The following is a 57,671-nucleotide window of genomic DNA, read 5'->3' on the forward strand; positions in this document are numbered from 1 at the left end:
TTATCAACAGCTGAAGGAATTAGGGTTTCGAATAACGGTCATTCCAGTTGATGCGGAAGGTAGAGTTTCTGTTACCGAAATAGAGGATGCTATCTGTCACGATACGATATTAGTGTCGATCATGCATGTAAATAATGAAGTGGGCACCATTCAGCCTATTGAAGAAATCGGCAATATGATAAAAGGATATTCAAAAATATTATTTCATGTGGATTTTGTACAAGGGATTGGAAAAGTAGCACTCAATATTCAGAAACATCATATTGACCTGTGCTCGATATCAGCACATAAATTTCATGGGTTAAAAGGAACAGGAGTGTTAGTCGTTCGTGAGGGGGTCCAAATTTCTCCACTTTTTTCAGGAGGAAATCAAGAATGGAAGCTCCGAAGTGGGACGGAGAATGTTGCGGGTGCAGTCTCAATGGCCAAAGCATTGCGATTAACTTTACAAAGGTATGAAACAAAGTTAAGGCAAATATCCGAAATTCAAGGCTATCTTCTTAAAGAACTAAAACTGCTAGAAGATGTTGTCATTCATACTCCAAACAGTGGACGAGCTCCTCATATCATAAATTTCTCTGTAAAGGGTTTTAGAGGAGAAGTATTTGTACACGCGTTAGAAGAAAAAGGGTTAATCGTATCGACGACAAGTGCATGTTCTTCAAAAAAGAAGGCCGTAAGCCATACAATATTGGCTATGAATGTCTCAAAGGACGTCGCAGAAAGTGCGATTCGCCTGAGCTTATCCTATGAAAACACTCTTGAAGAGGCAAACAAGGCTATATCAATCATAAAAACCACAGTTACTGAGCTAAGAGAGGTTATGCACTAATGAATTACGATCGAATTTTAATAAGGTACGGTGAAATATCCACAAAGGGTAGAAATCGTACGAAGTTTGTTGAAAAGTTAAAAAGAAGTGCCAAGCGTGCACTAACAGAATTCCCTAACATCATTATTGAGACAACTAGGGACCGTATGTATATTTTGTTAAATGGGGAAAATGGTGAGGGAATTATCGAGAAGTTAAAAATTCTTCCTGGCATTCAATCCTTTAGTCCGGTCATTAAGACTAGCTTGGAGCTCGAGGAAGTTAAGGAAGCAGCTTTACAATTATTCTTAAACAAATATCAAGTAGGAGATACTTTTAAAATTTCAACTAGACGCGCGAATAAGGAATATCCTCTTGATACGGGCCAACTAAATTATGCTCTTGGTTCTCACATTTTACAAAATGTCCCTGATCTAAAGGTTGATGTGAAAAATCCAACCATTGATGTTCAGGTTGAGGTACGAACAGAAGCTGTTTATCTCTCAATCGAAACAATTATGGGGGCAGGTGGAATGCCTATCGGGTCTAGTGGAAAGGCCATGTTGATGCTATCTGGTGGTATTGATAGCCCGGTTGCTGGCTATATGGCCATGAAAAGAGGGGTTGAAATAGAGGCTGTGCATTTCTTTAGTCCCCCTTTTACAAGTGAGCGCTCTAAACAAAAGGTAGTTGAATTAGCAGAAAAGTTGTCATTACTAAATGGCGGTTACTTTACTCTTCATATCGTTCCTTTTACGGCTATTCAACAGCTTATTCAAAAGCAAATACCTGAGAACTATACAATGACGGCAACAAGACGGATGATGCTTCGTATAACGGATGAAATTCGCCGCAAATTTGAAGGGTTAGCCATCGTTACGGGTGAAAGCTTAGGCCAAGTGGCTAGTCAAACCTTAGAAAGCATGCTAGCGATTAATGATGTAACATCTACACCGATATTAAGACCTTTAATCACTATGGATAAATCCGAAATAATCGATATTGCAAAAAGGATTGATACCCATCATATTTCGATTCAACCTTATGAGGATTGCTGTACGGTCTTTGTCCCTGCAGCTCCGAAAACAAAACCAAAGCTTGAAAAGGTTCAATACTACGAAAGCTTTGTAGACTTTGAGCAGTTGATTCAAGAAGCAGTCGATAAAGTTGAGACCATTCAAATAAAACCAGATACCCATATAAAGGGTCAAGTATTTGGAGAATTATTCTAACGAAATTGTGAACAATTTCCAAGTGATTATTTGAATGAAGGCCATGTGTTTGACACATTCTATACTCACAAGGAGGTGATTCACATGGCAAACAACAACAATTCAAATCAATTACTTGTCGCTGGTGCTCAACAAGCTATCGACCAAATGAAGTACGAAATCGCTACTGAGTTTGGTGTTAACTTAGGTGCTGAAACAACTTCTCGTGCTAACGGATCTGTTGGTGGAGAAATTACAAAACGCCTAGTTTCTTTTGCTCAACAATCTATGAGCGGAAGACAATAATCACTCCAACTAAATAGAGAAATGGCTACAGAGGCATTCCCTTAAATGGGGTGCCTCTTTTATTTGTTATAAAACAATTTTAAATTTTAAAAAAATTTTGTATAATAACATGTGTGACATCAGGGACAGTACATAGAAAATATTTTAGGGGGAGAGGCAGTGAAACGAGAAGATTTACTAGCACCTGAAAAATATAATTTGGTAAGTGAAATGGAACGATTTTCTGACGATCACAAAAAAGTTGCCCTTATTTGGGAAGATGAACAGGGACGTAAACAGCAAATTACCTATCAACATTTATTAGTGAATGCGAACAAAATTGGAAACGTTTTCTTAAATGAGGGTTTAAAACAAGGCGATGTTGTTCTCATTGTCGTGCCTCGATTAATTGAAGCCTATGAGGTTTATATTGCGGCACTTAAAGCTGGACTGGTCGTTATTCCAAGCTCTGAAATGTTACGTACAAAGGACCTTCAATACCGGATTCAACATGGAGACGTAAAGGCAATTGTAAGCTATTATCCTTATATTGAACAATTTAGTGAGATAGATGAGTGTAGCGGTATTCCTCGGTTTGTCATTGGTGGAAATGCAGATGGATGGAAGACGTTAGAAGAAGAAATGAAGACGGCTTCTACAGAGCTCGAATTAGCATCAACAAGTAGTAATGATATGGCTTTCTTATCTTATACTTCTGGAACGACGGGAAATCCAAAAGGGGTTGTTCATACTCATGGGTGGGCATACGCTCATCTGAGAACAGCAGCTCCTAACTGGTTATGTATTGAGGAAGGAGATCGTGTATGGGCAACGGCAGGACCTGGTTGGCAAAAGTGGATTTGGAGTCCATTTTTATCAGTGTTAGGCTCAGGAGCAACTGGCTTTGTTTACAATGGAAAGTTTGATCCAAGCAAATACTTGACCTTATTGCAAGATTACAAAATAAACGTACTCTGCTGCACTCCGACTGAGTATCGATTGATGGCAAAGGTAGAGAATATTGATGAATATCAGCTTCAAAGCCTTCACAGTGCTGTATCAGCTGGGGAGCCACTAAATAGAAATGTCATTGATACATTCAAAAAGTACTTCCAGGTCGATGTTCGTGATGGTTATGGTCAAACGGAGAACACATTACTTGTAGGTATTACAAAGGGAATGGAACTAAAAGCAGGCTCAATGGGAAAACCGACTCCAGGTAACCATGTAGAAATTATAAACGAGTACGGAGAAGTGTGTGAAGTTGGAGAGGTAGGAGATATTGCAGTTCACGTCGACACTCCAGCACTATTTAAAAATTACTACAAGGACCCGGAAAGAACCGCCATGCAGTTCCGCGGTGATTACTATGTGACTGGTGATAAAGCCAAAAAAGATAAGGACGGCTACTTCTGGTTTGAAGGCCGTGGTGATGACATTATTATTAGCTCCGGTTATACCATTGGACCTTTTGAAGTAGAGGACGCATTGGTTAAGCATCCTATCGTTAAAGAGTGCGCAGTGGTTGCAAGCCCTGATGAAGTGCGTGGAAATGTGGTGAAAGCATTTATAGTCTTAAAAGAGGGCATCGATGAAAATGATCCACAATTAATCAGCATCCTTCAAAATCACGTTAAGGAGTTAACAGCCCCATATAAATATCCAAGAAAAATTGATTTTATCAATGAACTACCAAAAACTACCTCTGGAAAAATTCGCCGTGTCGAGTTGAGGAAAAGAGAGCAAGAGCTTGCTGGCCAAAATTAATGAGTTGTACTTGGGAGAAGAATACCATTCTTCTCTCTTTATTTTTGAAAAAATGTATAGCGTGAAAGGAAATTTCCCCTTATAATAAATTATTGTTTCGAGTCTAGTAAGAATAGAGGGTATACATGGAGAAAAAAGAGATAAAACAAGGTGTGTTATATGCTGGCCTTTCGTATTTAATTTGGGGAATATTACCGATTTATTGGAAACTGCTCGAACATGTGAATGCTGAAGATATCCTAGCCAACCGAATCTTCTGGTCATTTGTGTTTATGATGGTAGTTTTATTTTTTTCACAAAAGTTAGGGGATTTGCTTACGGTCTTAAAAGGGTTCAGGCAAAACCGTAAAGAAATGTACGCACTAATTATCGCTTCTTTATTAATTAGTACCAACTGGTTTATTTATATATGGGCCGTCAATCATCATCATATGATTGAAGCAAGCCTCGGGTATTATATTAATCCGTTAGTCAGTGTTCTTTTAGGTGTCATTTTCTTAAAAGAGAAGCTTTCTCCGGCCCAGTATGTATCCTTTATCATCGCAGGAATTGGGGTACTTATTTTAGGAATTTCATACGGAAAGTTTCCGTGGATTTCAATTGTATTAGCGTTATCCTTCGGGGTATATGGATTGGCAAAGAAAATGATTAAAGTTGATTCTGCTGTGGGATTAACATTAGAAACGATGGTTGTTACCCCGTTTGCGTTAGCATATATGGTTTTCTTATTTTTTAATGGGGAGCATGCAATATTTGCAGGTTCTGTAACAACTGATCTTTTATTGGTCGGAGCTGGGGCAGCGACTGCCTTGCCGCTTCTATATTTTGCAAAAGGAGCCCAAAAGATTCCGTTATCCATGCTAGGGTTGCTGCAATATATCGCGCCAACGATTACGCTTATATTAGGTGTACTTGTATATGGAGAGCAGTTTACAAAACACCACTTACAAGCATTTATCTTTATCTGGTCCGCACTAACTATTTACTCACTATCAAAAACGAAATTATTTGCAACCACACAGCGACCTGTCCGAAAAAGATTTGGGGCATGATGGGAAAAGGAGAAGCTGACTGCATGGCAGTCAGCTTTTTTGTATGAGAAAGTGGCGACTCAGTGCCCATACGTGAAGAAAGAGAGGCCAGATGGTAAGAGAGAAGCGTTCACAGTGCACATCCGTGGAGGAACACAAGTCGAATGGGAAGAGAGAAGAGGTCTCAGTGCCCATGCGTGATGGAACACAAGCCGGATGGTAAGAGAGAAGCGATCTCAGTGCCCATGCGTGAAGGAACACAGTCGGATGGGAAGAGAGAAGAGGTCTCAGTGCCCATCCGTGATGGAACACAAGTCAAATGGGAAGAGAGAAGAGGTCTCAGTGCCCATCCGTGATGGAACACAAGTCGAATGGGAAGAGAGAAGAGGTCTCAGTGCCCATCCGTGAAGGAACACAATTCGGATGGGAATAGAGAAGAGGTCTCAGTGCCCATCCGTGAAGGAACACAATTCGGATGGGAAGAGAGAAGAGGTCTCAGTGCCCATCCGTGAAGGAACACAATTCGGATGGGAATAGAGAAGCGTTCACAGTGTCCATCCGTAATGGAACACAAGCCGGATGGGAAGAGAGAAGCGATCTCAGTGCCCATTCGTGAAGGAACACAAGTCGGATGGTAAGAGAGGTGCGTCCACGGCACCCATTCATATACAAAAAGGAGCTGAACAATAAGAGAATCCTACGTAGTATCACAAATAACATCAGTTTATATAAAATGAGTATGCCTATTTGCTCCTTGTGTTTTAAAGTTTTTCTTTAATATCCGTCTAATGGTCTTCTCTGAAACAATTCCTCCACACCATTCAAGGATACCGATGGTTGTAACCAGTTTTTGTGGAAAAAGTGTTTGATATTCGGTTACATTCCTTAAAACAGCAGTTTCGACTGCTTCCTTATTTCGACACATTTCACAGTAAACATAAGATTGACTTAATGGAAATAAAAACCTACCACAACAACCACATCGTATCCCCTTTTCTAGGTCCTCATAGCTATAGGAAGGCAGTCTAACGTATGGTGATTTCTCGATGTGGCATGCTGAAATTTTATTGGAAATAATTTGGTCTTTCTTCGTCATTTCGTAGGTTTCCTGCTTCATTTTTAGTATAAATCGCTTAAGCTGACTTGGGAGCAAGAGAGAAGGATGATGGGGTGCGTTAAAAAGGGTGAACTCGGGGTTTACAAATACGACATAAGCTTCCACAGGGAGATGAATGCCGAGATCTTTTAATAGGCGGCGGAAGCCGGTCTCTGTTCGTTGGAGTTGGATGAGGGGATTTTGGATTTCAGTTTTGCCTATACTATACCATCTATCGTTTTCCACAAAGTATTCACCGTCGTAATTTTTTACTTCAAAAATGAAAAATTTCTTTCGCAAAAGCAAAGAATCAATCTGAAACATTTGTCCACCGCTACTTGTTAGTAATAAATCATTCAATAATAGGTAACTAGAAGAGGTAAGTGTATCTATAACAAAGGAGTCCCACTGTAACTCACCAGAGAACCCTTTCTCTAATATCTTTAAGTGTTCTACATCTAATTCCTTCTGCCGCCCCCGCAAGTATCTTAGTACCAAAAGCTCTTCCGGAATGTGGCGTTGCTTTGAGATCATTCTTTTTTTCCTCCTTTTAAAAGTAGGGGGCTTGTCCAAAGCCCCCAAAATCCAATTATAAGAATGTTCTTTTCACTTTTTCCCAGAACGAATTGTCCTTCAGTTTCACCGTTTTAATTTTTTTCTCACTAAGTTGGATATCGACTCTCTCAACATGTTGTAGGCTGAGTGCTTCATTGTCCATGCCCATTGTTGGGTGGTCGTTACCATCTTGTACGACTCTTAAGGAAAGTTTTCTTTCGCCGCTTAAGATAAAGGGAGATCCTAGCGTACGGTAATAATTTGTATTTAAGGACGCAAGCTCACTTACTTGGATCGACGGCAGGAATGGGTCTACAACTGCTCCATTAACTGATTTGCTGTATGCTGTACTGCCTGTCGGTGTGGAAACGATCATCCCGTCTCCGCGGAAGGTTTCGAAATGAAGATCATCAATAAATACTTCTAGAACGAATGTCTTAATAATAGATGAGCGAATACTAAACTCATTCAAACATTGGAACGACATTTGTCCATCTACCAAGACATCAATGGTTGGATAGCGTCTCACTTCAATTTGTTCATTTGTCATAGCCTCAATCATCTTATCTGTTTCATTGATATGGAAGTCACAATAGACTTTTAAACTTTCACTTGTTGAAATACCTGCATATAGGCAGTCCTCACGAAAGCCAGTCTTTCTAACAGCTTGTAGGAACGTTCCGTCTCCACCGACACTAACGATAATATTTGCGTCTTTGTGGTCTTTGACTACCGTAAACCCTTGTTTGGCTGCAAGCTCATAAAGTGGGGAAACCGTTTCCAACATATCCGAATCTTTTTTGTGATATAAAAAAATATTTCGACGGTTAGGCATTGAAAATTCCTCCAGACAATTTTTAAATTTACCATTATATTATTATTTTGTTAAAATGTAGGCTGTGTAATTAGTTTACCTGTTTTTGAAACATTTTAAAAGGAGAACCGTAATAGTAGAGGAAGTGGAAAAAGGAGGATTATAGATGAATGGAAAGCGTTGGGCAGCACTCGGTATTGCTGCAGTTTTATTAGTTTTTTCTTGGGTGACAAATGCACTCTCCTCGGTTGCTTTTAGCAATATTGAGAGCTCATGGACAGAGGTGTTTTCGGCCACAGAGGAACCTTTTATCGAGGAAGTAATTGAGGAAGGAAATGCATCTAAGAAAATTGCCGTACTAGAAGTAAATGGAGCGATCCAAGATACAGGGGATGTAACCTCATTTTTTCAATCACCTGGATATAATCATTCAGCTTTTATGGAGAACTTGGAACATGTGAAAGAAGATAAAGATGTGAAAGGTATTATATTAAAGGTCAATTCACCTGGTGGTGGAGTGGTTGAAAGTGCGGAGATTCACGACAAACTCGTAGAAATCTCTGAAGAGACAAAGAAACCAATCTACGTATCAATGGGTTCAATGGCCGCTTCAGGTGGCTATTATATTTCTGCTCCTGCCGATAAAATTTACGCAAGTCCAGAAACACTAACGGGCTCTTTAGGAGTAATCATGCAAGGAGTCAACTATGCAGGATTAGCAGAAAAATACGGTGTAGAATTTGTAACAATCAAAAGTGGAGAATTTAAGGACATTATGAGTCCCTCGAGAGAGATGACGGAAGAGGAAAAAAATATCCTCCAAACGATGATTAACAACTCATACGAAGGGTTCGTGGATGTGATTGCAACTGGCAGAGGATTGTCTGAAGAAGAAGTAAGAACGATTGCAGATGGTCGAATTTATGATGGAAGGCAAGCGAAAGAAATTGGTTTAATTGATGACTTTGGCTATTTTGAAGATGTGACAGAAGCCATGAAGAAAAATGAAAAATTAGCTGGTGCACAAGTAGTTAGCTATAGTGAAAACTTTGGTTTTGGTTCATTTTTTAGTATGGCAGCAAGTAAAATGGTTGGAAAAGATTTAGAGATGACTGGTCTTATGAAGCTATTGTCACAGCCTAATTCTCCAAGACTGATGTATATGTATGCAGAATAAGGAGGGTGACAATATGGATACCAATCAAATTGATAATCAACAAATGGAATGGGAGGAACAACCAACTCCCTCTCAAGCAGGGTATACCCTATTCTCGAATGCACGATTTGCAGGCTTTTGGATGAGATTTTGGGCATATTTAATAGATCTGATTGTAATTGGAAGCATCGATCGAATCCTCATCAATCCGATCTTTCGTGCCATAGGGTTAGACTTGCATAGTGGTGACTTTTTTGCTCCTATTACGATTGTCACGGCTATTACTTTTTATGGATATTTTGTATTAATGACAAAATTCTTTGGTCAAACATTAGGAAAAATGGTTTTTGGGTTACGCGTGGTTCCTTTACGCGATGAAAAGTTAACGTGGAGTACGGTGCTATTTCGGGAGTGGATTGGTAGATTTATTTCCACGTTTATCGTTATTTTATATGTGATAGTAGCGTTTCTTCCTAAAAAGCAAGGAATACATGATTTATTTGCAGATACCACCGTTGTTCACGAACAATAATTAATAAACCTGTCAACAAATCCGTTGACAGGTTTATTTTTTTGTATATTGTCGATAATGATTGCGGAAGGGTGTGAGAGTAATGAAGTGGCTACTTTTAATCCTAATCATACTAGTGCTTTTATTTTTGCTTATCATTTTTTTAAAACTAAAGGTGTTTATCCACTTCTATCATGGACAAGACGATGACCATTTAAGAATTAAATTCAAAGCCTTATTTGGTCTTATTCAATATAAACTTGAAATTCCAGTCATTCAAATAGATGATGATTCACCAACTGTTGTTGTAAAAACAAAAAAAGAGCCTGGTGCAAAAGAACAAGTGAAGGATGAACAAACAAGTAAGTTTTCACCAAGAGAGATTCTGAATAGCTTTAAAGATTTCGAAACGTTAATACAGCATGTTGTAGGATTACATACAATCATCCGCAAGTTTCTAAAAAAAGTAACGATTACAGATATAAAATGGGACTCTGTCATTGGTGTTGGTAATGCTGCATATACGGGGATGATTACTGGGGCATGTTGGGCGGCCAAAGGAAGTCTTATTGGCGTTCTAAGTACATATATGCGAATGAGGAATCTTCCGCAAATCACCGTTACCCCTCATTTCCAAATGGCGATATCTCAAACCTCCTTTACATGTATGATTCAATTTCGAGTCGGGCATGCTATGTTAGCAGGAATTAAACTGATTAAATTTTGGAAGGGTGGACGGCCTAATTTTAAAACAAAGCCGTTATCTACTTTATCTAATGAAAAATCTAAACCCATATAAGGAGGAGTTTAAATGTCTGAGCATCCAATACAAGGGTTAATGACAACAGCAATGGAAAATCTAAAGGAAATGATTGATGTAAATACAATCATTGGTGATCCAGTTGAAACCCCTGATGGTAGTGTAATCTTAACTGTTTCAAAGGTTGGCTTTGGGTTTGCAGCAGGTGGTAGTGAGTTTACTCTTGATAATGGCAAGGAAGAAGCTTCAAAGCACCCATTTGGTGGAGGTAGCGGTGGAGGAGTTTCTATTACTCCTATTGCTTTCTTAATTGTAAATTCCAAAGAGGTAAAAATGGTTCACCTTGATGAGAGTACACATTTGTATGAAAAGATTTTAGATCTTGCTCCTCAAGCGGTGGATAAAATTCAACAAATGATGTCTAAAAATAAGGACCAGGGTAACGAAGATAGCCAACAGCCAAATCCAAGTGATTACAACGGTCCTAAGCATGATTTACAAATATAAGAGTAACGGGTTAACTTCCTGTTAGGGAGTTAACCTTTTTCTTTGAAAAACGAGCGTAAATATTTGCAAAATTAAGTTGAACGGGCTATGATTTTTGTGTACATATACTGGAAAGGGAGGAATTTTTTTATGGCATCAATTACATTTAAGGGGAATCCTGTTACACTATTAGGTCAAGAAGTGAAAGTGGGCGACACAGCACCAGATTTCACAGTTTTAGCTAATGATTTATCACCAGTTACATTAGCAGATAGCAAAGGGAAAGTTCGTCTAATCAGTGTCGTACCATCCATTGATACAGGAGTATGTGATGCTCAAACTCGTCGTTTTAACGAAGAAGCTGCGAAGTTAGATAATGTACAAATTCTAACGGTTAGCGTTGACTTACCATTCGCACAGAAGCGTTGGTGTGCATCAGCTGGTATTGATAAGGTACAAACGGTTTCTGACCATAGAGATCTATCTTTTGGAGAAGCATTTGGCGTGGCAATCCAAGAATTACGCCTTCTTGCTCGTGCTGTTTTTGTTATTGACTCTAATGACAAAGTAACTTACGTGGAGTACGTAAGTGAGGCAACGGATCATCCAAACTATGAAGCAGCAGTAGAAGCAGCGAAAGCGGCACAATAATAATATTGAGAAAGCCTCGATCACCTTCGAGGCTTTTTTACATCTCTTTAAAATTGCCTTCTTTCCCTATGCTAGATACAATAGAAGATATGAATTTTTCAGGAGGAAGAAATATGACACCTTCTACTTTAGAAGATTTATTTACATTATTTAATGAGACGGCTTCTATCTTACAGGAGGAGCTAAATTGTACATACCTAGAGGCATTAGCTGAAACGGGTGAAAACCTCTTCCAACAATCAGTATTACAAGAGGAGTTAAGTGAATTAACACTTAAGAGATTAAAGAAAAGCTACGAAGCGTTTCGTCTCGATAAATATTCAGCTGAGGAATTACGTAAAGCGTATCAATTAGCTATTTTAAAAGGGATGAAGGAAAGTGTACAACCAAACCATCAGATGACACCAGATGCCGTTGGAATGTTAGTAGGTTATTTAGTGGATAAGTTTGTCGAGTCAACAAACATCCGATTACTTGACCCAGCGGTTGGTACTGGAAACTTACTAACGACGGTAATGAATCTCCAAGTGAATAAAAAGGTGACTGCGATTGGAGTAGACATAGACGATCTATTAATCCATCTTTCATTCGTGAATGCAAACCTTCAAGAACATCAGATTGAATTGTTCAATCAGGATAGTTTAGAACCCCTTTTTATTGATCCTGTTGATGCAGTCGTGGCTGATTTACCAGTTGGCTATTACCCTAATGATGTTCGAGCACAAGATTATCAGTTAAAGTCATCGGAAGGCCATTCATACGCTCATCATCTGTTTATTGAGCAAAGCGTGAAACATACGAAGGATGGGGGATATTTATTTTTTATTATTCCCAATGGTTTATTTGAAAGTGAAGAGGCGCCAAAACTTCATGCTTTTTTAAAGGAACAGGCTCATATCCAAGGAATCTTGCAATTACCAATGACCATGTTTAAAAATAAACAAGCAGCAAAAAGCATTTTAATCCTGCAAAAATTAGGGGGAGACATTAAGCCACCTAAGCAGGTACTTCTTGTTAACATTCCGACACTTTCTAAAGGACATGAAGTGGAGCGAATGCTTAAAAACATTGATTTATGGAAAAAAGAGAACAAATAATAAGGAACCGATAGCTAATAAAAAGGCTGTCGGTTTTTTGCCTTATTTTCAGAATATAATTACTTTATTCTGTAACCGATACCAAAATTAGCTTGTTCTTGAAATGTATGTGAGGCAGTGATTAAATGGGGAATGGAGAGATAGAAACGAGCGTCTTAGTGCAAAATATATTTGTATTAGCGTATTGAGAGTTTCTTTAAAAAAGGAGCGGTACTTATAATATGTCAAAGGTAATTGCGATTAACGCAGGAAGTTCATCACTGAAATTTCAATTATTCGAAATGCCGAATGAAGATGTTATTACAAAAGGACTAATTGAGCGTATTGGTCTTAAGGATTCTATTTTCACGATTTCTGTAAACGGTGAAAAGGTGGAAGAAGTTACAGATATTCCTGATCATGCGGTAGCAGTTAAAATGCTTTTAAATAAGCTAACTGAATCTGGAATTATTAAGTCACTTGAAGAAATTAATGGTATTGGTCACCGTGTTGTTCATGGTGGCGAAGAATTCAATGACTCTGTTTTAATTACTGATGAAGTGTTAAGTAAGATTGAAGAGTTATCCGAGCTAGCACCTCTTCATAATCCTGCTAATATAACTGGAATTCGTGCTTTCCAACAAGTACTTCCAAATGTGCCTGCGGTCGCTGTATTTGATACAGCTTTCCATCAAACAATGCCAGAAAGCTCTTTCTTATATAGCTTGCCTTACGAGTATTATAAAGAATATGGCATTCGTAAATATGGTTTCCACGGTACATCACACAAGTACGTGTCAGAGCGTGCAGCAGAACTATTAGGTCGTCCACTTGAACAGCTTCGTTTGATTTCTTGTCACTTAGGTAACGGTGCGAGTATTGCTGCGATTGAAGGCGGTAAGTCTATCGATACATCAATGGGCTTCACTCCGCTTGCTGGTGTAACAATGGGAACTCGTTCAGGAAATATTGATCCAGCGTTAATTCCTTTCATTATGGAGAAAACAGGAAACAGTGCTGATGAAGTATTGGATATCCTTAATAAAAAGAGTGGAATGTTAGGAGTATCCGGATTCTCAAGTGACCTTCGCGATATCGAGTTGGAAGCTGAGAAAGGAAATGAACGTGCGGAATTAGCGTTAGAAGTATTCGGTAACAGAATCCATAAGTATATTGGTTCTTATGCATCTCGCATGTATGGTGTTGATGCAATCATCTTTACAGCAGGTATTGGTGAGAACAGCCAAGCAATTCGTGCGCGTGTACTTCAGGGCTTAGAGTTTATGGGTGTATATTGGGATCCGGCTCTAAACAAAACACGTGGAGAAGAAGCATTTATTAACTATCCTCATTCTCCAGTAAAAGTCATCGTTATTCCAACGAATGAAGAAGTTATGATTGCACGTGATGTTGTAAAATTAGCTTAATAATATTCTTATACACAGGCAAATGCTGATTAGGCATTTGCCTGTTGCTTTTTCTCCAAAAACAATGTGTATGCTATACTTAAGCTAGTTAAGAAGGAGGGAAGGCAATGGCTTTAACAAGTCGTGAAAAACAAGTGATGGCCAGGATTAAAGAATGGGAAGAGAGTCTTTACAGCTATTCTCCTAATGATCTTGAAGTAACGTATGATAAGTACGTAGAGCGAGTTTTTTCCCTATTACCACAAGAAACACAGAAGCAGTTTTACATAGCCTTAGATAGTTGGTTATTCCATTTACATGCATTAATACAAGGAAGTCAACTTCAGTATGATGCAAAAGAGCGAATCCTTTCAGCTGGAAGAGTATTCGACCAAAATATTATGCAAATTGAGGATTTAAAACAATTAAGCATTGATCAGCTTCAGTACATTGCTGAACAACAAATCTCAAGACATAGGCTTTATTCCTTTGCTCAAGGAGGAATGTCTGGAACTGGTGGGGCTCTATTATTGGGGGTAGATCTTCCTGCAGTTACCGTGATAAACCTTAGAGTGATTCAACTCATTGCTATGACCTATGGATACGAAGTTAATACTCCATTTGAAATGATGAATTCATTGAAAGTATTTCATTCGGCAACTCTTCCCGTCCGAATGCAGGTGTATAGTTGGGAGGAATTAAAGCAGGATATCGGGAAACATAGAGAATACTTTTATGAAGGAAAAGAAGAACTTACAGATATCACTTGGATGGAACAACCATTGAAGCAGATCTTTAAATCGATTGCGATCCTTTTCTTTAAAAATAAGACCCTTCAAGGAATACCTCTTATATCCATGGCCATTGGGGCAGGGACCAATTATCAACTAACTAGGAAAGTTACGGATTTTGCTCACTCTTATTACCAATTGCGTTATCTAGCAGAAAAGGAGAATAAACAAGATGAGTAAGGATGAACACAAGCAAACTGCCCCACGCTCTGTGACATGTAAAGTAATTACCGTGAGTGATACAAGAACAGAGGAAACCGATAAAAGTGGTCAGCTCATGATATCCTTATTGAAGGAACATGATCATGTGATTGGAGATTATGTGATTGTTAAAGATTCAAAAGAGGAAATTACAAGGGAAGTTCTTCGGGGCTGTATTGATGACAGGATTGATATTATATTAACAAATGGTGGTACAGGTATTGCGAAACGTGATGTAACGATTGAAACGGTTCAAGCACTTTTTGAGAAAGAAATAAGTGGGTTTGGGGAATTGTTTCGAATGCTTAGCTATACAGAGGACATCGGTTCCGCTGCAATTTTATCTCGAGCGATTGCTGGTGTTATTCAAAATAAAGCCATCTTTTCTACTCCAGGTTCAACAGGGGCAGTGAAGCTAGCAATGAATAAATTAATTCTGCCTGAGCTCGGCCATATAGTGAGAGAGTTGAAAAAAGATTTGTGAAAAAGTGAGACACTAGTTCTCGCTTTTTTTTTGGTTAATTAAAGGGCTGTTTGGGAAGAGTAATAAATCAATCACTTCTTACATTAGAAGGTGGGTAGATGAGAAATTTATTCTTTTTCGTTATTTTTGCCTTACTTATTGCATCACCTGCTGAGCAAATGATGGCAATAGAAGAGCCCGTTCCTCCATCAATCGAGCTGCGTATTCTCGAGACGACAGATCTACATAGTTATATGATGGATTATGATTATCGGAACAATCAAGAAACAGTGGAATTCGGATTTGCAAGGACGGCAAGTTTAATTAAAGATGCAAGAAAGGAAGCGAAAAATGTTCTTCTATTTGATAATGGTGATTTAATTCAAGGAAGTGCATTAGCTGAACTTGCCTCTAAAACGTATCAGTTTGACCAGAGCTTTATCCATCCAGCATTTAAAGCGTTAAATCGTCTCCGATATGACGGGGCAACACTTGGAAATCATGAGTTTAATTTCGGATTAAACTTCTTGCAAACGAGCTTACGGGGAGCTGATTTTCCATATGTGAATGCTAATATTTATGTGGAAGACCATAATTTACACTCATTTGATGATATCAACTATTTTAATCCGTACCTCATATTAGATAAAAGATTTACAGATACAATGGGATTGGAGCAAAATATCAAGGTCGGTGTACTTGGGCTAATTACTCCTATTGCAGCCAAATGGGATGAGGAGCATTTTAAAGGAAAAATTAAAATAAAAAGCATGGTGTCTACTGCAAAACATTTCATACCGATTATGAAGGGGAAAGGTGCTGATATCATTATTGTCCTAGCTCATGCTGGCCTGGCTGCCGATGAGGGTGTAGTAAACAAAAGTGAAAATAGTGTAATGGCGTTAACAGAAGTAGAAGGAATTGATGCGATTCTGTACGGTCACAGCCACTCTCTATTTCCTAACGATGATTATTTTTTACAGCAACAATTTATTAATATTGAAAAAGGTACCATCCATAATACTCCATTAGTTCAAGCCGGATATTGGGGGAATCATTTAGGGGTTATTGATTTGTCAATCAGAAAGGTAAATGATGTGTGGAAGGTAGTAGACTCTCGATCGGAAGTGAGATCGATTTATAAAAAGTTAGGAAAAGAAAAGGTGCCTCTTGTCCAGCCGGATGAGGAAATTATTGATGCATTGAGAAACGATCATTCAAACACGCTAGAGTATATAAAAAATAATAAAGAATAAAAGAGCCTTCAGGCGTCTGAAGGTTCTTTTAATGATGAGCTTTCCCACCGATATCCTGATTTGTTCGATACCATAGCCATAAATCATTTATTATGGAAGCGAGTTCAGCGATTTCGGTATTTAATTGGCATGATTTCTGAAAATCACTTTCATCTGATAAAGAGGCCTGCTTCCTATTAATATGTTCTTCTAGTTCTGCAATTCGATCAGGAATATGTCCCCGTATTTTCTCCCATTCCAACAGAATGCTTTGCTGTGTATGAAAGGTATAATCCTCCCAGTTTTTATGCAAAGTAGGGAGCTTGATTCCTAATCTTTCATTTAATTCAAAGTGTTTTTCCATTGAAAGCCCCTCCCGATCATCATATATCCATTCTACTACAGTCTTTTCATGCCTTCCAGAAGGAAGATGTATAAATATTTTTATAAATTTTTATACATTTTTAAGAATAAGTATTGAAAATAGGGAGAAAACTTGTTACATTTGTATACATATTATTAAAGTATAAAAATATAAATCATTTGAATATTTATTCGATATTAGGAGGATTACCATGTCAGTTCAAAAAGTTGTTCTTGCTTATTCAGGAGGTTTAGATACATCAGTAGCAGTAAAGTGGCTTCAAGATCAAGGGTATGCAGTAGTTGCATGTTGTTTAGATGTAGGAGAAGGTAAAGATCTAGACTTTATTAAAGAGAAAGCATTGCAGGTGGGTGCGGTATCATCTTACGTAATTGATGCAAAGGAAGAATTCGCGCATGAATATGCATTAGTTGCCCTGCAAGCACAAGCGATGTACGAAGATAAGTACCCTCTTGTATCAGCACTATCTCGTCCTCTAATTGCGAAAAAATTAGTAGAAGTTGCTGAGCAAGAAGGAGCAGTTGCGGTAGCGCATGGTTGTACAGGAAAAGGAAACGACCAAGTTCGTTTTGAAGTATCCATTTCTGCGTTAAACCCTGATTTAAAGGTTCTTGCTCCAGTACGTGAGTGGAGCTGGTCTCGTGAAGAAGAAATTGAGTATGCAAAGAATAACGGAATTCCGATTCCGATCAACTTAGATAGCCCATATTCTATTGACCAAAATCTTTGGGGTAGAGCAGCGGAATGTGGAGTATTAGAAGATCCTTGGGCAGCACCACCAGAAGGTGCATACGATATTACATTGCCACTTGAGCAAACACCTGATCAAGCGGATGTCGTTGAAATTGAGTTTGTTAGTGGAGTTCCTGTTAGCTTGAACGGAAAAAGCTACACACTTTCAGAACTAATTTTAGAATTAAATGGATTGGCTGGTAAGCATGGTGTTGGACGTATCGACCATGTGGAAAACAGACTTGTGGGTATTAAATCACGTGAAGTGTATGAGTGCCCAGGAGCAATGACCTTATTAAAAGCACATAAAGAGCTTGAAGACTTAACTCTTGTGAAGGAAGTAGCTCATTTTAAACCTATTATTAGTAAAAAGATTGCTGAAGTCATTTATGATGGACTTTGGTTCTCTCCACTAACTATTGCTTTAAAAGCATTCCTTAAGGAAACGCAAAAGCATGTAACAGGTACCGTTCGTGTCAAGCTATTTAAAGGTCATGCAATTGTTGAAGGAAGAAAGTCAGAGTACTCCTTGTATGATGAAAAATTAGCAACGTATACAGCAGAAGATCAGTTTGATCATAAATCTGCAGTTGGTTTTATTCAGCTATGGGGTCTGCCAACCAAGGTGCAATCTCAAGTGCAACAAAAGAAGGTGACTGTGTGAAAAAGCTTTGGGGAGGACGCTTTACCAAAACAGCAGAGGAATGGGTAGATGAATTTGGAGCCTCTATTTCCTTTGATAAAGAGCTAGTCCTAGAAGATATTCAAGGTAGTTTAGCACATGTAAGTATGCTCTCTTCATGCGGTATTATATCGCATGAGGAAGCTGCTCAAATTACAGATGGGCTAAAGGTTTTACAAGAAAAGGCAATCAATGATGAACTTGAATTCTCCGTAGAATTAGAGGATATTCATTTGAATCTTGAGAGTCAGCTTATCGAGTTAATAGGTCCTGTTGGTGGAAAGCTCCACACAGGCAGAAGCAGAAATGACCAAGTGGCAACAGATATGCATTTGTATTTACGAAAGGAAACTGGGCATGTTGTTGAACTGATTGAAGGACTGCAGAAAAGTCTATTGGTACAGGCTGAAAAGCATGTAGAAACGGTTATGCCAGGTTATACACACTTACAAAGAGCGCAGCCTATCTCATTTGCACACCATTTGCTTGCTTATTTTTGGATGCTTGAGCGTGACAAAGAGAGATTCCAAGAAAGTCTTAAGAGAATTAATAAATCTCCACTAGGTGCAGGTGCTTTAGCCGGAACTACATTTCCTATTGACCGTGAACTTACAGCTAGCCTCTTAGAGTTTTCTAGTATTTATGAGAATAGTTTAGATGCTGTTAGTGACCGAGATTTTATATTGGAATTTATGTCTGGAAGCTCAATCCTGATGATGCATTTATCAAGACTTGCTGAGGAGTTTATTTTATGGTCAAGTCAAGAGTTTCGCTTTATTGAGCTTGATGATAGCTTTACGACTGGTTCAAGCATTATGCCGCAAAAGAAAAACCCTGATATGGCTGAGTTAATCCGTGGGAAGACAGGAAGAGTGTATGGCAATCTCTTTGGTTTGCTAACGGTTTTAAAAGGTCTGCCGCTTGCTTATAACAAGGATATGCAGGAAGATAAAGAAGGCATGTTCGATACGGTAAAGACCATTACGGGCTCGTTGAAGATTTTTGCTGGTATGGTTGAAACGATGAAAGTTAATGCAAATGAAATGGAAGTTGCTACAAAACAGGATTTCTCTAATGCGACAGAGCTTGCTGATTATTTATCAGGAAAAGGAATTCCGTTCCGTGAAGCTCATGAAATCGTAGGAAAGCTTGTGCTTACATGCGTTCAAAGTCAATGCTATTTGGCTGACTTACCACTTGAACAATATAAGGAAGCAAATCCATTATTCGAAAATGATATATATGAAGTGTTAAACCCAGTCACTGCCGTGAAACGTAGAAACTCAGCAGGAGGAACAGGGTTTGCTCAGGTCGAAGAGGCCATACTTAAAGCAAAATCAAAGATAAAGTAATATCAAAGATAAAGCAAGAAAAGCACGCTAATGACTAATAGCGTGCTTTTCTGCGTTATTTATTCTTTTTCTGTACGTACCACCAAAACATCACAGCGTGCATAACGGGTAATATGTTCGGAAACGCTACCGATTAAAAATCGTTCTACCGCATTCAATCCTGTTGCTCCACAAATAATTAAATCCACTTCATGTTTTTTCGCTAAATCTTTAGGAATTTTTACCTTTGGAGAACCATAATCGATCTCATAGGTTACGTGTTGAACGCCTGCATTCAATGCCTGCTCTTTGTAGCTTTCCATTAGCTCTGTAGCAAACTTGTCTGCTCTTTCCGCAATCGTACGGTCATAGGCTTCAACGGTTGCAAACGTTCGAGTGTCGATGATGTGAGCTAATAAAATAGTTGCATTGTTCCGTTTGGCCACTTCAATTGATTTCTTAAAAGCCCATTCTGCTTCTTTAGAACCGTCCACAGCAACTAATATCTTCTTATACGTAAGACTCATTTTCATCTCCTCCTTTACTTTTATTATACAATACCCAATTGATGTATATCTGTAGCAATTTTTCGAAAAATAATATAGGCGGGAAAATACACTTTAAAGGAGTTTTGTAATCAATGAAAAAGGAAGAGATGAAAGGCCAATCGAATTATATTTACGACCAGCAAGGCGAGAGCAGTGTTAGTGAACAAATTATGGATGCTTATAATAGTGGTGTCATTGATCAGCCTAACGGTCAGTTTGACAATGAAAAGTATGATAGCATGATTGGGAATGAATCGGAGTAGTAATGAAAAAAGGAAGCCCTTTGGCTTCCTTTTTTAATCAAAACTATTGCTTTAGTTCTTGTAGTCTTTCTTTTAACAATTGTCCGGCTGTTTTTAAGTCTTCTTTCATTTTATCTATCACTTGACTCCATTTTGAGCTCTCTTGTTTAATTACTTGCTCAATCTTTTCAGCCTTTTCTTTAATTGCTTCTTGCGTTTCTTCTGTGTCTTGTTCGCCTTGCATTCTAGCATTTACTGATTCCACCGTAAACGGTGTTTGATCCGTATATGGAATGGCTGCCTCCATAATTTTCTTGAAGATTGGAACGACTGTTTCTGAACTTGATCCGGATAAATAATGATTTTGGTCGGTCTGATCGTATCCAATCCAAATGGCACCTACCAGGTCAGGAGTATACCCGACAAACCATTGATCCTTTGTTCCATCAACACCGGAAAAGCTTAGTTGAGTTGACCCTGTTTTCCCAGCAATAGGTGATCCGTTAATTTGTGCAGCGGAACCTGTTCCTGATTCCACAACATTTAGAAGCATGGACGTCATTTCATTTGCGACCTTTTTGGTGGTCACTTGTACGACCTTTTTTTGGTGTTCAGCGATAATATTCCCTGTAGGACCTTCTATTTTTGTTATAAGATGATCATCCGCGCGTTTTCCCTTATTGGCAAAGGTGGAATAAGCGGCCGCTAATCGGAGTGGAGAAGTTCCTTCATTCATTCCTCCGAGTGCAATCGCCAAATGTTCATCCTCTTCCTGGAGTGGAATGCCAAATTTTTTTAACGATTCTATTCCTTTATTCAATCCAATTTGATCTAGTAGCCAAACGGCTGGGAGGTTCAGAGATTCCTGCATCGCAACATACATAGGGACTTCACCAGCATATGTTTTATTATAATTTTCAGGTTGGTAATCCCCAAATGCTTGCTGCTTATCTTGTAACATGGAGGATAAAGCATATCCTTCTTCTAGTGCAGGGGTATAAACCGCTAATGGTTTTAATGTTGATCCTGGCTGTGCCTTTAAATGGGTCGCCCGATTAAATCCACGAAAAACGGATTCTCCACGTCCTCCAACTAGTGCTCTGACTCCACCAGTCGACGGATTTAGAAGTACCGAACCACTTTGAACAATCGCATCGTTCTTGCCTCTTGGAAAATGGTTGTTATTGGAATAGATGGTTTCAAGAGAGGATTGCAGGTTTTGATCCATTTCCGTATAAATTTTGTACCCTCTAGTTAAGATTTCTTCCTGTGTTAAGCCATATTTTGATATCGCTTCGTCAAGGACTGCATCTGTATAGGAGGGGTATTTTCGATCTAGAAAGCTGCCGCCCCCTTCTTCAAGAACAATCTTTTCTCCTATAGCTTCCTTATACTGCTGCTCAGTGATAAATGTATTTTCCTTCATTTTTGCGAGTACAACATCCCTGCGCTCAATCGCTGCATCGTAGTTTTGGAATGGATTACGTGCAGAAGGTGCCTGAAGAAGTCCAGCAAGCAATGCGGATTCGCTAATAGTTAATTCACTAGCATTTTTATTAAAATACTTGGCAGCTGCTTGATCAATTCCCCATGCCCCATGTCCAAAGTATACTTGATTAATATACATCTGAAGGATTTCTTCTTTTTCGTATTTTTTTTCAATTTCAAGGGCAAGAAATAATTCTTCAATTTTTCTTTTATACGTTCTTTCAGGAGAGAGTAGGGCATTTTTGGTTAATTGCTGGGTTAGTGTACTCCCACCTCCGGTTATACGACCAGCCAGTAAATTTTTAAAGAATGCTCTTGTAATACCTTTTAGGTCAAATCCATTATGCTCATAGAAGCGGTGATCCTCTATGGCAACAACTGCGTTGCCAACATAATCAGGGAGTTCTGTAATCTCCACGCCTTTGTTACGGTTAGTGCTAATTTCAGTAGCCACGTCTCCGTCCTTGTCGTAAATAACTGTAGATTGTTTTAAGCCTTCCTTTAAGGTTTGTACATTTGCTTGGCTTGCAAGGAAAGCAAAATAAAGAATCGCAAATAATACAAAAACTAGAAGAAGTAATAATAAAAATTGGGTAATATGTGTGTTTCTCCAAAACCGAATGAGTGCATTACGTAATGTTTCGAATCGTTCCATTGAATACCTATCCTTTAAAAATGAAATTATGACCATTATAACAGGAATTTATGTCAAAGGATGACAGAAATCTCTTTATTCCTATAATAAAAAAGTGGTATATTTATTATCGGCTTCATGATCACTGATTACATATTTTGGAGGGTAAGGCATGCGTATTGGAGTTCCTAAAGAAATAAAGAATAACGAAAATCGAGTCGCTATGACTCCTGCTGGTGTTATTAATTTAGTGAAGTTTGGGCATGTAGTACATATTGAAACAGGGGCTGGTCTTGGATCAGGTTTTAGCGACGCTGATTATGTGGATGCAGGTGCCATCATTGTTGAAAGCGCTTTAGAAGCGTGGTCGATGGATATGGTAATGAAAGTTAAAGAACCACTTCCAGAGGAATATCAGTATTTCCGAGAAGGATTGATCTTGTTTACATATTTACATTTAGCTCCAGAGCCAGAATTAACAAAAGCATTAATCGAAAACAAAGTAGTTGGAATTGCCTATGAAACAGTCCAACTTTCTAATGGTAGCCTTCCGCTATTAACTCCAATGAGTGAAGTAGCTGGACGAATGGCTACACAGATTGGTGCACAATTCCTTGAGAAGGTACATGGAGGGAAAGGAATTCTTCTTGCTGGTGTACCAGGCGTGAATAGAGGAAAGGTAACCATCATCGGTGGGGGAGTTGCAGGAACCAATGCAGCAAAAATGGCGATTGGGCTAGGTGCAAGTGTCACGATTATCGATCTTAGTCTGGATAGACTACGTCAGCTTGATGACATTTTTGGCAGTGATGTAACGACTCTTATGTCTAACCACTACAATATCGCTGAAGAAGTTAAGAGCTCCGACTTAGTCATTGGTGCAGTGTTAATACCAGGAGCGAAAGCACCTAAACTTGTGACAGAAGAAATGATTCAGTCGATGTCACCAGGCTCGGTAGTAGTCGATATTGCCATTGACCAAGGTGGTATTTTTGAAACGACTGACCGTATTACTACTCATGATAAGCCAACCTATGAAAAGCATGGCGTTGTGCATTATGCAGTAGCAAACATGCCTGGTGCAGTACCACGTACATCAACGATGGCTTTAACAAATGTAACGGTACCTTATGCACTTCAAATTGCGAACAAAGGCTACAAAAAAGCTTGTCTCGAAAATGAAGCATTATTAAAAGGAATCAATACCCTTGAAGGGTATGTCACATACCAAGCTGTGGCGGAAGCTCATGGATTAGAATATGCAGCTTCTCGTGAACTATTAGAACAATAGAATACAAGAAAAACTCCTTGAAAAAATGTTCAAGGAGTTTTTTCTTTATCTTATTATTTGTAATTCCTTTGGAAACTTTGTTAACATCTCCACCCCATTGGAGGTAACAAGCACATCGTCTTCAATTCTAACACCCGCTACTCCAGGAACGTATATTCCAGGTTCGATCGTAAAGACCATGCCTTCTTCAAGCAAAAGCGAATTGGTTTCTGTGAGAGATGGATATTCATGAACACTTATTCCTAGCCCGTGACCAAGTCGGTGAGGAAAATATTCCCCGTAACCGGCATTTGAAATAATATTTCTTGCTGTCAGGTCGACCGATTGACAAGTGACACCAGGCTTACTAGCTTTGATAGCAGAAGTTTGAGCTTTTAATACAGTATCATAGATGTCCTTTTGCTTGTCACTAATATCACCTAAAGCAACGGTACGAGTAATATCTGAGCAATATCCTTCAACAATGACTCCTAAATCAAAAAGAACGAGATCGCCTTTTTTCATTTTAGTCAATCCAGGGTTTCCATGAGGAGAAGCTCCATTTTTCCCCGTCAAAACCATGGTAGAAAAAGACATCTCTGAAACACCTTTTTTCTTTAATTCATATTCAATGGCTGCTAATACTTCTAGTTCTGTTTTCCCTTCCGCAATTTCGGAACATCCTACTTCAATTGCGTAATCAGCCAGAGCACATGCCTCACGAATTGTCGCAATTTCGCTTTCACTTTTTACCATCCGTAATTTGCGAAGCTTTTCCTCTGCAGGAAGAAAGGCAGCTTGTGGAAATAGGGACCGGATAAGCTCGTAGCGCTCAACATTCATATGTTCTTTTTCAATTGCGATTTTTTCTACAGACTTCGTTCGATCGTTACAAAGCTTATGTATCAATGTCCATGGATTTTCGATATCCGTATATCCGATAATATCATAGCTCCAGCCTGCTTTCTTTGCATCTTCCTTCTCCATAGAAGGACAAACAAGGAATGGGTCTCCACTTTGGAAAATACCTACACCTAGCAGTCTTTCAAGGGGATCGCTTAAAAATCCACTTACATAAAACACACTGTCAGGGTTCGTTAAAAAGCAAAAGTCAATTTGTTCTTGTTTAAGCCACTCTGCTATTGTGTTCAGTTTATCAGTCACACAGATTCCCCCTTTACTATAAATTTAGAGTAACAACAATACTTTTGAAAGTAAACTTATATTGGTAGTAAAATATGGGTATAAGGAAATTGAAAAGTTAAAAGGAGTGTGGAGAAATGAAAATTAGCTATCATGGACATTCAGTTATTTTAGTTGAGGCAAACGGTACGAAAATTCTTTTTGACCCTTTTATTAGTGGAAACCCGGCAACCGATTTAAAAGTAGGGGAAGTAAAAGCAGATGTAATAATTGTAACTCATGGACATAATGATCATCTTGGAGATACCGTTGAACTGGCGAAAAAGAATAATGCGCTAGTGATCGGAACAGCAGAAATGGCTGATTATTTAAGTTCAAAAGGAGTAAGAACACACGGATTGCATATCGGAGGAGGATTTAATTTCGAGTTTGGTAGAGTAAAGCTAACCCAAGCATTTCATGGGTCAGGGTACATAAACGAGAAAAATGAAATCGTTTACCTAGGTATGCCTGCTGGTGTTCTTTTAACAATTGATGGAAAGACGATATACCATGCTGGCGATACAGGACTTTTCTCAGATATGAAACTAATTGGAGACCGAAATGCAATTGATGTAGCTTTCCTACCGATCGGGGACAACTTCACAATGGGACCGGAGGATGCTGCTTATGCGGCAGAACTTCTCCAGGCGAAGAGAGTTGTACCTATTCACTTTGATACCTTCCCACTGCTTAAGCAAGATCCACAAGCATTTGTTAACATGCTTTCTACAGGAGTAGGAGTTGTACTTGAAGTAGGTCAGTCAATAGAATTATAGAAAAAGTAGTCGGTGAATCGTCAGAGGCGAATTCATCGACTACTTTTTATTTTCTTGCATACATTTTTACTAATTGGACAAGAAAGGAGATCTAAATTTGAAAAAAAATCGATATTTATTTTGTTTGCTATCTTGTGGTGTCATGCTCTATTACGGAGTACCACAATTATCTGCGTATAACGCAGGCTTGTCAGGTTTGTTTTCCGTGACTTGGTTACTATTAGCCATCTTCGTAATCGCTGGCAATTTGTCGGGCATCATGTATGCTCCTAAAAAGAAAGCGGCTACTCATGCTCAATTATCAAAAAAACAGGTACGAAAAAAAGTCCGAGCCTACTAAATACCTATCTGCAAAAAGAAATCAAATTGTAATCAAGCCCCTTCACGCTTTATAATAAGGATTAATACCAAACTAATAGAAAATACAGATTTTATAAAGGGTGAAGGTCTTGGCTACAAAACATGAACAAATTCTTCAATATATTGATGAACTACCGATAGGTGAAAAAATTTCAGTAAGGCAAATTGCCAAGGCGCTTAATGTGAGTGAAGGAACAGCGTATCGTGCCATAAAGGATGCGGAGAATAAAGGTTATGTGAGTACCATTGAACGTGTCGGAACGATTCGAATTGAAAGAAAGAAAAAAGAGAATATAGAAAAGCTGACATTTGCTGAAGTAGTAAATATTGTTGATGGACAAGTCCTCGGTGGACGTGCTGGTTTACATAAAACGTTAAATAAATTTGTCATTGGTGCGATGAAGCTTGAACAAATGATGCGTTACACAGGTGCAGGCAACCTTCTCATAGTAGGAAACCGGACGAAAGCTCATGAATATGCTTTGAATGCTGGAGCTGCCGTTCTCATCACAGGTGGTTTTGATACGGAGGATGAAGTGAAAAGGTTGGCCGATGACCTACAGTTGCCAATTATATCAACTAGCTATGATACCTTCACGGTTGCTGCAATGATAAACCGAGCAATTTACGATCAGTTAATAAAGAAAGAAATTGTACTTGTTGAAGATATATTAACGTCAATTAACGAAACCATCTATTTAAAAACAACGGACACGATTGAAGATTGGCATGAAAAAAATCGTGAAACAACTCATAGTCGATTTCCGGTAGTCGACCACCAAATGAAGGTGCAAGGGATGGTTACATCAAAGGACGTTATGGGAATTGCAGATGCGACAAGCATTGAAAAAATCATGACAAAAAATCCGATGACTGTTACTGGAAAAACGAGTGTTGCCTCCTGTGCCCACTCCATGGTATGGGAAGGAATCGAGGTCCTTCCAGTTGTTGACGATAATAATCGCTTAGAGGGAATCATTAGCAGACAGGATGTACTAAAGGCTCTACAGATGATTCAACGACAGCCTCAAGTCGGAGAAACGATTGATGATATCGTTACAAATCAGCTTGTAGTCACGAAAGGTAAAACAAAGAACGAGGACGTTCTCCGCTGTGAGGTAAGTCCTCAAATGACAAACTCAATTGGGACGATTTCCTATGGTGTTTTCACTACTATTGTGACTGAAGCAGCCAATGGTGTTCTAAGAGGATATAAAAAAGGTGATTTAGTCGTTGAAAATATGACAATTTATTTTCTAAAACCAGTTCAAATGGATAGTATATTAGAAATTTATCCGAAAGTGCTAGAGGTTGGACGTAAATTCGGGAAGGTCGATGTGGAAGTATATAACGAAAATGTATTAGTTGGGAAAGCGATGATGATGTGTCAGTTGATTGATCGACACTAGAAAAAAGGAGTTGTTCTATTAATGAACAACTCCCCTTCTTACATTTGCTTCTTTAGTTCAGTTGCTTCCTTTGCTGCAAGAGGAAGGAAATACTTATAAGCTTTTATTCCACCCCAAATATTGTATGCTCCAAGGGCGATAAAAATAGCTCCTATGATATACACTACAGTTGATTGAGAAATCATGATACGATTCATTCCAAAGGATGCAATAAATAATCCTAGAGCAATATTGCTTTTAGCGGAAATCCATTTCTTTTCTGCCGGGCGGTTGGAACGAAAGAATTGGATTTTATAAAAGATATAAAACATAATAGATACTACAATGATAATGACAAAAATAGGCATATAATTCCTCCAAGCTTCGACATTCTTCCATTATTCTACCTTGTATATAAAATAATTTCTACTTTTTCTCTTTTTGTGTTAAAAAGAGAGTATTAGAAAAAAAGGAGATCAGCAATGAAAGATCAAATAATTGAAACGATTAAACAGTACGATACTATTATTATCCATCGACATGTTCGTCCAGATCCGGATGCGTATGGGTCACAAGGGGGATTGGCAGAAGTTTTAAAGGCTTCTTTCCCAAACAAAACGATTTACACAGTCGGGCAGGAGGAGCGGTCTTTACAATATTTGAGAAGGCTTGATGAAATAAGCGATGATACATATAATGGGGCCCTAGTTATTGTGACAGATACGGCTAATCAAGAGCGAATTTGTGACCAAAGATACCTCTCTGGAGACAAATTGATAAAAATAGATCATCATCCAAACGAGGATCCATATGGTGATATTGTGTGGGTTGATACGACATCTAGCTCAACGAGTGAAATGATTTATGAACTTTATTTGTATGGCCAAGAAAAGGGCTTACAAATGTCAGATCAAGCAGCAAGATTATTGTATGCAGGAATTGTGGGAGATACGGGGAGATTTCTTTACCCTAGTACGAACGATCGAACTTTCCAATATGCTGGCGAGTTGATAAAATATAATTTCTCTCGTACAGAAGTTTATGATGGAATGTACGAACTACCATTGAATGTTGTTCAATTGAATGGCTATGTTCTTCAAAATTTCGAAATGAACGAAAATGGTGTTGCATCCATGATCCTTCCAAAGGAACTCCTTGCTAAATACGATGTAAGAGCAGCAGATGCTTCCCTTCTTGTGAGTGCTCTAGGAAGTGTACAAGGAATTAAAGCATGGGTTTTCTTTATTGAGGAACATGATCAAATTCGTGTTCGCCTTCGTTCAAAAGGCCCAGTGATTAATGGCGTTGCTAAGAAGTATAAAGGCGGAGGTCATCCTCTCGCAGCTGGAGCTTCCATTTATTCATGGGACGAAGTACCATATGTCATGAAGGATATTGAAGAAGTATGTAAGTAAAAGAAGAGGTAGGAACTCCTTTTCGTTCCTACCTCAATTATTAGCTAATTGCAACTCGAGTTGAATGGATAACGTAGTATAAAATACAATTTCCTTTACTTTTAATTGGTATCTTTTGTCATTGATTTTGTGTGTCCGATTTTCAATGACCTTTTTCACCCAATCACTACTTTTGAAAGCAGTATCTATATCCATCTTTAATAGTGGATTGATATCCTCTTTAATCGCTTCTTCCACCTCATAAATGCTAAAAGAATCTAATTCATATTTCTGATTCACATTAATTTTAATTTTAATATCTTGAACGATAAGAAGTTCCTCGTTTTTCTTATTGAGTTCACGATAGTCATTTTGCCAAATATCTTTTTCCTTTTCTAAATCCTTAATACGTTCTTCTTGCTGCTTCAACTCTTTTGAGTAGGTTTCTTGCCAGTCTCCATAAATATAAAGAAATACACACCAACTGATTACTCCACCTAACGCCATACCTGCAATAAACTGCTGAACCGCACGAAGTCGGTAGAAAGGCGGGATTCTCATATTAAATATGCTCCTGCGTTAACCAGTTAATGATCGTTGCTCCTGTTTGTGCACCACCCATAGCAGTAAGAATGAGCAGGAATTGTTTAAAGATATCCTTTGTACCTCCATCTAAGAAACCTTTTTCAAAGCTATAAACCGTATCGAATGTTCCGCCTATCGCAGCAATAATTGCCCAAATCCTTATCGAAGTTGATATTCGGTAAATTTCCGTTAACATTGGTTTACCGGTCAAGAATGCAGATAGCCCACCGATGAGCGCTCCACCTAATAAAACACCTAGAGCTATAAAATAGGCATCTATTAAAATCGATATATATGGTTGTTCGCTCAAAACAATCATCTCCACAAAATATAAGTATTGATACATCATATGGACAAACCCAAATAAATATGAGCTATTATGAAGCGAACATATTTTCTTTTTTTCGTCTATGCCCATATAATAAAAGAAGAATGAAGCAGTTAGGGTGTGATATAGATGTCGTTTGTTCACCTTCAAGTGCAAAGTGCGTTTACTTTATTATCAAGCACAGCTTCCGTTGAACAATTGGTAAAAGGAGCAAAAGAAAAGGGATTTACGATGCTTGCATTAACTGATTACAATATCATGCATGGGGCAGTCACCTTTTATAAACAATGCTTGAAGCATGAGATGAAACCGATTATTGGACTTACAGTCGATGTTCAAAGTGAAATAACTTTCAATAGGACATACCCGCTTGTACTTTTAGCGAAAAATCAAGTGGGATTCCAAAACTTAATGAAAATTTCTAGTGTTGTACAAACGAAGTCAAAGGAAGGTATTCCATTAAAATGGCTTAGACATTACGCAGCGGGATTATTTGCTATCTCACCTGGCCGTGCGGGAGAAATCGAATCGTATTTAATAGAAAATAACGAAGAAAAAGCAGCAAAATGTGTGGAGTTATATAAGCATATATTTGGACAAGATAGCTTTTATCTGTCTTTGCAAAATCATCATGTTCCTGCTGAAACAAGTCTTTTAAACAAAGTCGTGGATCTAGGGAACTCTCATTCGGTACAAACAGTCGTTACAAATGATGTTCGATATTTACAACAGTCTGATTCATTTTCCCATGAGTGTTTGTTAGCCATAAAAAATGGGGAGAAGTTACAGGATGATGACAGGGAACGTTTGGAGACAGACCAATATTATTTAAAAACGAGCTCAGAGATGGTTGAACTTTTTACAGATTTCCCTGAAGCGCTAGAAAATACATGGCGAATTGCTGAAGATTGTAATGTTATGGTGGAGTTACATAAGCAAAAGCTTCCTAAGTACCCAACGCCAGAGGGGGAAACGGCAGAAGGATTGTTAGAAAAGCTTTGCATGAAAGGACTTACTGAAAGGTACAGCCATGTAACCGAATCACACACAAATCGATTACGATACGAATTAAGCGTAATAAAGAAAATGAAATTTGCGGATTATTTTTTAATTGTTTGGGATTTTATGAGTTTTTCACGTGAGCAGCATATATTAACTGGTCCTGGTAGAGGCTCGGCAGCAGGATCATTGGTGTCATATGTGTTGTACATTACGGATGTTGACCCGTTAAAATACAATTTATTATTTGAAAGGTTTTTAAATCCAGAACGAATTACAATGCCAGATATCGATATCGATTTTCCAGATCATCGCCGCGATGAGGTGATAGAGTATGTTGCTAACAAGTACGGAGAAGCACATGTGGCTCAAATCGTTACTTTTGGTACGTTGGCAGCAAAAGCGGCCCTTCGTGATGTTGGTAGAGCTTTTGGATTAAATACAAAGGAGCTCGAAGGTCTGTCCAGAACGGTACCTTCGCAACTGGGTATATCATTAAAAGGCGCATATGCTCAGTCGGAAAGGCTCCGTGCATTTGTCAATGAATCTTCTACTAACCAAAAACTGTTTGAAACAGCAGTGAAGCTAGAGGGTCTTCCAAGGCACACTTCAACCCATGCAGCTGGGGTAGTGATATCTGAAGAACCGCTTGTTAACACTGTCCCCATAAGTGAGGGCAGTCAATCTGTGTATCTCACTCAGTTTGCGATGGACGATCTGGAAGAGGTTGGACTTTTAAAAATGGATTTTCTGGGCTTAAGGAATTTAACACTCATAGAATCTATTATTGATATGATAAAAAAGAGAGCAAGGATCAATCTTGATATTAAAACGATTCCTTTGGATGATCAGGATACGTATTCCATGTTAAGTCGTGGAGAAACGACGGGTGTATTCCAATTAGAGTCTGAAGGGATGAGAAACGTATTAAAACGGTTAAAGCCAACCAATTTTGAAGATATTGTTGCGGTAAACGCTCTATACCGTCCCGGACCAATGGAAAATATTCCGATGTTTATCGATAGAAAGCATGGGAAAGAACATATTTCGTATTTGCATGAAGATTTGAAGCCGATTCTTGAAAATACGTATGGAATCATCGTGTATCAAGAACAAATCATGCAAATTGCTTCTACGATGGCAGGCTTTAGCTTAGGTGAGGCTGACTTATTAAGAAGAGCAGTTGGAAAAAAGAAAAAAGAAATCCTTGATAAAGAAAGACAGCATTTCGTTGAAGGAGCAATCACAAAAGGATATGAGACAAGCATTGCCAATGAGGTATATGATCTTATCGTAAAATTTGCAAATTATGGTTTTAATAGGAGCCATGCGGTTGCATATAGTGTGATTGCGTATCAACTTGCATACCTTAAGGCGAAATATCCTGTGTATTTTATGGCTGCGTTATTATCTTCAGTAATCGGTAACGAGTCAAAAATCGCTCAATATATAAAAGAATGTCGAGAAATGGATATTCAATTGTTGCCGCCATCCATTAATAAAAGCGGCTATACCTTCTTAGTGGAAAATCATGGTATTCGCTATAGTCTTACAGCCATTAAGGGCATAGGTGTGGCAGCTTTAAAGGGCTTGTTCGCCGCTAGAAAAAGCAAGAAATTTACGGACTTGTTTGATTTTTGTATTCGAGTGTCAGCTAAATCAGTAAACCGCAAGGCATTAGAATCGCTCATCCATTCGGGTAGCTTCGATGAATTCGGAGAGGACCGTGCGGTGCTGTTGGCTAGCCTTGACGTCGCTTTAGATCATGCGCAATTAGTAAATCCGGATGACGCCCAGCAGGGGGATTTATTTTCAGATGATGAGTTTTTCCTGAAACCAAAGTATGTAAACGTTGATCCGATAAGGGCTGAAGATAAACTAAGGCAGGAAAAAGAGGCACTAGGCTTATATCTTTCAGACCATCCTGTTTCGATTTATGAAAGAGAAGCAAAGTTGGAACAAGCAACGGCCATTTCCTCCATTTCAAACGAAGGAAGAAACGTTAGGGTTTTGGTGTATATTACTGAATTGAAGAAAATCCGTACAAAAAAGGGAGAAACTATGGCTTTCTTGACTGTATCGGATCAAAGTGGTGATATGGAGGCGGTTGTGTTTCCTACTGTTCTTAAAAGATATTCGATTCTTTTACAACAAGGAAATATTGTAATCTTTGACGGGAAAATCGAAGATCGAAATGGAGCAAAGCAACTCATTATAGCATCGGCCAAGGAAGTTGTTAAAAACGAAGAAGCGGAGGAAGGTAATAACGTACTATATCTAAAAATACAAAAGCATCAAGAACAAGGTGAATTCTTGCACGCTTTAAAGAAATTGTTAAACAGGCATACTGGAGGAACACCTGTTATTCTTTACTACGAAGAAAACAGGAGAAGTATAAGGCTTGGTAAAGAGGATTATGTACAACCCACATCGGTACTCTTAAGGGAAATCGAATCGCTGCTAGGTTCAGATAATGTCATTTTGAAATAATTAGCCTTTACATCCTTTTGTATTATGTTATATTGTTGTAAGTATACGTGGTCTGACCACTAGATGGGGATGGAGAAAAGAAAGTTATTTTAACTAAGGGGTGGAACGCATTTTGACTTTACGTGAAGAAGCATTACATATGCACAGAGTAAACAAGGGTAAGCTCGAGTCAAAATCAAAAGTTCAAGTTAGGAATGCAAATGATCTAAGTCTTGCCTATTCGCCAGGAGTGGCCGAGCCTTGTAAAGAAATTTATGACAAGCCTGAAACGGTCTATGATTATACGATGAAAGGGAATATGGTTGCTGTTGTTTCTGATGGAACAGCTGTCCTTGGACTAGGAAACATCGGTCCAGAAGCCGCACTTCCGGTTATGGAAGGAAAAGCTGTATTGTTCAAAAGCTTTGCAGGAGTGGATGCATTTCCAATCTGCTTAGGAACAACTGACGTCGAAAAAATTATTGAGACCGTTAAGTTATTAGAACCAACATTCGGGGGAATAAACCTTGAAGATATTGCTGCTCCTAATTGTTTTGTGATTGAGGAGAGGCTAAAAAAGGAAACCAATATACCTGTATTTCATGATGATCAGCACGGTACGGCAATCGTTACAGTTGCTGGTTTAGTGAATGCGTTAAAGCTAGTTGGCAAATCGATGAATGAAATCAAGGTTGTAGCTAACGGAGCTGGTGCTGCAGGGATTGCAATTATGAAACTTCTATATACCTATGGTGTACGGGATATTATTATGTGTGACACTAAAGGGGCTATATATGAAGGCAGACCATTTGGAATGAACGACATTAAAAATGAAATAGCCAAATATACAAATCGTAATCAAGAAACAGGTAGCCTTACAGACGCATTAAAAGGTGCAGATGTGTTTATTGGAGTATCCGTTGCTGGTGCCTTAACGGGTGAAATGATTCAAACAATGAATGAGGATCCAATTATTTTCGCTATGGCGAATCCAACACCGGAGATCATGCCTGAAGAAGCAAAAAAAGCTGGAGCGAAGGTAATCGGAACAGGACGTTCTGACTTCCCGAACCAAGTAAATAATGTACTAGCTTTCCCTGGAATCTTCAGAGGTGCTTTAGACGTAAGAGCCACACATATTAATGAAAAAATGAAAGTGGCAGCGGTTGAAGCGATTGCTAGTCTTGTTTCAGAAGATGAGCTAAGCGCTGATTACGTGATTCCGGCCCCATTTGATGCGAGAGTAGCGCCTGAGGTAGCAGCAGCAGTTGCAAAGGCAGCTATGGAAACAGGTGTAGCCAGAATGAAGGTTGACCCGCTGGAGATTAAAGCAAGAACTAGCCAGCTTTCCGTTATTGGAAAGAGCGAGTGATCTTAAAGTGAGTATTGAACCAGTGGAACGAGGATCAAAGGTTTATCTAGAAATTGTCAAACAGCTTCGCAATATGATTGAACAGGATGGCTTAACACCCGGTGATAAAATTCCATCAGAGCGAGAACTTTGTGAGCGTCTTAATGTAGGACGCTCCTCTGTTCGTGAAGCTTTAAGAGCTTTAGAGCTCTTAGGACTTATTGAGACTCGTCGAGGAGAAGGTACCTTTATAAGAGATTTTCGCAGTAACCAACTTGTGCAGCTTCTTGGTACATTTGTGCTTCAAGATACAAAAGCTAAACAAGATGTGATTGAAACGAAATATTTAATTGAACTCGATTGTTTAAGACTTATCCTCCGAAGAAATAATGAAAAGCAACTAGAAGAATTAAAAGATTGGATTGAGTCTTGTGAGTTTACGGACGATCAATTTTTTATAAAAATTGTTGAGCTAGCAGATAATCATTTATTCTATCGTATTTGGTCGATATTAAATGATTACTACGATGCATTAAAGCTTCCGAAGATGGAGAGAAAGGATCCGTTTTACTCCTCAATCGTTCAAGCCTTACGAGGTGGAAATGAGGCGGATGTACTTCGGGCCTACTATTCATTACGAAAACTGTCGAATGACTAACGACAAATAACTGCAGAATTTGCTGTGATATTATACTAACATGATAAAAAGAACTAGACGAGCCTTCATCTAATAAGGCATTATTTTTCGTTATAGTGGTCTGACCACTGAGATTATTAGAAACATTTGGGGAGGTTTAAGCTTGCCGATTAAAGACTTATTTACAAAATCAAAGAAGAAAAAATATGCAACAATTCCAACTGAAGCTGCAAAGCAAGATGTCCCAGAAGGGATCATGACCAAGTGTCCAAGCTGTAAGAAAATCATGTATTCCAAGGAGCTAATGAAGAATCTTAAGGTTTGTGCTCACTGTGGGTACCATCACCCGATGAATTCAAAAGAGAGGCTGAATAGTTTTATTGACGAAGGAAGCTTTGTTGAGCTTGATCGTTACATGATTTCTGAGAACCCACTTGGATTTCCCGATTATATCGAAAAGCTTGAAAAAGATCGTCAGAAAACAAACTTAAATGAAGCTGTTGTGACAGGTGTATGTAAGGTGGAAGGTCATGACGCGGTTGTTGCCGTGATGGATTCTACTTTTAGAATGGGTAGCATGGGTTCTGTGGTTGGTGAGAAGATTACGAGAGCGATTGAAAAAGCAGGTGAGCTATCGATACCATTTATCATCTTTACTGCATCAGGTGGAGCAAGGATGCAAGAGGGAGTATTGAGCTTAATGCAGATGGCGAAGACGAGTGTTGCACTTAAAAAGTTTAGCGACGAAGGGAATCTCATCATATCAATCATGACACATCCAACTACTGGCGGAGTATCTGCTAGCTTTGCTTCTCTTGGTGACTATAATTTTGCTGAACCAGGTGCATTAATTGGATTTGCGGGAAGAAGAATTATTGAACAAACCATAAGAGAAGAACTTCCTGAGGATTTTCAAACAGCAGAATTTCTTTTAAAGCATGGTCAGCTAGATGCAGTGATATCCAGAGGTGACTTGAGGGAGAAAATCTCAACATTGCTTGATATTCATACGCCTGGAGGTGAAATAGAATGGTTGGAGAACTAGAATTCGAAAAACCAGTCATTGAGCTGAAAAAGAAAATTGCAGAATTAAAAGAATTTACTGCGAGTGCTGATGTGGATTTGTCAGATGAAATTGAAAAGCTTGAGGCAAGACTTCAAAAGCTTGAAAAAGATATTTATGACAACATGAAGCCATGGGATAGAGTACAAATTGCGAGACATCCTGCTAGGCCAACTACTCTTGACTATCTATCCATTATCTTTTCTGATTTCATTGAATGTCATGGGGACCGTTTTTTTGGAGATGACGAAGCGATTGTAGCAGGAGTAGCGAAATTCCAAGGCTTGCCTGTTACTATTATTGGTCATCAGCGAGGGAAAGATACGAAGGAAAATATCCGCAGGAATTTTGGAATGCCACATCCTGAAGGATACCGTAAGGCATTGAGACTTATGAAGCAAGCGGAGAAATTCAATCGACCGATCATTTGCTTTATTGATACAAAGGGTGCGTATCCTGGAAAAGCTGCCGAAGAAAGAGGTCAAAGCGAAGCAATTGCTAAAAACCTATTTGAAATGGCAAGCTTAACCGTACCTATTGTTTGTATTGTCATTGGAGAAGGTGGAAGTGGTGGAGCTCTAGCTCTTGGTGTGGGTGATCATATCCATATGCTTGAAAACTCAACGTATTCGGTTATTTCTCCTGAAGGAGCTGCAGCTATTCTATGGAAGGATGCCTCTCTTGCTAAACAAGCAGCGGAAACGATGAAAATTACTGCACCAGACTTAAAGGAACTTGGAGTAATTGATGAAATCATTTCTGAAGTTCGAGGTGGAGCCCATAAAGATGTAAATGCTCAAGCAGAAAACATTAGGGAAACGATCCAACAGTCTTTAAAACAGTTGTTACAACTAGAAGAAAATGAACTGCTTGCATTAAGATATGAAAAATACAAGAACATGGGTAAATATACATTTTTGCATGAATTTATAGGTGTAAATGGATGAGTGTGTTTCGACACACTCTTTTCTTATTTTTTAAGAGAAATCCCAATTAAATGACAGTAAAAATAGAATTATGAACTTTTTTAGAAAAAATGCATGGTATTAAGCGCTTTCAATAAAAAAACTATTTCGTCTATTGATTTTATGTTTATGATAGAGTTGAGAACATTGTTTCTTCATGGTATTTTAGAAATATTCCCGGGTATTCTGTAAATAATAGTAGTGCATCACGTGTCGTATTATTCATCTTCTAACTATACATAATACTTCAACAATCCAATACAGAGGTGATTTGCATTGAAAAGAATCGGTGTGTTAACTAGTGGTGGAGATTCACCAGGTATGAACGCAGCTGTACGTGCGGTCGTTCGTAAGGCAATTTTTAATGATATGGAAGTCTATGGCGTTTATAATGGGTACTCAGGCTTAATTAGCGGAAATATCAAGAAATTAGAACTAGGTTCTGTTGGTGATATCATTCATCGTGGTGGAACCATGCTTTATTCTGCTCGTTGCGAGGAGTTTAAAACAAAAGAAGGTCAGCAAAAAGGAATTGAACAATTAAAGAAATTTGGTATTGAAGGCTTAGTTGTCGTTGGTGGCGATGGATCCTACAGAGGTGCAAAAGCATTAACTGAGCAAGGCTTCCCTTGTATTGGCGTGCCAGGAACAATTGATAATGATATTCCAGGTACAGATTATACAATCGGATTTGATACGGCTCTAAATACAGTTATTGATGCAGTTGACAAAATTCGTGATACGGCGACATCTCATGATCGAGCTTTTATCATTGAAGTTATGGGTCGAGATGCAGGCGATATTGCTCTTTGGGCTGGTTTAGCAGGAGGAGCTGAAACAATCATTATTCCAGAAGTTGGGTATGATATGGATGAGATTGCAGCTCGTTTGAAAAGTGGCCATGATCGTGGCAAAAAACATAGCATTATCATTGTTGCAGAAGGTGTTTGTAGCGGTAATGAATTCAGTAAGAAAATCAAGGATGCAACCGATCTTGACACACGTGTGTCTGTGTTAGGACATATTCAACGCGGTGGATCTCCTACTGCAGCAGATAGAGTACTTGCTAGTCGTCTAGGAGCATTTGCAGTTGAGTTATTGTTAGAAGGCAAGGGTGGAAGAGCGGTAGGTATCGAAAAGAATGAACTCATTGACCACGATATCATTGAAATCTTAACTAGAAAACATACGGTCAATCAAAGTATGTACAACTTGTCAAAAGAGCTATCCATTTAACGTTTTTAAAATATTAGGAGGTCCACAATTGTATGCGTAAAACGAAAATTGTTTGTACTATAGGCCCAGCAAGTGAAAGCGTAGAAAAATTAACACAGCTGATTGAAGCTGGGATGAATGTTGCTCGTCTAAACTTCTCTCACGGTGACCATGAAGAACACGGTGCTCGTATTAGAAATATCCGTGAAGCTGCAAAGCAAACAGGAAAAACGGTTGCTATCCTTTTAGATACCAAAGGTCCAGAAATTCGTACAAATAATATGGTGGATGGTGCAATTGAATTAGTTGCAGGCAACCATGTGATTGTTTCAATGACTGAGGTTGAAGGAACGGTCGATAAATTCTCGATTACATATCCTGGATTAATTGATGATGTACACGAAGGTTCAAAGATCTTACTAGATGACGGCTTAATCGGCTTAGAAGTTACTAAGATTGACCGAAATGCTGGAGAAATTCATACAAAAATTTTAAATACGGGCACACTTAAAAATAAAAAAGGTGTAAACGTTCCAGGTGTTTCTGTAAATCTGCCAGGAATAACAGAAAAGGATGCAAACGATATTATCTTTGGAATCGATCAAGGAATTGACTTTATTGCTGCTTCCTTTGTACGTCGTGCATCAGATGTACTAGAAATTCGTCGTTTATTAGAGGAGCATAATGCAACACATATCCACATTATTCCTAAAATTGAAAATCAAGAAGGTGTTGACAAGATCGACGAAATTCTTGAAATTTCCGATGGGCTAATGGTTGCACGTGGTGACCTTGGTGTAGAAATTCCTGCAGAAGAGGTACCTCTTGTTCAAAAAAGCTTAATTAAAAAATGTAATGCACAAGGGAAGCCGGTTATTACAGCAACTCAAATGCTTGATTCTATGCAACGTAACCCTCGTCCAACAAGAGCGGAGGCAAGTGACGTAGCAAATGCCATCTTTGATGGAACGGATGCTATAATGCTTTCAGGAGAAACAGCTGCTGGTGTATATCCTGTAGAAGCGGTTCAAACGATGCATAATATCGCTTCTCGCGCAGAATCAGCATTAGATCATAAAGAAATCTTATCTAACCGTAGTAAAGACAATGAGCATAATATTACAGATGCAATTGGACAATCTGTTGCACACACAGCATTGAACCTCGATGCTAATGCGATCATTGCTCCTACGGAAAGTGGTCATACGGCTAGAATGATCTCCAAGTACCGTCCAAAAGCTCCAATCGTTGCTGTTACATCTGATGACGGTGTATCTCGTCGCTTATCACTAGCTTGGGGGGTTTATCCTCAAATCGGAAAACAAGCCACTACGACTGACGAGATGCTTGATACAGCGGTAGAGGAAAGCTTAAACAGTGGTATCGTTTCTCGCGGAGATTTAGTGGTAATTACTGCTGGAGCGGTTAATGTTAAAGGTACAACAAACTTAATGAAAATCCATGTTGTTGGCGATGTAGTATTAAAAGCTCAAGGAATTGGAAGAAAAACAGCTTTTGGTAAAGTGGTCATTGCTAACTCAGCGAAAGAAGCATTAGAAAAAGTAACAGAAGGTTCTATCCTTGTTACGATTGGCTCAGATGCTGATATGGTTCCAGCAATTGAGAAATGCAGTGCGTTAGTTACAGAAGAAGGTGGCTTAACAAGCCATGCTGCAGTAGTAGGACTTAGCCTTGGAATCCCTGTAATCGTTGGTGCTGAAGGTGCAACTGCTAGCTTAAAGGATGGACAAGAAATTACAATTGATGCTTCTCATGGTGTCATTTATAACGGTCACGCAAGCGTTCTATAATAAAAGAGAAGAAGTAGCCTAATGGCTGCTTCTTTTTTGCTGTTTTTAAGGAATACACATATAATAAAAGGACAACTAGGAGGCGATTATTTTGCGTTATATCGTTTTACTTTTAATTATTATTCCGGCAGCAGAAATCGGTCTTTTGTTATTATCAAGTAAGACCATTGGCATCTGGACCACCATAACCCTCATCATACTAACAGGATTGCTTGGTGCCTACCTAGCAAAACAACAAGGACTAGACACAATTAGAAAGGCTCAACATCTCCTACAATCAGGTCAAATGCCTGGCGATGTTCTCTTGGATGGAGTTTGTATTATTATCGGTGGCACGCTTCTATTAACACCAGGTTTTATAACAGATGCAACAGGCTTCCTATTACTAGCCCCTCCAACAAGAAAATTCTTCAAAATCATACTCAGCAAAGCATTCCAAAATTGGATGAATAAAGGAAGAATTAAGATTATTAAATGAAAAAGTCCATTCATGAGAATGGACTTTTATGCTTCTTTCCCCTTAATAAAGGACCAGACATCTTTAAATACATTGGCACGGTGCAGGGTTGTGATAATTACAAGGGTCACAGGTCCTGCAATTAACCCTAAAAAGCCAATTAATTTAAACCCAACAAATAACGCGATTAAAGTTGCAAGGGGATCAAGCCCTATGTTTGAGGATAATACTTTTGGCTCCATGACCTGTCGTTGGACAAGCACTATGATATACAACACTCCTAAGCCAATGGCTAAACTCATTTCTCCAGCAATTGCCTCATAAATAATCCACGGAACAAACACAGCACCTGTTCCTAAGTAAGGAATAATATCGACTAATCCTGTTACAAGTGCGATGGTAATCGCATAATCTACACGTAAAATCAGAAGCCCAATAAGGATAATCACAGTAGTAATAGAGATTAAAGTTAGTTGGGCTTTTATAAAGCCAAACAGGGCTTTCTTTAAGTCTTCAAGCACCCTCTTTGTACTGCTTTTTGCACGATGTGGAATCATCTTATTGCTAAACCGAGACAGACGATACCAATCTTTACTAATGAAAAAAGTTGCCAACAAGGAGAATATGACTACTGTTGCAGCATTCGGAAACCAAGATAAGATATTCGGTATATTTCCAAAGAAACTTTGAATAAAATCACCGATCGTAGACCCAATAGTTCTTCCTACATTTTGTATATTCGTTAAAATAGTGTCCTGCTGACCCGTGTCTAATGAATTAAATAAGCTTGTTAATTGGTTATAAAGAGGAATAATTTGTGCAGCGATAAAGTCCTCGATAAAATTAATAAGAGTATCTAAATGTCTTGGTACAACATCTGCTAAATAGTCTGCACCAGACACAATTTCTGCGATCAATAGAGTAATGAATCCTGCAAATAAAGCAAAAATAAAGATAATCCCTATCAAAACAGCAAGCGATCTAGGTAACCGGCCTTTGCTTTCTAAAAAATTCACAAATGGATTTAGCATAAAAGCAATTAAAAGGCCGATGATAAAAGGGTATGTAACCTTTGAAATTTGAATCAGGATAAAAACAGATAGAAGTATACTAACAATTACGATCATAAAGCGCATAGTTCTAAATAAATAGGTGAGATTCAGATTAATCGTCCTCCTAATAGTAGAGTAAATGGTAGACTTAAACTTGCTTATTCTTTATTTTACCTACGTATGAAGAATATGGAAAGTTTTGTTTATAGAGAATAATGTTTATCCTTATTTTTCGACAAAACTAGTGGCTTTTGAGAAAGTTGGTTCGATTGTTTATTTGCTGAGTTTTCCTATGGTAAAATAACGTCTATACAAAGGAGGCCTTAAGATTGCTAACACAAGCTAGCTTTTTTTTGCTCATTTTATTACTAATTGGTTTTATCGCAAAAAACCAATCTTTAATTATTGCTGTTGGGGTACTACTGTTACTTAAAATAATAGGTGTGGATTCAAAAATATTTTCTTATATTCAATCAAAAGGAATTAACTGGGGAGTGACGGTCATCACTTTCGCTGTATTAGCCCCTATTGCAAGTGGTGAAATAGGTTTTAAAGACCTAACGGCTGCCTTTAAATCGCCATATGCATGGATTGCTTTAATATCTGGAATGGCGGTAGCGTTAATAGCCAAAGGTGGTATAACACTACTAGCGAAGGATCCCCATATTACTACCGCTCTTGTGCTGGGAACGATCTTGGCTGTTTCTCTTTTTAAGGGTGTTGCTGTTGGACCTTTAATTGGTGCGGGTATCGCGTATTTAGCCATGAAATTTTTTGAACTCTTCTAAAAGGTGATAAGTTTTATGAATTACTAGGCTTAAGTTTTTCTAATAAAATATTAATTTTTTCACATTTTAGGCGGTTTTCGTTCACAAATGTCAGATAATTGTTTATAATAGGACTTGTAAGCGCATCCTTTTTATGGGTGTGAAAAAATTTATAGTCTTATAGTTATCTATAATGTTAATATTTTAATAACTCAGAGAGTTTAGAAGGGTTAGCGAATCACTTTGTAAAGGAGAGGGTCAATATGACAGCAACACGTGGTCTTGAAGGGGTAGTAGCTACGACTTCCTCTGTAAGTTCAATCATTGATGATACACTAACATACGTAGGGTACGATATTGATGATTTAGCAGAGAATGCCAGCTTTGAAGAAGTAATCTATCTTCTTTGGCATAGAAGGCTTCCTACACAGCAAGAATTAGCAGAGTTAAAAAGCCAATTGTCGGTAAATGCAGAGCTACCTAAACAAGTGCTCGAGCATTTTAAGTTATATCCAATTAACGAAGTACACCCAATGGCTGCACTTCGAACGGCTGTTTCGCTCTTAGGTTTGTATGATGAAGAAAGTGATGTAATGGAAGAGCAAGCAAACTATCGCAAGGCAGTTCGTCTTCAAGCTAAGATGCCTGCAATTGTGACAGCTTTTGCGCGTATTCGAAAAGGGTTGGAGCCCATTCCACCTAGAACGGACTTAAGCTTTGCAGCTAATTTTCTTTACTTGCTTTCAGGAAAAGAGCCAGAACCAATTGCAGTCGAAGCTTTTAATAAGGCGCTCGTCCTTCATGCAGATCATGAATTAAATGCCTCTACATTCACAGCACGTGTATGTGTAGCAACTTTATCAGATGTATACTCTGGTGTAACATCAGCTATTGGAGCATTAAAAGGTCCTTTACATGGTGGAGCAAATGAAGCTGTAATGAAGATGTTAACTGAGATTGGAACATTAGAAAATGTTGATACTTATGTTCGTGGTAAATTAGCGAACAAGGAAAAAATCATGGGCTTTGGTCACCGTGTTTACAGAAAAGGAGACCCTCGTGCAAAACACTTAAAGCTTATGGCAGAGAAACTCACTAACTTAACAGGCGAACCACATTGGTTTGATATGTCTACAAGAATTGAGAGCATTGTAACCGGTGAAAAGAATCTTCCACCAAACGTAGACTTCTACTCTGCTTCTGTATATCATAGCTTAGGAATTGACCACGATTTATTTACCCCAATCTTTGCAGTAAGCCGTGTTTCCGGTTGGTTAGCTCATATTCTTGAACAATATGAAAATAATCGATTGATTCGTCCAAGAGCAGATTATACTGGTCCTGGAATGCAAAAATATGTAGCAATTGAGCAAAGAGGTTAAAATTAAATAGAATACAGCATTTTACTTTTAGCTAAAATATTGCTGTAATAGAGAGGAGAGGTTAGAGGCATTTGGCTCTAACCTTTGATTCTGATGTTGCCCGCAATGGATATAAATCTTTTATACATATTGATTGAGCTTGAGTGTGGCGCATCCTGTTAGACAAAATGGAGGGAGAATTATACTATGCAAGGTGAAAAAATTACTGTAACCAATGGAGTCTTAAATGTACCAAATCATCCTGTAGTACCTTTTATTGAAGGAGACGGCACGGGTCCTGATATTTGGGCTGCTGCTTCAAGAGTGCTTGATGCTGCTGTTGAAAAAGCTTATAACGGTGAAAAGAAAATTGTATGGAAAGAAGTACTTGCAGGTGAAAAAGCGTTCAATCAAACAGGAGAATGGCTACCAAACGAAACGTTAGAGTTAATAAACGAATATTTGATTGCTATTAAAGGACCTTTAACAACACCAATTGGTGGAGGAATTCGTTCACTGAATGTTGCTCTACGCCAAGAGCTAGATTTATATGTATGCTTGCGTCCAGTTCGCTGGTTTGAAGGCGTTCCTTCTCCAGTTAAACGTCCACAAGATACGGATATGGTAATCTTCCGTGAAAATACAGAAGATATTTACGCAGGTATTGAGTATGCAAAAGGTTCAGATGAAGTGAAAAAGCTTATTTCTTTCCTTCAAAATGAAATGGGAGTTAATAAAATCCGCTTCCCAGAAACATCAGGAATTGGGATCAAGCCAGTGTCTGAAGAAGGAACTACTCGTTTAGTTCGTGCTGCAATTGAGTATGCGATCAAAGAGGGACGTAAATCTCTAACTCTAGTTCATAAAGGTAACATCATGAAATTCACTGAAGGTGCGTTTAAGAACTGGGGTTATGAGCTTGTTGAGAGAGAATACGGCGATAAAGTGTTCACATGGGCACAGTATGACCGTATTAAAGATGAGCAAGGCACAGAGGCTGCAAATCAAGCTCAAGCAGATGCAGAAGCTCAAGGGAAAATCATCGTGAAGGATGCAATTGCAGATATTTTCCTTCAACAAATTCTAACTCGCCCACGTGAGTTTGATGTAGTTGCTACAATGAACCTTAACGGAGACTATATTTCTGATGCACTTGCTGCACAAGTAGGTGGAATTGGAATTGCACCTGGAGCAAACATCAACTATGTAACAGGTCATGCTATTTTTGAAGCTACACACGGTACAGCACCTAAGTATGCTGGATTAGATAAAGTAAACCCTTCATCTGTTATTCTTTCTGGTGTATTAATGCTTGAACACCTAGGCTGGAATGAAGCAGCGAAGTTAATCATCGATTCAATGGAGAAGTCAATCGCTTCAAAAGTGGTTACTTATGACTTTGCACGTTTGATGGACGGAGCAACAGAAGTGAAGTGCTCAGAATTTGGAGATGTGCTTATTAAGAACATGGGGTAATTTGTTCTAGAGGCTGTTCTTTCTAGAACAGCCTTTTTATAATTGTTTAGCTTTTCTGCAAAGTGACTTAGGACAATGACTTTTAAAATGTAGGGGGAAAAGGTTATGTCAATGAAGCGTAAAAAGATCTCGGTAATTGGTGGAGGCTTTACTGGAGCTACAACAGCTTTTCTACTTGCACAAAAAGAACTTGGAGATGTCGTTTTGTTGGATATACCGCAAATGGAAAATCCAACAAAGGGAAAGGCTCTAGATATGCTTGAAGCAAGTCCGGTTCAAGGGTTTGATGCAAATATTACAGGCACAGCAGATTATGCAGATACTAAGGATTCTGATATTGTTGTTATTACCGCTGGAATTGCTAGAAAACCTGGGATGAGTCGTGATGATCTCGTTCAAACCAATCAAAAGGTTATGAAAGCTGTCGCATCTGAAGTAGCTAAGTATTCACCAAACTGTACGATTATCGTATTAACAAATCCAGTGGATGCAATGACATATACTGTTTTCCAAGAAACTGGATTCCCGAAAAATCGTGTCATTGGTCAATCAGGGGTTCTAGATACTGCACGCTTCCGTACATTTGTCGCCCAAGAGTTAAACTTATCTGTTAAAGACATAACTGGTTTTGTACTAGGTGGCCACGGTGACGATATGGTCCCTCTTGTTCGATACTCATATGCAGGTGGAATTCCATTGGAGACATTACTACCGAAGGAACGCTTAGAGGCTATTGTTGAACGTACGAGAAAAGGTGGAGGAGAGATTGTTAACCTATTAGGAAATGGAAGTGCTTACTATGCACCAGCTGCTTCTCTAGTAGAAATGTGTGAAGCAATCTTAAAAGATCAGCGTCGTGTTCTCCCATCTATTGCTTACCTTGAGGGTGAATATGGATATAAAGGAATCTATTTAGGGGTACCAACGATCCTCGGAGCTAACGGAATAGAACAAGTAATTGAGCTTGAGCTAACAGATGAAGAAAAGAGTGCATTAGATAAATCAGCAGCTGCTGTACGAAATGTAATGGATGTTTTAGTTTAATCGTATCGAAAATTCGGGGGTTCTTCCCCGAATTTTTTGTTCTTCTATGCTTTTGCTATAATAAGGTATAAGATCGATATGAGAACGATTTCATTTACTGGAGGTATCGTCTGCATGTTGTTAGGTAAAAAGAGAAAAATGGGCCGGAAAATTAATGAAATTTCTAGAGGAGAAAAACTTTCTCTGACAGAAAAGATTGAAGATAAGGACTTACTACTATATCTTGGTCTAACGAATGATGCGAACCCGTTGTATATTCAGCATGATTATGCTTCACAAACTCCTTTTAAAAAACCGCTGGTGCCAAGTATTATGCTCACCGGAATCATTACTTCTGCTGTTTCAAAATATTTGCCTGGGCCAGGTAGCCATATTCTAAAACAGGATATTGAATATGTGAAACCGGTATATCATTATGAAATGATTGATTTCATGTTCGAAGTGTCCGAGGTAAGTATAAGTAATCATACAATTGAAATCGCAGTTGAAGGGAAAAACGAAGAGGGAGAACAAGTACTGAGAGGGCTCCTTCTTGTTTGTCCTCCTCATCAACTTGAGGCATTAGATGGTCATGCTTTGGAAAATTTTTAACAGGAAGTAGACGTGCTTTTTAAGAGTACGTCTATTTTTTATGAATTTTATGTTATCTTTATTAAATGAATATGTATTATAATGGATGTGGATGATGGGGTAATACGTGAATGTGGAGGCTTTTATGGAAAAAAGAGTGCTTGTAGTCGATGATGAGCAGTCAATTGTAACGCTCCTGCAGTACAATTTACAACAGGCTGGTTATGAAGTTTTAACTGCTGCTGATGGGGAAGAAGGACGAAATATTGCTTTGGAACAGGAGCTAGACTTAATTATTCTGGATTTAATGCTTCCGAAGCTTGATGGAATTGAAGTTTGTAAGCAACTTCGTCAACAAAAAATCTTAACGCCTATTCTTATGTTGACTGCAAAAGACGATGAATTTGACAAAGTTCTAGGACTTGAACTAGGTGCAGATGATTACATGACAAAACCGTTTAGTCCAAGAGAAGTCATAGCGAGAGTCAAAGCAATTCTTAGAAGAACCCAAGTACAACCAGAACCAGTTGCAGTACAAGAAGAGGAAAAAGATGTGCTTCAGGTGGCAGAGTTGAAAATTTATCCTGAACAATACGAGGCGTATTCCGGAGATATATTATTAGAGCTCACTCCCAAGGAATTCGAATTATTACTCTATTTAGCAAGACACAAAGGACGAGTTCTAACACGAGATCAGCTGCTAAGTGCGGTATGGAACTATGATTTTGCAGGAGACACGCGAATTGTTGATGTTCATATTAGCCACTTAAGAGAGAAAATAGAACAAAATACAAAAAAACCAGTTTATATAAAAACGATTCGAGGCTTAGGCTATAAGATGGAGGAGCCTAAGGGAGAATGATTAAATTTCGAACGAGACTTTTGTTTGCCCTCATTATGCTTATTTTCATTGTTCTAATTGGATTAGGCCTATTGTTAGGACAACTGTTCAAAGGATACTATATTGATTCCTTTGATGGGAGGATGAAGCAGGAAACAAAGTTAGTCTCTACGTATATTCAAGATACTGGTGGCATAAGTCACATTTCTAAAGATAGAATAAACGATTTTAGTGATACACTAAGTTCTCGAATTACGATACTAGATAAAAATGGAAATGTCGTTTATGATAGTGGCGCCCTTGAAAATACGAGTAATAAGAGGCATGAGAGTGTTCTAAAGTCCATCTTTGAAAATCAATTAGAAAAAAAAGATGAGATAATTGAAGTGGGTGGAGGATACAATCTTCACTATTATTGGAACAGTATAGATTTTAATGATGAGGCTGAGGGAATCATTGTATTAAGCACGAAACTAACAGAAATAAAAAATGCATACGAACAGATCTGGTGGATATTAACGGTTTCACTTGGGATCGCGTTATTTGTCATTATTTTATTGGGTTATAAAATAACGACCATGTACACAAAGCCGATAGAATCTGCTACCAATGTAGCTATTGAGCTTGCAAAAGGAAATTATCGTGCTAGAACATACGAGGATCATGCCGATGAAACAGGTATGCTAAGCAGTTCGATTAATGTTTTAGCGCGAAACCTACAGGAGCTCATGAAGTCAAAGGAAATTCAACAAGATCGCTTAGGGACCTTAATTGAAAATATGGGAAGCGGACTTATATTAATCGATAGCCGCGGCTATATTAATCTGGTCAATCGTACGTATAAAGAAATTTTTCAAATAGAATCAAACGAGTATTTGGAAAAGCTTTACTACGAAGTGATTGAACAAAAAGACATCTGTGATTTGATAGAAGAAATTTTTATGACAGAGCACAAAATTAGAAAACAACTAATTGTACCTGTAGGGATTGAGAGAAGACACTTTGAAGTTTATGGTGTTCCAATTATCGGATTAAACGATGTTTGGAAAGGGATTTTATTAGTTTTCCATGATATTACCGAGATTAAGAAGCTTGAACAAATGCGTAAAGACTTTGTTGCAAATGTATCGCATGAGCTAAAAACTCCTATTACTTCTATAAAAGGATTTTCCGAGACCTTACTAGATGGAGCCATGGAGGACAAACAGACATTAGAGGCATTCCTAACGATTATCTTGAAAGAAAGCGATCGTTTACAAACATTAATACAAGATTTATTAGACCTTTCGAAGATGGAGAAGCAAGGCTTTCAATTGTCCATCCAAAAAATAAATATTGTTGATGTGTTAAATGAAGTTCTCCCCATCTTAGCAGGTAAGGCACTTGAAAAGAAAATTGACCTTCAATTTGAAGCAGAGGAAGAAGTGATCTTTGTTGAAGGTGATGTATATAGATTAAAACAAGTTTTTATTAATCTAATAACCAATGCCATTTCCTACACTCCGGAAGAGGGTTCGGTAAAGGTCGAAGTTCGTGAGAGGACAAGCAAGATAAGAATAAAAGTAATAGACACCGGGATTGGAATTGAGCGAAAGGAAATTCCTAGAATCTTTGAACGTTTTTATCGAGTGGATCGTGCTAGAAGTAGAAACTCCGGAGGTACGGGTCTAGGCTTAGCCATTGTGAAGCATTTGATTGAGGCTCATAGAGGAAATATCCGAGTGGAAAGTAAGGTTGGAAGAGGAACCACTTTCATTATTGAACTACTAAAAGAGATTCCTAAGTAACACAGGTGACTTGGAGACAAATTTTACAGTACATTTACAATTACTATAATATTCCTTAATAATTGTTCTGTAATATCGTAAGGGAAAACCCCTTCATCCAAGGACCTAAAGAAAAGGTGAAAGCTAACCCCGCTTTCACCTTTTCTTTTTTTATTGAAACCTTTTTCACGTACATTCGTATATCAATTAACTGTTCTTATTAAAGGGAAAGAGGTGAAGGTTGTTGCTTAGTTTAAAAAGAATTTATTCACTGGTAGGTCTCATATTTTTAATCATAGTATTGAGTTTTGTTGTTTTTACAACGTGGTATACGGTTGATGAATCCGAACAAGCTGTTATATTAACCTTTGGAAAGGTAGAAGAAGGAATAACAGAACCTGGGTTACATTTTAAGATGCCTTGGCCTATTCAAAATGTAGAGAAGCTTTCGAAGGAAACATTTAGCTTACAATTTGGTTATGAAGAAAAAGACGGAGAAATTGTTGAATTCGATAATGAAACAAAGATGATCACTGGAGATGAAAATATCGTTCTGGCAGATCTTGTTGTTCAATGGAAAATTACAACGCCTTCAAAATACCTATATAATGCGGATAATCCAGAAGAGATATTACGCGATGCCACTTCAGCATCTCTTCGTAGTATTATAGGAAGCTCCAAAATTGATGATGCCTTAACTTCTGGGAAAGCGGAAATAGAAGCAAGTGTCAGAGAGCTTCTGGCGACGCTAATGGATAAATATGATATTGGGATTACGATAATGGCGGTGAAGCTGCAAGATGTGGAACTTCCAAATGAAGAAGTTCGAAAAGCATTTACCAATGTTACAGATGCTCGTGAAACGATGAATACAAAGATTAACGAGGCTAAAAAGTACCAAAATCAAAAAATCAATGAAGCTGAAGGGGAAAAGACGGCTCTTATTTCAAGAGCTGAAGGGGACCAATCAGCAAGGATCGAGATTGCTAGAGGGGATGTAGCGGTTTTTAATAAGCTCTACGATGAGTATAAAAATAACCCTGAAGTAACTAGACAACGACTTGTGTTAGAAACCTTAGAGGAAGTATTACCAGGAACAGAAATTTATATCATGAATGATGATGGTGATACATTGAAGTATTTCCCGATTAGACCTCTAGAAAAAGAAGAAGCAAAACCTCAGGCAGAGGGGAGTGGAAACAATGAATGATGGAAATGTAATTGATATGAAAGAGCGTTCTGGAGATGGTTTTAAATGGCGGAATTATACTAAATTTGGATTGGTCGCGCTTTTAATCCTTCTATTGATTGGAATCACTCTCACCAACTTATTTGTTGTTAAGGAAGGAGAATACCGAGTGATTCGCCAATTTGGTGAAGTAGTTCGAATCGAGAGTACTCCTGGTCTAAGCTATAAAGTCCCATTTGTTCAAAGTGTTTCGACTCTACCAAAATATCAAATGACTTATGATGTAAATGAAGCTGAAATTAATACGAAAGATAAAAAACGTATGTTAATCGACAATTATGCTGTTTGGAAAATTGAAGATCCTAAAAAAATGATTTCGAATGCGAGAACACTTGAAAATGCTGAGGGAAGAATGGAGGAGTTTATTTACTCCGTTGTTCGATCAGAGCTTGGAAAGTTAAACTACGAAGAAATCATTAATGATGAGGCGTCTACAAGAGGTTCTTTAAACGATAAAATTACAGAGAAGGTTAACGAGCTCCTCTCACAAGATAATTACGGAATCGTTGTAACGGATGTGCGTATGAAAAGAACCGATCTCCCGAAGGAAAACGAACAGTCGGTATTCACTCGGATGATCTCTGAACGTGAATCAAAGGCACAGGAGTATTTATCAATAGGGGATGCACAGAAAAATATTATTATTGCAGATACGGATCGTCAGGTAAAAGAAACGCTAGCGAAGGCGCAAGCAGATGCCGAAACAATACGTGCGGAGGGAGAAGCACAAGCTGCAAAGGTATATAATGAGGCGTTCTCAAAAGACCCAAGCTTCTATCAATTATTTAGAACATTAGAATCGTATAAAAAGACAATTAACGGTGAAACGGTTATTGTTCTGCCATCAGATTCACCTTATGCCCGTTTGCTTATGGGATATACAGAGTAAATATAAAGCCGGCGTTTTCCTTTCCTATCATGGTCATGGTAGAATAAAGGAGGAAAACACTGGCTTTTTTACATATTACATGAGACAAGCTTTAGTTAGAAAGGGAGGCTTCCTTTGAAAAAGAAACTTGTATTAATTGATGGAAATAGCATCGCTTACCGGGCATTCTTTGCGCTGCCATTGCTAAACAATGATAAAGGAATTCATACTAATGCCGTTTATGGATTTACGATGATGCTCTTGAGGATATTGGAGGATGAAAAGCCATCACATATAATGGTTGCCTTTGATGCTGGAAAAACAACCTTCCGTCATAAGACATTTAGTGAGTATAAGGGCGGCCGTCAAAAAACGCCACCTGAGCTATCCGAACAATTTCCTTTTATTCGAGAAGTATTGGACGCATACCGAATCAAAAGGTACGAACTTGAAAACTATGAAGCAGATGATATTATTGGTACTTTGTCGAAGAAGGCAGAGGAAGATGGTTTTGAAGTAAAGGTTATTTCGGGAGATAAAGATTTAACCCAGTTGAGTTCTGAAAAAACGACAGTTGCGATCACCAAAAAAGGGATCACCGAAATTGAGGAATATACTCCAGAGCATATTAAAGAAAAATATGGCTTAACACCAAAGCAAATCATTGATATGAAAGGGTTGATGGGGGATACGTCAGACAATATTCCTGGTGTCCCTGGAGTTGGTGAAAAAACCGCTATTAAGCTATTAGCAGAGTTTGAGACACTCGAAAAACTGCTCGAATCGATTGATCAAGTGAGTGGGAAGAAATTAAAAGAAAAGCTTGAGGAATTTAAGGACCAGGCGATTATGAGTAAAGAGCTTGCGACCATAACACGAGAAGCTCCAGTTACAGTACAACTCGAGGAGTTCGAATATGAAGAGTTAGACCGTGACAAGGTTGTTCAGTTATTTAAAGAATTAGGATTTAATTCATTACTCGATAAATTAGGAGATCACACAGGAGATTCTGTGGAAGAGCCTTTAGAGAGTGTTGAATTCACAACTGTTCATGAGGTAACGGAAGATCTTTTTACGGATGATAATGCCTTATACATTGAAGTATTAGATGATAATTATCATTATGCTGATCTTGTGGGTATTTCATTAGTGAATGAAAAGGGGAACTTTTTCATACCTACCGATGTAGCCATCGAATCATCCGTTTTTAAGAATTGGGCTGAAAATGAAGCCTCTAAAAAAATTGTGTATGACGCGAAAAGGACAGAGGTATCACTAAGACATCATCATATCCATCTAAAAGGTATTGAGTTTGACTTACTTTTAGCTTCCTATATCATGAATCCAGCGGAGTCTGTTGATGATATTTCAACGACAGCTAAACGCTATGGTTTTACGAGTATTAGTTCTGATGAGACTTTTTACGGAAAAGGAGCTAAGAGAAAGATTCCTGAACCGGAACAGCTTGGAGAGCATCTCGTTCGAAAAGGGCTTGTGTTACAGGATCTACGAGATAAGCTCGAACAAGAGTTAAAAGCAAATGAACAATTCGAATTATATTATGATTTAGAGCTTCCTCTATCTTTAATTTTAGCGGATATGGAATCGTGTGGAATTAAAATTGACCTCGACCGACTTCATGCGATGGGAGAAGCAATTTCCGATCAGCTAACAAGTATTGAAGCTCGTATTTACGATCTTGCAGGCGAGAGCTTTAATATTAATTCACCCAAGCAGTTAGGTGTCATTCTCTTTGAAAAGTTACAACTTCCAGTTGCGAAAAAGACAAAAACAGGTTATTCAACCTCTGCAGATGTACTGGAGAAACTTGAGGAAGAACACGAAATTATTCGAGAAATATTAAATTACCGTCAGCTTGGTAAGCTTCAGTCCACTTATATTGAAGGATTAATTAAAGTAATTAATCCTTCAACTAATAAAGTTCATACAAGATTTAATCAGGCATTAACTCAGACAGGAAGATTAAGCTCGACAGATCCGAATTTACAAAATATCCCGATTCGACTCGAAGAGGGACGTAAAATTCGTCAAGCGTTTATTCCGTCTGAGGAAGGCTGGGTCATTTTTGCAGCTGATTATTCTCAAATTGAACTACGAGTGTTAGCGCATATTGCTAATGACGAAAAGCTAATCGAAGCCTTTCAAGAGGGTCTAGACATTCATACAAAAACAGCGATGGATGTGTTTCATGTATCCAAGGAAGAAGTCACTTCGAACATGAGACGACATGCCAAAGCGGTAAACTTTGGAATTGTTTACGGCATCAGTGATTATGGGTTGTCACAGAGCTTAAACATCACACGAAAAGAAGCAGGTAGCTTTATTGAAAGATACTTAGAAAGTTTTCCAGGTGTGAAAGAGTATATGGAAGAAATCGTAAAAGATGCGAAGCAAAAGGGGTTCGTGTCAACCCTTCTGCACCGCAGAAGATATATCCCTGAAATAACGAGTAGAAACTTCAATCTTCGTAGTTTTGCGGAACGGACGGCAATGAATACGCCAATACAAGGAAGTGCAGCGGATATTATAAAAAAAGCGATGATAGATATGGCGGATAGGCTCGAAAAGGAAAAACTAAAAACACGATTGCTGCTATCTGTACACGATGAATTAATATTCGAAGCACCAGAAGAAGAAATCGAGAGATTGAAGGAAATCGTTCCTGACGTCATGGAACATACAGTGGAGTTAAAGGTGCCACTAAAAGTTGACTATTCCTACGGTCCGACTTGGTTTGACGCGAAATAAAGGCAGTAGGGAGGAAGAAGATTGCCAGAACTTCCAGAAGTCGAAACAGTTCGACGTACATTAGAAATGCTAATTTTGGATAAAGAAATCAAAAAGGTAACTGTTCTTTGGCCCAAAATCATTAAACATCCAGATGTAGATCAGTTTTGTGATGCTTTAATTGGCGAGAAATTTATTCAGTTAGGAAGAAGAGGAAAATTTCTTATCCTATATACTGGAAGATTTGCGTTAATTTCTCATTTACGTATGGAAGGTAGATATGCCCATTTTGAGGCGGAGGAACCAGTCGCTCTCCACACGCATGTGATTTTTACTTTTACCGACGGGACAGAGCTCCGCTACAAAGATGTTCGTAAATTTGGGACGATGCATTTATTTGAAAAAGGAAAAGAGTTTAACCAGCCACCTTTATCGACTCTTGGCCCTGAACCGTTTGATCCAGATTTTACATCAACCTATTTGCAAAAAAGGTTATCAAAAACACAAAGATCAATCAAAACAGCTTTGCTTGACCAAACAGTAGTTGTTGGGCTAGGTAATATTTACGTAGATGAAGCCCTTTTTCGATCGAAAATTCACCCTGAAAGAATTGCGAGCTCATTAAAGAAAAAAGAGTGGATGATCCTTTATGAACAAATAAAGGAAACTCTGGGCGAAGCGGTTGAAAAGGGTGGAAGTACGGTACGATCTTATGTGAATTCACAAGGACAAATGGGAATGTTTCAGCTTGAATTATTTGTTTACGGTAGGAAAGGTGAAAATTGTAAAATATGTGGTACTCCTCTAGAAAAAATTGTGGTTGGTGGGAGAGGAACCGTGTTTTGTCCGAAATGTCAAAAGAAGAAGTAGGCTGAACCTTGGATGGGCTCCTTTCATATACTATCCTAGCTTTTTGTTAGGAAGGAGTCTTTCCAATGGTACTATCTGTTCCATTATTACTACTTGCATTAGCAGTTAGCATTGACAGTTTTAGTGTAGGTTTCACTTACGGTCTGAGGAAAATGCGAATTCCTTTTAAGTCAATTGCGGTCATCTCTTTATGCTCTGCAGGAACACTCACTGTAGGGATGATTATTGGCCATTTCATTGAGTCTGTTTTATCGCCTGATATCGCTGAAAGTATAGGGGGAATTATACTCATTTTATTAGGGGCTTGGATTTTAGCTCAATTTTTTCGATCTGAGAAATCCGCCTCATCCATGCTTCCCCATCCAAAAACGATCATTGATTTTGAGATTAAATCTCTTGGGATTGTTATTCAAATATTACGAAAGCCGATGTCAGCAGACTTTGATCAATCGGGTACAATCAATGGCATTGAAGCATATATGCTTGGATTAGCGTTATCATTAGATGCATTTGGGGCCGGAATAGGTGCTGCGATGCTAGACTTTTCTCCAAGCATTTTAGGAACTGCCGTTGCATTAATGAGTTTTCTCTTTATTTATGCTGGGTTACAGCTTGGGAAACATTTTTCAGAGAATAGCTGGCTTCAACGGTTTGCTTTTTTACCTGGTGTATTGTTAATCATTATTGGTATATGGAAAATTTGAAAAAAGCCTCCTTTTATGGAGGCTTTTACGCTAAACGGAGGGCAGAATATGACTTTAGTCGTCGGATTAACGGGTGGCATTGCTAGTGGAAAAAGCACGGTGGCAAATATGTTTAAGGAAATGGGAATAGAGGTCATTGACGCTGATGTAGAAGCAAGAAAGGCCGTTGAGATAGGAGAAGAAGCATACGAGCAAATCGTTACATATTTTGGTGAAGGTATTTTAAATGCTGATCATACGATTAATCGTTCCAGTTTAGGTGAAATCATTTTTAATGACAGTGTGAAGAGGCAAAAATTAAACGAAATTGTTCATCCAGATGTACGAAGTAGGATGAATGAGAAGAAGGAAGCAGCTGTTTTGCGAGGAGACCAAATCGTTGTGTTGGATATTCCTCTTTTATTTGAAAGCGGATTAAAGCATATGGTTAATGTAGTTCTTCTAGTGTATGTAGAGAAAGATGTCCAGCTTCAGAGATTAATGGATAGAAATCTGTTAACAAAGGAAGAAGCTCTTGCTCGAATACAATCCCAAATGCCGATTGAAGATAAAAGGAAGCTTGCTGATAAAGTGCTAAATAATAATGGGTCGATAGAGGATACGAAAAAACAACTGATAGAGCTTCTTGCGGATTGGAAAACCATCACAAATTAATGTGATGGTTTTTTTGTTGAAAATAGGTTTTTATATCACCACAATTCGCAACTAATATGTTATACTATTTATAAATTAAAGAAATAAAGTATAACACTTTTGAAGGGAGCCGTCACATGAAGGCTAGAGTAGCGATTAATGGGTTTGGAAGAATAGGAAGAATGGTTTTTAGAAAGGCAATTTGTGATGATACATTAGAAATAGTAGCCATTAATGCTAGTTATCCTGCGGAAACATTAGCACATTTAATAAAGTATGACACAAATCACGGGAAGTTTGATGGAGAGGTAGTAGCTGAACATGATTCCTTATTGGTAAATGGAAAAAGAGTGAAGCTAATTAACCAACGTAATCCAGAGGAGCTTCCATGGAGTTCACTTAATATTGATATTGTGATCGAGGCAACTGGGAAATTTAATGCTAGAGAGAAAGCTAGTCTCCACTTAGAAGCAGGTGCAAAGAAGGTTATATTAACAGCACCGGGTAAGGGAGAAGATATTACAATCGTAATGGGTGTAAATGAGCAAGAGTTAAATATATATGAGCATGATATCATTTCAAATGCGTCATGTACGACCAATTGTTTAGCTCCTGTTGTAAAAGTACTTGAAGATCAATTTGGTATCATTAATGGGTTAATGACGACGGTGCATGCATATACAAATGATCAAAAAAATATTGATAATCCGCATAAAGATCTTCGAAGAGCAAGAGCTTGTGGTCAATCAATCATTCCAACAAGCACGGGTGCGGCTAAAGCTCTATCACTAGTGCTACCCAAAATGAAAGGGAAGCTGCATGGAATGTCATTAAGAGTTCCAACCACCAATGTCTCATTAGTGGATTTAGTTGTTGATCTAAAGCGAGAAGTAACGATAGATGAGATAAATGATGTATTTGAAACAGCCTCTGAGGGTGAACTAAAAGGGATACTCGCCATTACAGAAGAGCCACTGGTATCAGTTGACTTTAATACCAATGAACATTCTGCAATTGTTGATGGGTTGTCTACAATGGTTATCGGTGCGAACAAGGTAAAGGTTCTTGCGTGGTACGATAATGAGTGGGGCTATTCTTGTCGTGTTGTTGATCTAACGAAG

The 57,671-nt window shown here is 38.4% G+C and carries 56 protein-coding genes (2 of these 56 cut by a window edge); 46 read left to right on the top strand and 10 right to left on the bottom strand.

Annotation, left to right across the window (positions count from 1 at the left end):
• From M3175_RS00635 to M3175_RS00660, 6 genes are all read left to right on the top strand, one after another.
• Positions 1–832 carry the 3' portion of a cysteine desulfurase family protein gene (locus M3175_RS00635; protein WP_251513530.1) on the top strand. The gene continues 311 nt to the left of window position 1, outside the view, so 832 of the gene's 1,143 nt are visible here — the last part of the coding sequence; its start codon lies beyond the left edge, outside the window; its stop codon occupies positions 830–832.
• Entirely contained in the window at positions 832–2,043 is a 1,212-nt protein-coding gene (gene thiI / locus M3175_RS00640; protein WP_251513531.1) for a tRNA uracil 4-sulfurtransferase ThiI, read from the top strand. The genes M3175_RS00635 and thiI overlap by 1 nt, the downstream gene beginning before the upstream one ends.
• A gap of 84 nt (positions 2,044–2,127) precedes the next feature.
• On the top strand, positions 2,128–2,328 hold the full coding sequence (locus M3175_RS00645) for an alpha/beta-type small acid-soluble spore protein (RefSeq protein WP_119709401.1): 201 nt from the start codon (positions 2,128–2,130) through the stop codon (positions 2,326–2,328).
• Between the two features lie 159 nt (positions 2,329–2,487).
• Complete coding sequence (gene mbcS / locus M3175_RS00650; protein ID WP_251513533.1) at positions 2,488–4,074, top strand: acyl-CoA synthetase MbcS; 1,587 nt, start codon at positions 2,488–2,490, stop codon at positions 4,072–4,074.
• Positions 4,075–4,199: 125 nt separating this feature from the next.
• A complete protein-coding gene (gene rarD / locus M3175_RS00655) occupies positions 4,200–5,126 on the top strand; it encodes an EamA family transporter RarD (protein WP_251513535.1) in 927 nt (308 codons plus the stop codon).
• A gap of 179 nt (positions 5,127–5,305) precedes the next feature.
• Complete coding sequence (locus M3175_RS00660; protein WP_251513536.1) at positions 5,306–5,461, top strand: hypothetical protein; 156 nt, start codon at positions 5,306–5,308, stop codon at positions 5,459–5,461.
• Positions 5,462–5,829: 368 nt separating this feature from the next.
• Here the strand turns inward: M3175_RS00660 and M3175_RS00665 are convergent, their stop codons facing one another.
• Together M3175_RS00665 and M3175_RS00670 are read right to left on the bottom strand one after the other, a co-directional pair.
• Complete coding sequence (locus M3175_RS00665; protein WP_251513538.1) at positions 5,830–6,735, bottom strand: nuclease-related domain-containing protein; 906 nt, start codon at positions 6,733–6,735, stop codon at positions 5,830–5,832.
• Between the two features lie 55 nt (positions 6,736–6,790).
• A complete protein-coding gene (locus M3175_RS00670) occupies positions 6,791–7,591 on the bottom strand; it encodes an NAD kinase (RefSeq protein ID WP_251513540.1) in 801 nt (266 codons plus the stop codon).
• A gap of 145 nt (positions 7,592–7,736) precedes the next feature.
• On the opposite strand from M3175_RS00670, the gene sppA reads away from it, so the two are divergent.
• The 10 genes from sppA (at position 7,737) to M3175_RS00720 (ending at position 16,327) form a co-directional block, all read left to right on the top strand.
• Positions 7,737–8,747 (top strand): signal peptide peptidase SppA, encoded by a 1,011-nt coding sequence (gene sppA / locus M3175_RS00675; RefSeq protein ID WP_251513543.1) that lies wholly within the window; start codon positions 7,737–7,739, stop codon positions 8,745–8,747.
• 43 nt (positions 8,748–8,790) lie between these two features.
• Positions 8,791–9,258, top strand: coding sequence for an RDD family protein (locus M3175_RS00680; RefSeq protein ID WP_251515198.1), 468 nt, complete (start codon positions 8,791–8,793; stop codon positions 9,256–9,258).
• An 82-nt stretch (positions 9,259–9,340) separates the two neighbouring features.
• Complete coding sequence (locus M3175_RS00685; protein ID WP_251513545.1) at positions 9,341–10,036, top strand: DUF2953 domain-containing protein; 696 nt, start codon at positions 9,341–9,343, stop codon at positions 10,034–10,036.
• A gap of 12 nt (positions 10,037–10,048) precedes the next feature.
• Positions 10,049–10,504 (top strand): GerW family sporulation protein, encoded by a 456-nt coding sequence (gene ytfJ / locus M3175_RS00690; protein WP_251513548.1) that lies wholly within the window; start codon positions 10,049–10,051, stop codon positions 10,502–10,504.
• Positions 10,505–10,633: 129 nt separating this feature from the next.
• A complete protein-coding gene (gene tpx / locus M3175_RS00695; protein ID WP_251513551.1) occupies positions 10,634–11,134 on the top strand; it encodes a thiol peroxidase in 501 nt (166 codons plus the stop codon).
• Positions 11,135–11,247: 113 nt separating this feature from the next.
• Entirely contained in the window at positions 11,248–12,231 is a 984-nt protein-coding gene (locus tag M3175_RS00700; RefSeq protein WP_251513554.1) for a class I SAM-dependent methyltransferase, read from the top strand.
• A gap of 221 nt (positions 12,232–12,452) precedes the next feature.
• Positions 12,453–13,637, top strand: a complete 1,185-nt coding sequence (locus M3175_RS00705; protein WP_251513557.1) for an acetate kinase — start codon at positions 12,453–12,455, stop codon at positions 13,635–13,637.
• 107 nt (positions 13,638–13,744) lie between these two features.
• Entirely contained in the window at positions 13,745–14,587 is an 843-nt protein-coding gene (locus M3175_RS00710) for an EcsC family protein (RefSeq protein ID WP_251513560.1), read from the top strand.
• Complete coding sequence (locus M3175_RS00715; protein ID WP_251513562.1) at positions 14,580–15,092, top strand: MogA/MoaB family molybdenum cofactor biosynthesis protein; 513 nt, start codon at positions 14,580–14,582, stop codon at positions 15,090–15,092. Before M3175_RS00710 ends, M3175_RS00715 begins: the two co-directional genes overlap by 8 nt.
• A 98-nt stretch (positions 15,093–15,190) precedes the next feature.
• Complete coding sequence (locus tag M3175_RS00720) at positions 15,191–16,327, top strand: metallophosphoesterase (protein WP_251513565.1); 1,137 nt, start codon at positions 15,191–15,193, stop codon at positions 16,325–16,327.
• A gap of 28 nt (positions 16,328–16,355) precedes the next feature.
• Here the strand turns inward: M3175_RS00720 and M3175_RS00725 are convergent, their stop codons facing one another.
• On the bottom strand, positions 16,356–16,670 hold the full coding sequence (locus M3175_RS00725; RefSeq protein ID WP_251513568.1) for a hypothetical protein: 315 nt from the start codon (positions 16,668–16,670) through the stop codon (positions 16,356–16,358).
• A gap of 211 nt (positions 16,671–16,881) precedes the next feature.
• On the opposite strand from M3175_RS00725, the gene M3175_RS00730 reads away from it, so the two are divergent.
• Entirely contained in the window at positions 16,882–18,087 is a 1,206-nt protein-coding gene (locus tag M3175_RS00730; protein WP_251513570.1) for an argininosuccinate synthase, read from the top strand.
• Positions 18,084–19,457 carry an argininosuccinate lyase gene (gene argH, locus M3175_RS00735; protein WP_251515201.1) on the top strand — a complete coding sequence of 458 codons (1,374 nt, stop codon included), beginning with the start codon at positions 18,084–18,086 and terminating at the stop codon, positions 19,455–19,457. The genes M3175_RS00730 and argH overlap by 4 nt, the downstream gene beginning before the upstream one ends.
• A gap of 59 nt (positions 19,458–19,516) precedes the next feature.
• Here the strand turns inward: argH and M3175_RS00740 are convergent, their stop codons facing one another.
• On the bottom strand, positions 19,517–19,963 hold the full coding sequence (locus tag M3175_RS00740; RefSeq protein WP_119709383.1) for a universal stress protein: 447 nt from the start codon (positions 19,961–19,963) through the stop codon (positions 19,517–19,519).
• Positions 19,964–20,076: 113 nt separating this feature from the next.
• Between M3175_RS00740 and M3175_RS00745 the strand changes: the two genes are divergently transcribed.
• Positions 20,077–20,247, top strand: coding sequence for a hypothetical protein (locus M3175_RS00745; RefSeq protein ID WP_251513573.1), 171 nt, complete (start codon positions 20,077–20,079; stop codon positions 20,245–20,247).
• A gap of 43 nt (positions 20,248–20,290) precedes the next feature.
• Here the strand turns inward: M3175_RS00745 and M3175_RS00750 are convergent, their stop codons facing one another.
• On the bottom strand, positions 20,291–22,369 hold the full coding sequence (locus M3175_RS00750; RefSeq protein ID WP_251513576.1) for a transglycosylase domain-containing protein: 2,079 nt from the start codon (positions 22,367–22,369) through the stop codon (positions 20,291–20,293).
• 151 nt (positions 22,370–22,520) lie between these two features.
• On the opposite strand from M3175_RS00750, the gene ald reads away from it, so the two are divergent.
• The gene (ald, locus tag M3175_RS00755) at positions 22,521–23,639 is read left to right on the top strand and encodes an alanine dehydrogenase (RefSeq protein WP_251513579.1); all 1,119 of its coding nucleotides are present in this window, start codon (positions 22,521–22,523) and stop codon (positions 23,637–23,639) included.
• Between the two features lie 45 nt (positions 23,640–23,684).
• On the opposite strand, the gene M3175_RS00760 is transcribed toward ald, so the two are convergent.
• On the bottom strand, positions 23,685–24,782 hold the full coding sequence (locus M3175_RS00760) for a M24 family metallopeptidase (protein ID WP_251513582.1): 1,098 nt from the start codon (positions 24,780–24,782) through the stop codon (positions 23,685–23,687).
• Between the two features lie 116 nt (positions 24,783–24,898).
• On the opposite strand from M3175_RS00760, the gene M3175_RS00765 reads away from it, so the two are divergent.
• The 3 genes from M3175_RS00765 (at position 24,899) to M3175_RS00775 (ending at position 27,348) form a co-directional block, all read left to right on the top strand.
• A complete protein-coding gene (locus M3175_RS00765) occupies positions 24,899–25,579 on the top strand; it encodes a metal-dependent hydrolase (RefSeq protein WP_251513583.1) in 681 nt (226 codons plus the stop codon).
• 97 nt (positions 25,580–25,676) lie between these two features.
• Complete coding sequence (locus tag M3175_RS00770; protein ID WP_251513586.1) at positions 25,677–25,919, top strand: hypothetical protein; 243 nt, start codon at positions 25,677–25,679, stop codon at positions 25,917–25,919.
• Between the two features lie 109 nt (positions 25,920–26,028).
• Positions 26,029–27,348 (top strand): CBS domain-containing protein, encoded by a 1,320-nt coding sequence (locus M3175_RS00775; protein ID WP_251513590.1) that lies wholly within the window; start codon positions 26,029–26,031, stop codon positions 27,346–27,348.
• A gap of 38 nt (positions 27,349–27,386) precedes the next feature.
• Here M3175_RS00775 and M3175_RS00780 read toward each other — a convergent pair whose 3' ends face one another.
• Entirely contained in the window at positions 27,387–27,695 is a 309-nt protein-coding gene (locus M3175_RS00780) for a YtpI family protein (RefSeq protein WP_251513593.1), read from the bottom strand.
• A gap of 114 nt (positions 27,696–27,809) precedes the next feature.
• Between M3175_RS00780 and M3175_RS00785 the strand changes: the two genes are divergently transcribed.
• Positions 27,810–28,742 carry a DHH family phosphoesterase gene (locus M3175_RS00785; RefSeq protein WP_251513596.1) on the top strand — a complete coding sequence of 311 codons (933 nt, stop codon included), beginning with the start codon at positions 27,810–27,812 and terminating at the stop codon, positions 28,740–28,742.
• Between the two features lie 33 nt (positions 28,743–28,775).
• Here the strand turns inward: M3175_RS00785 and ytrI are convergent, their stop codons facing one another.
• On the bottom strand, positions 28,776–29,282 hold the full coding sequence (ytrI, locus tag M3175_RS00790) for a sporulation membrane protein YtrI (RefSeq protein WP_251513597.1): 507 nt from the start codon (positions 29,280–29,282) through the stop codon (positions 28,776–28,778).
• A gap of 1 nt (position 29,283) precedes the next feature.
• Positions 29,284–29,625 carry a sporulation membrane protein YtrH gene (gene ytrH, locus M3175_RS00795; protein ID WP_251515204.1) on the bottom strand — a complete coding sequence of 114 codons (342 nt, stop codon included), beginning with the start codon at positions 29,623–29,625 and terminating at the stop codon, positions 29,284–29,286.
• Between the two features lie 138 nt (positions 29,626–29,763).
• Between ytrH and dnaE the strand changes: the two genes are divergently transcribed.
• The 8 genes from dnaE to M3175_RS00835 all read left to right on the top strand — a co-directional run bounded on the left by dnaE (position 29,764) and on the right by M3175_RS00835 (position 40,622).
• The gene (dnaE, locus tag M3175_RS00800; RefSeq protein ID WP_251513599.1) at positions 29,764–33,123 is read left to right on the top strand and encodes a DNA polymerase III subunit alpha; all 3,360 of its coding nucleotides are present in this window, start codon (positions 29,764–29,766) and stop codon (positions 33,121–33,123) included.
• 112 nt (positions 33,124–33,235) lie between these two features.
• Positions 33,236–34,474, top strand: coding sequence for an NADP-dependent malic enzyme (gene ystJ, locus M3175_RS00805; protein ID WP_251513600.1), 1,239 nt, complete (start codon positions 33,236–33,238; stop codon positions 34,472–34,474).
• A 73-nt stretch (positions 34,475–34,547) separates the two neighbouring features.
• The gene (locus tag M3175_RS00810) at positions 34,548–35,111 is read left to right on the top strand and encodes a FadR/GntR family transcriptional regulator (protein WP_251515207.1); all 564 of its coding nucleotides are present in this window, start codon (positions 34,548–34,550) and stop codon (positions 35,109–35,111) included.
• A gap of 142 nt (positions 35,112–35,253) precedes the next feature.
• Positions 35,254–36,135, top strand: coding sequence for an acetyl-CoA carboxylase, carboxyltransferase subunit beta (gene accD / locus M3175_RS00815; RefSeq protein ID WP_251513602.1), 882 nt, complete (start codon positions 35,254–35,256; stop codon positions 36,133–36,135).
• Positions 36,120–37,100: an acetyl-CoA carboxylase carboxyl transferase subunit alpha gene (gene accA / locus M3175_RS00820; protein ID WP_251513603.1), complete on the top strand. Its 981-nt coding sequence runs from the start codon at positions 36,120–36,122 to the stop codon at positions 37,098–37,100. The genes accD and accA overlap by 16 nt, the downstream gene beginning before the upstream one ends.
• Before the next feature lie 294 nt (positions 37,101–37,394).
• Positions 37,395–38,354 carry a 6-phosphofructokinase gene (gene pfkA / locus M3175_RS00825; RefSeq protein ID WP_251513605.1) on the top strand — a complete coding sequence of 320 codons (960 nt, stop codon included), beginning with the start codon at positions 37,395–37,397 and terminating at the stop codon, positions 38,352–38,354.
• 32 nt (positions 38,355–38,386) lie between these two features.
• A complete protein-coding gene (gene pyk / locus M3175_RS00830) occupies positions 38,387–40,144 on the top strand; it encodes a pyruvate kinase (protein ID WP_251513607.1) in 1,758 nt (585 codons plus the stop codon).
• Positions 40,145–40,235: 91 nt separating this feature from the next.
• Positions 40,236–40,622 carry an FxsA family protein gene (locus tag M3175_RS00835; protein WP_251513608.1) on the top strand — a complete coding sequence of 129 codons (387 nt, stop codon included), beginning with the start codon at positions 40,236–40,238 and terminating at the stop codon, positions 40,620–40,622.
• A 26-nt stretch (positions 40,623–40,648) separates the two neighbouring features.
• On the opposite strand, the gene ytvI is transcribed toward M3175_RS00835, so the two are convergent.
• On the bottom strand, positions 40,649–41,737 hold the full coding sequence (gene ytvI / locus M3175_RS00840) for a sporulation integral membrane protein YtvI (RefSeq protein ID WP_371321642.1): 1,089 nt from the start codon (positions 41,735–41,737) through the stop codon (positions 40,649–40,651).
• Between the two features lie 245 nt (positions 41,738–41,982).
• Between ytvI and M3175_RS00845 the strand changes: the two genes are divergently transcribed.
• The 14 genes from M3175_RS00845 to M3175_RS00910 form a co-directional block, all read left to right on the top strand.
• Positions 41,983–42,441 (top strand): DUF441 domain-containing protein, encoded by a 459-nt coding sequence (locus M3175_RS00845; protein WP_251513611.1) that lies wholly within the window; start codon positions 41,983–41,985, stop codon positions 42,439–42,441.
• Between the two features lie 242 nt (positions 42,442–42,683).
• A complete protein-coding gene (citZ, locus tag M3175_RS00850; protein ID WP_251513613.1) occupies positions 42,684–43,802 on the top strand; it encodes a citrate synthase in 1,119 nt (372 codons plus the stop codon).
• Between the two features lie 186 nt (positions 43,803–43,988).
• The gene (icd, locus tag M3175_RS00855) at positions 43,989–45,257 is read left to right on the top strand and encodes an NADP-dependent isocitrate dehydrogenase (protein ID WP_251513615.1); all 1,269 of its coding nucleotides are present in this window, start codon (positions 43,989–43,991) and stop codon (positions 45,255–45,257) included.
• Positions 45,258–45,362: 105 nt separating this feature from the next.
• The gene (gene mdh, locus M3175_RS00860; RefSeq protein WP_119709362.1) at positions 45,363–46,301 is read left to right on the top strand and encodes a malate dehydrogenase; all 939 of its coding nucleotides are present in this window, start codon (positions 45,363–45,365) and stop codon (positions 46,299–46,301) included.
• A 114-nt stretch (positions 46,302–46,415) separates the two neighbouring features.
• Positions 46,416–46,892 (top strand): MaoC/PaaZ C-terminal domain-containing protein, encoded by a 477-nt coding sequence (locus M3175_RS00865; RefSeq protein WP_251513617.1) that lies wholly within the window; start codon positions 46,416–46,418, stop codon positions 46,890–46,892.
• A 124-nt stretch (positions 46,893–47,016) separates the two neighbouring features.
• Positions 47,017–47,733: a response regulator transcription factor gene (locus tag M3175_RS00870; protein WP_251513619.1), complete on the top strand. Its 717-nt coding sequence runs from the start codon at positions 47,017–47,019 to the stop codon at positions 47,731–47,733.
• Complete coding sequence (pnpS, locus tag M3175_RS00875; RefSeq protein ID WP_251513622.1) at positions 47,730–49,499, top strand: two-component system histidine kinase PnpS; 1,770 nt, start codon at positions 47,730–47,732, stop codon at positions 49,497–49,499. The genes M3175_RS00870 and pnpS overlap by 4 nt, the downstream gene beginning before the upstream one ends.
• 223 nt (positions 49,500–49,722) lie before the next feature.
• Positions 49,723–50,688, top strand: a complete 966-nt coding sequence (gene hflK / locus M3175_RS00880; protein WP_251513625.1) for an FtsH protease activity modulator HflK — start codon at positions 49,723–49,725, stop codon at positions 50,686–50,688.
• A complete protein-coding gene (hflC, locus tag M3175_RS00885) occupies positions 50,681–51,616 on the top strand; it encodes a protease modulator HflC (RefSeq protein ID WP_251513627.1) in 936 nt (311 codons plus the stop codon). Before hflK ends, hflC begins: the two co-directional genes overlap by 8 nt.
• Before the next feature lie 114 nt (positions 51,617–51,730).
• On the top strand, positions 51,731–54,364 hold the full coding sequence (polA, locus tag M3175_RS00890) for a DNA polymerase I (RefSeq protein WP_251513630.1): 2,634 nt from the start codon (positions 51,731–51,733) through the stop codon (positions 54,362–54,364).
• 21 nt (positions 54,365–54,385) lie between these two features.
• On the top strand, positions 54,386–55,213 hold the full coding sequence (gene mutM, locus M3175_RS00895; RefSeq protein ID WP_251513632.1) for a DNA-formamidopyrimidine glycosylase: 828 nt from the start codon (positions 54,386–54,388) through the stop codon (positions 55,211–55,213).
• A 65-nt stretch (positions 55,214–55,278) separates the two neighbouring features.
• Positions 55,279–55,917, top strand: a complete 639-nt coding sequence (gene ytaF / locus M3175_RS00900) for a sporulation membrane protein YtaF (protein ID WP_160546653.1) — start codon at positions 55,279–55,281, stop codon at positions 55,915–55,917.
• Between the two features lie 48 nt (positions 55,918–55,965).
• Positions 55,966–56,571, top strand: a complete 606-nt coding sequence (coaE, locus tag M3175_RS00905) for a dephospho-CoA kinase (protein WP_251513634.1) — start codon at positions 55,966–55,968, stop codon at positions 56,569–56,571.
• A gap of 116 nt (positions 56,572–56,687) precedes the next feature.
• Positions 56,688–57,671, top strand: partial view of a glyceraldehyde-3-phosphate dehydrogenase gene (locus M3175_RS00910; protein ID WP_251513637.1) — the 5' portion only. The gene runs 60 nt beyond the window's last position; 984 of the gene's 1,044 nt are visible here — the first part of the coding sequence; its start codon is at positions 56,688–56,690; its stop codon lies beyond the right edge, outside the window.

Source organism: Robertmurraya korlensis, assembly GCF_023715225.1.
Classification (GTDB): domain Bacteria; phylum Bacillota; class Bacilli; order Bacillales; family Cytobacillaceae; genus Robertmurraya_A.

Excerpts from the sequence above, each read along its gene's own strand:
- thiI (WP_251513531.1), top strand. The coding sequence starts at position 832 with ATGAATTACGATCGAATTTTAATAAGGTACGGTGAAATATCCACAAAG.
- M3175_RS00645 (WP_119709401.1), top strand. The coding sequence starts at position 2,128 with ATGGCAAACAACAACAATTCAAATCAATTACTTGTCGCTGGTGCTCAA.
- rarD (WP_251513535.1), top strand. The coding sequence starts at position 4,200 with ATGGAGAAAAAAGAGATAAAACAAGGTGTGTTATATGCTGGCCTTTCG.
- M3175_RS00660 (WP_251513536.1), top strand. The coding sequence starts at position 5,306 with ATGGAACACAAGCCGGATGGTAAGAGAGAAGCGATCTCAGTGCCCATG.
- M3175_RS00665 (WP_251513538.1), bottom strand. The coding sequence starts at position 6,735 with ATGATCTCAAAGCAACGCCACATTCCGGAAGAGCTTTTGGTACTAAGA.
- M3175_RS00670 (WP_251513540.1), bottom strand. The coding sequence starts at position 7,591 with ATGCCTAACCGTCGAAATATTTTTTTATATCACAAAAAAGATTCGGAT.
- sppA (WP_251513543.1), top strand. The coding sequence starts at position 7,737 with ATGAATGGAAAGCGTTGGGCAGCACTCGGTATTGCTGCAGTTTTATTA.
- M3175_RS00680 (WP_251515198.1), top strand. The coding sequence starts at position 8,791 with ATGGAATGGGAGGAACAACCAACTCCCTCTCAAGCAGGGTATACCCTA.
- M3175_RS00685 (WP_251513545.1), top strand. The coding sequence starts at position 9,341 with ATGAAGTGGCTACTTTTAATCCTAATCATACTAGTGCTTTTATTTTTG.
- ytfJ (WP_251513548.1), top strand. The coding sequence starts at position 10,049 with ATGTCTGAGCATCCAATACAAGGGTTAATGACAACAGCAATGGAAAAT.
- tpx (WP_251513551.1), top strand. The coding sequence starts at position 10,634 with ATGGCATCAATTACATTTAAGGGGAATCCTGTTACACTATTAGGTCAA.
- M3175_RS00700 (WP_251513554.1), top strand. The coding sequence starts at position 11,248 with ATGACACCTTCTACTTTAGAAGATTTATTTACATTATTTAATGAGACG.
- M3175_RS00705 (WP_251513557.1), top strand. The coding sequence starts at position 12,453 with ATGTCAAAGGTAATTGCGATTAACGCAGGAAGTTCATCACTGAAATTT.
- M3175_RS00710 (WP_251513560.1), top strand. The coding sequence starts at position 13,745 with ATGGCTTTAACAAGTCGTGAAAAACAAGTGATGGCCAGGATTAAAGAA.
- M3175_RS00715 (WP_251513562.1), top strand. The coding sequence starts at position 14,580 with ATGAGTAAGGATGAACACAAGCAAACTGCCCCACGCTCTGTGACATGT.
- M3175_RS00720 (WP_251513565.1), top strand. The coding sequence starts at position 15,191 with ATGAGAAATTTATTCTTTTTCGTTATTTTTGCCTTACTTATTGCATCA.
- M3175_RS00725 (WP_251513568.1), bottom strand. The coding sequence starts at position 16,670 with ATGGAAAAACACTTTGAATTAAATGAAAGATTAGGAATCAAGCTCCCT.
- M3175_RS00730 (WP_251513570.1), top strand. The coding sequence starts at position 16,882 with ATGTCAGTTCAAAAAGTTGTTCTTGCTTATTCAGGAGGTTTAGATACA.
- M3175_RS00740 (WP_119709383.1), bottom strand. The coding sequence starts at position 19,963 with ATGAGTCTTACGTATAAGAAGATATTAGTTGCTGTGGACGGTTCTAAA.
- M3175_RS00745 (WP_251513573.1), top strand. The coding sequence starts at position 20,077 with ATGAAAAAGGAAGAGATGAAAGGCCAATCGAATTATATTTACGACCAG.
- M3175_RS00750 (WP_251513576.1), bottom strand. The coding sequence starts at position 22,369 with ATGGAACGATTCGAAACATTACGTAATGCACTCATTCGGTTTTGGAGA.
- ald (WP_251513579.1), top strand. The coding sequence starts at position 22,521 with ATGCGTATTGGAGTTCCTAAAGAAATAAAGAATAACGAAAATCGAGTC.
- M3175_RS00765 (WP_251513583.1), top strand. The coding sequence starts at position 24,899 with ATGAAAATTAGCTATCATGGACATTCAGTTATTTTAGTTGAGGCAAAC.
- M3175_RS00780 (WP_251513593.1), bottom strand. The coding sequence starts at position 27,695 with ATGCCTATTTTTGTCATTATCATTGTAGTATCTATTATGTTTTATATC.
- M3175_RS00785 (WP_251513596.1), top strand. The coding sequence starts at position 27,810 with ATGAAAGATCAAATAATTGAAACGATTAAACAGTACGATACTATTATT.
- ytrI (WP_251513597.1), bottom strand. The coding sequence starts at position 29,282 with ATGAGAATCCCGCCTTTCTACCGACTTCGTGCGGTTCAGCAGTTTATT.
- ytrH (WP_251515204.1), bottom strand. The coding sequence starts at position 29,625 with ATGATTGTTTTGAGCGAACAACCATATATATCGATTTTAATAGATGCC.
- dnaE (WP_251513599.1), top strand. The coding sequence starts at position 29,764 with ATGTCGTTTGTTCACCTTCAAGTGCAAAGTGCGTTTACTTTATTATCA.
- M3175_RS00810 (WP_251515207.1), top strand. The coding sequence starts at position 34,548 with ATGATTGAACAGGATGGCTTAACACCCGGTGATAAAATTCCATCAGAG.
- accA (WP_251513603.1), top strand. The coding sequence starts at position 36,120 with ATGGTTGGAGAACTAGAATTCGAAAAACCAGTCATTGAGCTGAAAAAG.
- pyk (WP_251513607.1), top strand. The coding sequence starts at position 38,387 with ATGCGTAAAACGAAAATTGTTTGTACTATAGGCCCAGCAAGTGAAAGC.
- ytvI (WP_371321642.1), bottom strand. The coding sequence starts at position 41,737 with ATGCGCTTTATGATCGTAATTGTTAGTATACTTCTATCTGTTTTTATC.
- citZ (WP_251513613.1), top strand. The coding sequence starts at position 42,684 with ATGACAGCAACACGTGGTCTTGAAGGGGTAGTAGCTACGACTTCCTCT.
- icd (WP_251513615.1), top strand. The coding sequence starts at position 43,989 with ATGCAAGGTGAAAAAATTACTGTAACCAATGGAGTCTTAAATGTACCA.
- mdh (WP_119709362.1), top strand. The coding sequence starts at position 45,363 with ATGTCAATGAAGCGTAAAAAGATCTCGGTAATTGGTGGAGGCTTTACT.
- M3175_RS00865 (WP_251513617.1), top strand. The coding sequence starts at position 46,416 with ATGTTGTTAGGTAAAAAGAGAAAAATGGGCCGGAAAATTAATGAAATT.
- M3175_RS00870 (WP_251513619.1), top strand. The coding sequence starts at position 47,017 with ATGGAAAAAAGAGTGCTTGTAGTCGATGATGAGCAGTCAATTGTAACG.
- pnpS (WP_251513622.1), top strand. The coding sequence starts at position 47,730 with ATGATTAAATTTCGAACGAGACTTTTGTTTGCCCTCATTATGCTTATT.
- hflC (WP_251513627.1), top strand. The coding sequence starts at position 50,681 with ATGAATGATGGAAATGTAATTGATATGAAAGAGCGTTCTGGAGATGGT.
- ytaF (WP_160546653.1), top strand. The coding sequence starts at position 55,279 with ATGGTACTATCTGTTCCATTATTACTACTTGCATTAGCAGTTAGCATT.
- coaE (WP_251513634.1), top strand. The coding sequence starts at position 55,966 with ATGACTTTAGTCGTCGGATTAACGGGTGGCATTGCTAGTGGAAAAAGC.